Here is a 57,671-nt window from a genome sequence, read left to right as displayed (position 1 = left end):
CAAAAAAGGCCCTAACAAAGGCAAAGTAACTTTAAAATATGATAGACAAAAGCAAATATTGCACTATGGAGAAAGCTCAAGCAAAGCCAAAAACGAAATAACTCTTACCTGAAGAAATCCTGAAGGTAAACCTGATATTAATTATTTGTTTAGATTTATGTATAATTCTGAATTTGGTTCGAACAATACAAAAGTCTTGCATGCAGAAAAAGATCCAGCGTCAAATCGTTATTTTGTTCAATTTAAGTTTTTAATAAATGAAAGTAATCCAGAAGAATCTGTACAACAAGCAGAAGCGAAAAAAACTTCTAAAACATATAAACTTTTCTTGAGTTAAAATTGTGTAATCAATAAAATATTCATAAGTATACATTGAAATACTTTTATTAACTAGCTTTATAAATTTTTAGCTCCAAATTAGCGCATTAAAAATTGATTATCTAAAATAAAAACTAAATTTATTTTAATATACTATATAGCAAACAAATAAAACACCATATCATCCGTTAAGATATATGGTGTTTTATTTATGCTTTTTAATAGACTAATAAACTAGCTGTTTTATTTTTAAATCTGTTATTTAATGTTTTTATTAACTTTATTTTGAATCTTTTTTGCATATTTTTTTGTTATATTTTAATATTACAAAACAATTATTTAATATGTATTTTAATGGGAAACAAAATATTTTTAGCAATAACGTCAATAAAAGATAATATGTTTAATAAAATTATTGTCCTATTAGTTTTAAAATATTTTGTCATTTAATTTATTATTTTACTTTGAATTTAAATTGCTTATTTAATTTAAGAAAGATCTAGTATGTTTATTTTAAATATTAAAATCTACTGCTTCTATAACAGTAGATTTTAAAATAGTATATTTTTTAAATATTTTTAATTATAAAAAATATTCAATTGTTGTTCCTTTAATTTCATACATTGAAACTAGGTATGCCTTTAATGTTTCTAAAACAGTATCTAATTGTTTATAAAATTTAGCACCTTGATGTTCATTGACTCAAGCAGGTGTATCTAAGTCACTATGTCAAATATCACCTAGAACTAAGTAGTCTCCTTTATCACCTGGGTAGTCTCATAATTCAATAATACCGTTGTTTAATTTTCTCATGTTTAATTTAGTAGGAAGTAGTTCGCCATCACCTTGTCTTAATCATGCTGCAGGGTTGTTGGTTTGAGCATATCCATCGTATAAACCTGATTTAGCTTTAACTGAAAAGTCTGTTGATTCAATGTAAGCAACTGGTAATTTGGCTTTGATATAAAATGGAGCATGATCAGATCAGTCACCAGTTTCACCTGGTTTATATTCTCCGGCTGAAAACATTGGGTGAATTTCTAGTTCTTCTTCAATTTTATTCAATTGCACACTTCTGATTCTTGAAACAGCATTAATTTGGTCACGAATAATTGTTGACAAGTTACCTTTCGCTGCTCCTAATTCAGGATTAGTATTAGGTGAGTGAACATACATTCTGTTTCCACCTGCAACGGTATCCATATTAATCATACCTATTGAGTTTGCCAATAAGCTATTTTGTTCGGCATTTTCAACGATATTTGAAGTTAAGAATTGAGCGACAAATGCTTCTGAACCTAATTTTCCTAATTCTTCAGCATCAACAAAAATGATATGTAATCTTACTCCTAGGTTTTCTCTATTTTTTGGATCTGAAAAGTATTTTAATAGACCTAGGTTTACTGAAACTCCCGAAGCATTATCGGTTGCACCTCAAGAATTACCCTTTGGCCCTACGTTATTTGTTGAGTCATAGTGTGAAACAATGTAAAAGTCTTTCGCAGACGCTTTAGCTGTATTTGTTGGGTTAATTGTTACAACAACATTTGTACCAACGTTATTAACGCTTGTAGGACTTAAATTATACAAGAAGCCTTGTGTAAAAAATCCATCTTGGGTTAGAGCGGTGTTCATTTTTGTAACAATATTAGCAAATGAACCTTCTGAATTAAAAGTTGTGATTGCCTTTCCTGATTTATTCAATTTTGTGATTGTTGTATCAGTAGCTGCTGTAGGAGTTGTTTCTGGTGTTGTATTTTGTGTTGGGTAAGTAGTAATTTCATCTCCGACATTTGCGTAGCCCATTTCTGCAATTGTCTTTTTAAGAATTTCATGAGCTCTATAACTTCCCAAAATATTTTTGTCACTTTGGGAAATATCTGTTGTTAATGGAAATAAGGGTTGTAAAATTTCTGAGGTCAATGTTTGGCCTTCTTCAAGCTTAATTCCATAATAAGCAGGTTTATTTTCAACTTGATTTGTTACTAGACTTGTTGCAATAAAGTTATTAGCATTGCCGGCTTTTCTTCCTCTTGTTTGAGTAATAAAGTTATTAAAAATTTTGTATGAATCTAATTTTTGGTAGTCCGCTTCTTTCACATTATTTTTTGTAGCGTAACCGATACCTATTCCAATTCCAAGTAATGCTGGAACGGCAATAACTGAACCGGTAATAAGACCAATTTTTAAAGCATTTTTATTTGCCATTTATTCTCCTTTGTATTTTTGCTTGCATACATAACATTATGTATACCTAAATTTTAACTAAAAATTACTATTCGACATAAAAAAACGATAATTTTAGGAATTTTTTTTAATTATTAATACGCCTGGGTTAAAATAAATATATATAAAATTAAGGGGAGTTGTATGAAAATAAAACATTATATTACTATGGGAACAATCATAGCATTGCCTTTTTTAGCAATTAGTTGCAATGCAAAAAATAATAATAATTCAAATAAAACCGAATTTAATATAAATACTAAAGATGAAATTAATACAAATAATAAATTTAAAGAAGATGTTAATCGTGATAATGGTTTGATTGGCACCGAATTAAGAGCAGCGGTAGATAACGCTATCAAAAATTCAACTTTCACCATGACAGATTTTGCTAATAATGATTACAATAGTCTATCTACTATTGAAAAAGATGAATACGTTAAAACAATGTGAAAAAATATTCAAAAATGATTCAAAGATACGTTAGATTATGCTGGTCGTCCAACATTTTATGCAGAGACTTTGGACAATCCCGAATTTAGTAAATATTTTAAAATATTTATACCTGATTTATCATACTTTAGAAATAATCATGAATTTCATTGCTATTTTGGATATGACCCTCAGAAGAGAGATTTATTTTATTATTTCAAAATTAAATGTTTAGATGGCAAACAAACAGAAGGGCATCAAACCGTTTATTTACAATTACCAGGTCTAGATAATGAAGATTAAAAAATCACTAATTATTCCTTCCTTTTGCTTAATTTTTCCGACTATAATTATGTCTTCATCTTGCGAGAAAACTGATAATAAAGTCTATGTAGATGAAGAAGTTGTTACTAAAAAATATTTATCTAAACTAACATTAGAACAAATCGCATCATTAAATAATATTAATCAATTTTTATATGTGAATGATGCTAATAAAAAAGTTTATTTAAAAAATGCAAGACCTGATGATAATAAAGGTTTAATTTTTAGTAATTCCGATTTTGTTTTTATACCAGATTTTAAAACTAAAAGTTATTGAAACCAAATTGAAACTGAATATAATAATATAAAAATTATTAATAAAAAAAGTGACGTTGCCTATCATTCTTTATTTAGAGAGCATGACTTTAATGCCATAAAAGAACATGGCGGATATAATGCTGGTTGATTTTATTATTTAGGAAATTTAATTAACATAAATAAAGATTATTACCGAATTGATGATCCTTATTTTTTAGATTTTCAAACGATTATATTTAGACTTGTATATGATTTATGAAATAATTATGGATTAGTTAAAACCCAAAATATTCGTAATAACAAAAATAAAACCATATTATTAAACAATATTTTTAGAAATGAGTATATAGATGCTAATGCTTGATTATCGGATGAAAGCGAAATATTCAGAAAAACATTCATTAATTTTTTAATTATCTACTTAAATAAATTTAATTTGCATATTAAATTAATTGATATTGATTGAAAAAATAGTGAAATATTAAAAAATAAAGACGGAGCATACAATTTCATTTCATTTTCTATAAATAAAATTGAATTATTTAATGGGTCACTTTTGGCTAATGAATTATTTAAAAATAAAAAGTTTTATATAAATAATTTTAGAAATTATGCAACAAATTTGAAGTTTGGAGTTGGTTCACAGGGTTTAAAAGAAATTGAACCATTATTTAATAATCATGTTCAAAATCCTTTGTTGGAATTTAAAAGTCTCGCTTATTTAGATATCAAAGATAATATTAATTTTTTTATTAAGGGATATGATTCAGTCGATTATTGAAATTCGCGTGGTTTGGTCTATTTGATTAATAAATTTAATCAAAAAATGCTCAATTTATCAGTTCCTGATATTTATAAAAATAAAGAAAAAGAATATCGAATTGAAAAAGCCACTTTTACTGATTATTTTAATACTTCACAGCTTATTAGATTACACATTAATGTTGTAGATATCAATAACCATATAAAAAAATATGTTTTGTTAAGTTCTAATTTTGATGATCACGGACATTATTTAAAAGGCCTAGCCTTAAAAAATTTAGCTATTGAAAAATTAACTGGTGCTGATTATTATGCTTTCCGAGACAAAAAAGATTATTTACCATCTGGTATAGCATTGGATGATTTTGTTGATATGGATCAAACTAAACCATTTGGAAGTTTGGTATTGCGTGCGATAAATAAAATATATTCAAAATGAGAAAATCGAAACGAAACAGACATTAATGCCCTAGATATAAACAACGAAGCTTTACTAACGATGACTGCTTATCTGAATAATTATTTATTAGCTTATGCTTTGGAAACCGAACAAAATAAAATTAATTCAGGTATAAAAAAAATTGAATTAACCAAAATTGAAAATCAAGGCAACGGCGAGGCAATACTAACATTTGGTTTTTATAAATTTATCAATGATGCTGATGTTGAATTTAGCACTGATAATGAACAGCCATTTTATGAAATGAAAATTAAATTATTTGGTTTTAAAGGCTATCAAGGCGATAAGCAGAATCAATTTGAATTAGTTAAAAAAGGAGTTAAATAATGAAAAAACATTGAATTTTAATTCCAACTGTTTCGGCTTGTTTGTTGCCTTTATCATCCATTGGATGCCAAGATAATAAAAGCGCTATGAGAAATGCAGCAACAGAATCAGTAAAAACAAGCCAAGAAAGCCAACATTATTTTGTTGATCATTTTGTTTTAGCTGCTTTAAAAATAAAAGAAATTTATAGACCTTTTATAGCGCAATATTACTTATTTTATAAAGAATATAATAATTTGGCATCATCTTTATACGAATTAGCAAAAGAACAATCAATTAAAACTTTTTCCCAAAATTTAATGGACTATTTTGCTGCAAATTTTGATCTAAAAAACATCAATATAAATACTTTTTCAATGAATTTAATTAAATTAAATTGAATTATAAAAAATTTATTAATTTCCCTATCTAATTTAAACTTTTATTTAGAAAATAATCCGTTTAATAATTCTAATAAGTATGACGACATAAATAAAGGTAAAGAACAAGTTAAATCCGATTATAAAAAATATCTATATGATGAAAATTTTTCAATTACTATTTTTGAATCAGAAGAAATTCCGATTATAAATTTAACTAAAGTTTTGAACAATTTATTAAAAGAAATACAAAAGCAAATCAAAAACGAATTTTTAAATAAATTTTTAAATGATTATGAATTAGCAAAAAACAATATTTATGATAATAATAATCACATAAATCTAGATAATAACTTCTACACAGTTTATGATGTTTTATTGAAAAACGTTGATATAGATTATGGCTTAGATAATATCTTAATTAATTTTATTAAATAATATGGATTATGAAGCTACACAATTTAATTGTGGAAGCTTTTTACTTTAATAAAAATTAAAGAAATTTATACTAAAATATGCCGAAATGAGAGCTTGGTTTTTATGGTTTAATTAATATATATGAATGTAAAAAATAAAGGCATGTTATTGGAATCAATAATCAATAGTACTAACTTGTTTTATTTTAACCAAAAAGTTGCGATGATCCATAAGAAAAATCTTGATGTACAGTTTAAAGGTGTCGATATTAAAAATCATAAGTTAGTATTAAAAGAAGCAACAATAAAATCTAAAAGTACTGTAGATTATTATGGAATATATAAAGGAAAATTTCTTGCTTTTGAAGCAAAAAGTACAGAGGATAAGAATTTATCCTTAGCAAATATTAAAAACCACCAAATTGAATATTTATCTTTAGTCGAATCATTTGGAGGTATAGCTTTTTGAATATTTTATTTTAAAATTCAAAATAAATTTATTTTAATCAAGCATAGTGACCTTAAAAATATAATTAAAAATAAAAAAACATTGTCCTTTGATTTATGCAAAGAACAAGGCATTATTTTAGAATTAAGTTTTCCAGGCGTACTGGATTTCATAAATTATATTTAATTATTTTTTATTTTTTTTGCTTACACCATTTAATCTATCTTTGTAAGCTGATGAAAATTTAAATCTTGGATCAATTTTAGGTGCGACTTCAATTATTTCTTTTGTAATATTGTGGGTTTTTGTTTTTCCGGGGATGAATTTAGATGAGAAATTTCCAAAACCAGATATTGAAATAGAATTGCCAGCTTTTATTTCTTCTGAAATAACAGCAATAATTCCATCAAAGGCTCCTTCAATTGAATATTGTTGAATTCCAGTTTGTTCGCTAACTCTTTCAATTAATTCTTTTTTATTCATAATATATACCTCTATTCAGTTTTTAAAGGTCGTTTCATTAATGTTTTAATTATTTCATTCGGGTCGTTTTTTAAGTATATGATTTTATAAATTGATTCAATTATTGGTAAATCTAATGTTTTATTTTTTATATATTGATTATAAACAACTTCAATTGATTTTAAACCTTCAATGGTTAATTTGTTTGCATCAAAATCTTTATTAAAAAAGTTTTTGCCATAAGTGTAGTTGCGAGATTTATCTGATAATGCAGTAAGCATTAAATCCCCAAGCCCTGTTAAACCATTATTAGTTTCAATGTTTCCGCCAATAAATTTAGTAAATTCTTTCATTTCTACAATACTACGTGTTAATAATGCTATTTGAGTATTGGTTGAATAACCTAAGGCATCTAACATGCCAGAAGCGATTGCAATAATATTTTTAAAAATTGCGCCGGCTTCTGCTCCTTTTACATCGGTTTGAGAATAAACTCTAAAGTAGTCATTAGAAAAAAGATTTTGAATATCATTAGCTAGCTCAAGATCATAAGAAACGGCATCAACTAATGTTATATTTCTATTAACAATGTCTAAAGCAAAAGATGGACCTATCAATGATACAATGCCCTTAACATTTTTATTCAACTTAGTTAAACTGTCCATTTTTTCATGTACAGATATATTACTTTCGGGCCAAAATCCCTTAGCAACATTAATAATAATAACTTTTTTTTCTAATTTATTAATTACTAATTCGAATACACTTGGTAAAAATTTAGTTGGTATTGCAAACAAAATATAATCAACATCTTTAATTGCGGCGCTTAAATCAGTTGTTGTAGTAAATGAGGGTATTTTTATTTGGTCTGAAAAATATTTGGTATTGCAGCCTTTTTCAAGGTCACTTAGTTCTTTTAAATCAATTCCATAAATAATAATGTCATGATTATTATTTGCCAAAACTGTAGCACATGCAGTTCCCATTGCTCCACTGCCTAATATTGCTATTTTATTTTTCATATTATTCCTCGTTTTTCTTATTTTTATTACGTAATACTAATTCGATTGGAGTTCCACTAAAATCATAGTTTTCCCGTATTTGATTTTCGATATAACGCAAATATGTGAAGTGGGCTAATTCGGTATTATTGACAAATAATACAAATGTCGGAATTTTAGCTTCAACTTGTTTACCAAAAGTTATTGATAAACGACGACCATTAATTGAACTTGCAGGTCTAATCATTTGAGCGGTCATTAATAAGTTATTTAGTTGGTTGGTATTAATTTTTCTTGAAATATTTTCTTTAACACGAATAATTTCATCTCTTAATTTATTAATACGGTTGTTATTTTTTGCCGATATGAATACAATTGGGGCTCAATCAACGAATTTTAATTTCTTAGCTAAGTTCTTTTTAAATTCGTGCATTGTATTAGTATCTTTTTCAATTAAATCTCACTTGTTAACAATAACAATCATTGGTTTTTTTAACTCATAGGCAATACCAATAATGTTTTGGTGGAAGTGACTAACTTCATCGGTTGCATCTAGTAATAATAAACATAAATCAGCGTCTTCAATTGATTGCGTAGCTCTCATTAATGCATAGTGTTCGATACTATCGGTAAGTTTACTTTTACGTTTGATTCCGGCTGTATCCACAACTTCAAATTCTACACCGTTAATTTTAATAACTGATGATACAGAATCTCGCGTTGTACCCGCAACATCGCTAACAATCGAACGATTTTCATTGGCTAGTGTGTTAAGTAAGGTACTTTTACCAACGTTAGCCTTACCCAATAAAGCTAATTTAAAGTATTTATCATCCTTGGCATTGCTAAAATCCAAGTGTGATAATATACCATCAAGTAAGTTACCTACGCCATCACCATGAATTGCGCTGATAGGATAAATTTCAGAAAAACCTAAGGAATAAATTGAATTATCAAAATAATCTGTCCGACTTCCTTCTAATTTATTAACCGCAACTAAAACCGGTTTATTAGCTTTTCTTAATAATTGGGCAACATAATAATCTTCCGTTGTTAAATTATCACGACCATCAATTAAGAAAACTATAACGTTAGCTTCATCAATTGCTATTTGAGCTTGAATTTTAATTTGTTCTTTAAAATTTTCATTTTCAATAGTAATACCACCGGTATCAACAATTCTAAATTCTTTTCCGGCTCATTCGGCATCTTCATAAAGACGGTCACGAGTTACACCAGGACTATCATAAACGATTGATTTACGTTTGTTAATTATCTTATTAAAAAGAGTACTTTTACCAACGTTGGGTTTACCAACTACTGCTACTATATTTCTTTGCGCCATACTTATAACCTCTTTAATACTTCTTGATACATAGCTTCGAAGTTTTCGTCAATGCTCATATCTGATGTATCGATTTCTATACTTCCTTCGCTAACTTTTAGAGGATCTACTGCGCGATTCATGTCATTATAATCACGAATTTTCATTGATTCTAAAACATCTTCATATTTTGATTCAATGCCCATTTCATGATCTTGTTTAACACGACGCATAGCTCTAACTTCAGGAGTTGCTCATAAGAAAAACTTTACTTCTGCGTCCGGCAAAATACGATAAGTTGCATCTCGACCATCAACAATAATTCCTTTATATTTTGCGCCAAATGTTTGGATAAATTTATTAACTTTTTCTCTAACACTTGGGAATTTGGCAATTGATGATGCTCCTCTTGAAATATTGTCTTCTCTAATTTTTAAAGTTACATCTTCATTTTTGAAAATGATTTTATCATCTTCAGTTACGTGTAAATCTTCGATGTGTCATGCATCATTTACTGCTTGTTCGTTTTCTAAATCGATATTATTTAAAATCGCATTATAAGCAATAACTCTATAAAAACTCCCACTACTTAAAAATTTGTATTCAAGTTTTTTCGCTAACATAGTTGACATAACTGTTTTACCGACCCCAGAAGGACCGTCTATAGCAATATTAATTCGTTTTTTCATACCGTACTCCTCTTTTTTATTTTGATAATTCTTCAATAACCTTTTTTCAATATAAATTTTCATTTTTGATTTTAAACTGATTTTTTTTAACTTGATTTTGTTCTAGGTTTTCAATTTCTGATTTGACTTTATTAATTTTTGCAATTTGAAGTCCATAATAAACTTCAGAAACTTGCAAATTATTGTTGCTTAACTTTATCTCAAAAGATTCGATATTTTTAGAAAAATCATTTATAAAAAAATTAGTTTCATTATTTTGCTGAATATTAAAATAATGATATATTTTAGCAAAAATGGCACTGTATTTTTTGTAATTTTTGAAAGATTTTTTTTCTTCTTCACTTAGTTTTTTTAATTCTTTTTTTGTCAATGACATATTAGCTTATTTAACTAAATATTTGATATTGTGAAGATTTTTTTGCGTCCTTCAGAATGCACTTTTCCAGTTTCTTTATCAACATATTGATATGTAAAGCTTAATGTGTTTAAGCTCTTGGCTGGATTTCATATTACGGCAGGATTATCTCCATCTTTATATGGAATAATATCAAATAAATTCCCAGGGAATATATCTGGGTATGCATTTTCTTGAGCAATTGAATTTTTAAATCAAGTAAAACATTCATCAATAAATTCTTGACTTTTTGTTCATTTGGGATCATTACTTTTTTTAATTATTGAAGCCACTTCTTTTAAAAGTTTCGGCTCATTTAAATAAAATTGGGTTCCTTGGTTCCATTTTTCTTCATTAGTTAATATAGTTATGACTTGCGAACTTTCATAGTAATATTTAGATTTTTTAGTGCCCTTAATATCGTTTAATTCAAAGTCGCCCCGCGCATATTCGTAATTCAAAGTAATCTCAAATGAAACTTTAACTTCATTAAGTTTATCGGTTGGTTCGATATTTGTGTATTTAAAGTTTAAAAATTTGATTTCATCAAAATTACGATTTGTTATTAGTCTAGTTGATAAATATGAATTAACATCAAACTCTTTCGGTCTGTCTTTTAGCAATTTATTTATTATCTTTTTCGGAGTTTTGGGATTATTAAGTTCGGGATGAGCTTCTTCATATGCTTTTATAGCGCTTTCAGATTGTTCTTTTAATTGGCCGAATGAACTTAATAAAACTTCCGAACTTACAGGGATTATGTTTGATTTTTTAATTTCAATTTCGGCAGCAGTTTTCTTAAAGTCGGCAGGACTTCAATATTCTTTTCTAACTTTTTGGCTATTTTTTACAACAAAATAAATAGCACCACCAATTGATGCTGCAATCGCAACGGGACCAATTGTTCAAGAAAGTATGCTATATAACTTACGCTTATTAACTTTTTTACTTGATTTATTTTTTTCCATAATAGACAATTTTATATTAAAAATACTTTAATATAAGAAAACTATGCAACTTTTTTATTAATAAATAAAAAAATAGCGCAAAGTGCTATTTTTTAGTTGTTTTTTTGAAAAATCTCTTTTTAGGATTATCAATATTGCGAATATAATGACATGACGGGAAATTAGAACAACCGATGAATTTTTGGTGTTTTGCCTTTGTATAGCGGTAAACTAATTCAGATCCACATTGAGGACATAATTCGTCAAGTTTTTCTTGTGGCAATACCGTAATTTCAATTGTTTGGCTTGCGTCATCAAGATTTTCGTTGAATTTTTCTCAAAATGATTGCATCAATAATTTGTAATTTTCTTTTCCTTCTGAAACCAAATCTAAATCTTGTTCCACCTCAGCTGTATATTCTTCATTCATTGTCTTAGGAAAACCATTAACTAATTTTTCTAATACAACTGTACCAAAATCGGTTGGGTATAATGTTCCATTTTTTGATTCAACAAACATACGGTTTTTGATAATGTTAACAGTTGAAGCAAATGTTGAAGGACGTCCAACTTTAATATCATCAAGAGTTTTGATTAAAGAACCCTCATTATATCTTGCGGGCGGATTGGTTTCTTTATCAGCCTTAAAGAAGTTTTCGACATGTAATCTATCGCCAATGTTATATTTTGGTAATGGTTTTGCATTTTCATATCCTGAAATTACATAATAACCATCAAAAATTACATTGCTGTATGACATACGGAAATAATATTCATTATTTTTTAATTCGTATTGATGGATTTCTCTTTTTGGTGTTGCCATAATTGCCATAATTGTTTTATCATAAATTAATTTATAAATGTATGAATCAACATCATTTAAATTATGTTCACGAGTAGCTTTTTCAGGAGTTAAATAAATATCAGTTGGTCTAATTGCTTCGTGGGCATCTTGTTCACCACTGAACCCTTTGATTTCGTGTGCCACATATTGAGGCCCAAATTTATTTGCAATATATTCTTTAGCTTTTTGAACAAAAGAATCACTCATTCTAGTTGAATCTGTTCTAGGATATGAAATTAACCCAGCTTCGAATAATTTTTGTGCGCTAATTTGTACTATCGAAGATGAATATTTGGCTTCTTTGTATAACACTGATTGTTTAAAGGGAGTAATCATTGATTCTGATCTTTGACTAATTTTATAATCAGATACAATAAGCTCTGGATTTTTATTTAATTCATTGATTATCTTAAGGGCATTTTCACGCTTAATTCAAGTGTTTTCTCCTTTGAAATCAGGGTTATTTTTGAAAAAGAAAGTTGCTTGAATTTCTTCGGTGATTATTGCTTCTATTTTTGAATATAAGACAGGGATAAAAGCAGCTATTTCTTTTTCTCTATCTACAACTAATTTTAAAGCGATTGATTGAACTCTACCTGCCGATGGTGTTGTTGGAGTGTTTTTGACTTTTCTTTGCATTAATTGCGATAATTTAAAGCCGATAATACGGTCAAGCATTCTTCTTGCTTTTTGAGCATCTACTAAATTAACATCAATTTCATGAGGATTGTTGATTGCGTTTTGAATTGCTTCATTAGTAATTTCATTATATTTAATTCTTTTATATTTATTTTCAATTTTTAATGTGGTTACTAAATTACTTGCAATTGCTTCTCCTTCGCGGTCAGGGTCAGTTGCAATTAAAACTTCTTTAGCGTCTTTAGTAGCAGCTTTTAATTCAGAAATAATTTTCTTTTTACTTGGATCTTCTACCATTTTAGGTTCTCAATTATCAAAATCAATTCCTAAATTACCTTTGCCACGTGTCGAAAGCTTCAAAATATGTCCAACACATGATAAAACCTCAACATCGTCACCGACATATTTTTGGATTGTACGAACCTTATTTGGCGATTCAACTATCATAACTTTATCACTCATATTTGCCTCCTTGAATGCTTTAACAATGTATTAATAATAGCACAAAGCATATATTCGAACAAAAAAATGACTAGAATTTTTCTAATCATTTTTTATAAACGTCATCTTTTGAATTATCAAAAATTTGTTTTAATTTTTCTTTATCTTCTTTTTTAAATTCTGGTACATAAGGCTTAATTGTAACAATTAAATTACCTTTACGTTTTGTATTAATAATAGGGAAACCAAAGCCTTGAAGAGTTATTATGCCATCTAGTTGCATATTCTTGTTTAGTTTTACTTTTTGTTTTCCATATGGCGTTGGAATTTCAATTTCTTCTTCTAGTATAATTGATTTAATCGAAATTGGAACACTTAAAATAATATCGTTATTTATGCGTTCAAAGTTTTTATCAGGGCGAACGTTAATTACTATATATAAATCACCATTTTCGCCGCCATTAGTTGATGGCATTCCGTATCCAGCTAGTTGAATTGTTTGACCAGATGTAACTCCGGCTGGAATATTAATAGTTTCCAATACTTCTTTTTTAACATATCCATGTCCAGAACAGGTTTTACATGCATTTTTAATTATCTTACCCGCTCCACCACATTTATTACATTCGGAAAGAGTTGAGAAAAATCCCATACTTTTTTGAATGTGGCCAGAGCCTTTACACAAATCACATGTTACAAGGTCGGCCGCGCTTTCGGCACCTGAACCTCCACAGTTGCCACACTTTTCAGTTTTATTTAATTTAACTTGGGTTGTTTTACCGAAAATTGCATCATTAAAATCGATAGTAAGACGCATTTGTAAATCATCACCTTTTGCTTTTGCTCTACGTGAAGATCCGCCAAAACCAAAAATGTCTTCAAACGGATTACCATTTCCACCAAAGCCTCCAAAGGTTTCTCTAAAACTATCGAAAAATGAACTGAAAATATCCTCTGAATAATGGAAAAAATTTTGATCAAATGCACCATGGCCGAATTGGTCATATTTTTTTCTTTTTTCAGGATCTGATAAAACTTCATAAGCTTCTGAAGCTTCCTTGAATTTTTCTTCAGCCCCGGGTTCTTTATTACGGTCAGGGTGATATTGCATAGCTAATTTTCTATATGCAGATTTAATTTCCTTTTCGGTTGCATTTTTTGAAATACCAAGTACTTCATAATAATCTCTTTTTTTGTTTTCCATAATTTAGTATTTTAGCACAAAAAATAAAAGAGTGCTAATTATAAAAACTTATTTAAGAAATGAATAATAAAAAAGCTCAAAAGAGCTTTATAAATTTTTTTGATTAATAATCGCAATCCGTCATTTTCCGTTAATATCTTTTAAAAAATTAACTTTATCACCATAACGTTTTTTTAAATAATCATATGAATTAAAATCGATTTCAAAAACTAAATAGCCATTATCTAATAAATAATCCTTAGCTTGGTTGCAAATAAGTTCATAAAATAACGTGCCTTTATTTTTTGCATATAGTGCTTTGCTTGGCTCATATTTTAGTGACTTTGCAAACTTATCTTCTTTATTTAAATAAGGGGGATTAGAAATGATTAAATTATATTTATCTTTTACTTTTGAAAACAAATTAGACTTGAATACATTTACTTTCAAATCATTCAATTTAGCATTGAATTTAGTTTGCTTGATGGCTTGATTGCTAATATCAATTAACGATACATCGCATCCGATATTTTTAGCAATTGCTAAACCAATAAACCCAGAACCGCAACCAATGTCTAATACTTTGCTTTTTTTATTAATCAACGGATAAGCTGCCAAAATTACTTCTTCTGTTTCATAGCGCGGGATTAAAACTTTGTATCTAATGTCCAATTTTACATCTTGCATTTCTTGCCAGCCGATAATTTTTTGAACCGGAACATCTTTTTTTAATAATTTAAGTTCCTTTTTAGATACAAAAAGAGGTAACCCGTAACGCATCTTTTCGCGTAGTAATACCTCTTTTTCAATCATTATGCACCAGCCGCTTGAATTTTTTTGGCTTTTTCGTCAGCTACTAAAGCTTCAATTATTTTATTTAAATCGCCTTCCATAACGACTTTTAAAGAAGTAGAGAAACCGATTCTGTGATCGGTTACCCTATCTTGAGGATAATTATATGTACGAATTTTTTCGCTTCGATCACCGGTTCCTGCTAATTTACGTAATCCACTTTCTTCTTCTTCACGTTTGCTTAATTCAATTTCATATAAACGAGATTTAAGCACTTTCATAGCGGTTTCACGGTTTTGAATTTGGCTACGTTCATCTTGTGATGTTACGACAATTCCTGAAGGTTTGTGAGTGATTCTAACAGCAGAGTCGGTTGTGTTAACTGATTGACCACCAGCGCCTGAAGATCTGAATACATCAACTTCAATATCTTCTGGTCTGACTTCAATTTTAATATCGTCATCAACTTCTGGCAATACAGTTACAGTGGCAGTTGAAGTATGCACGCGTCCTTGGGTTTCGGTTTGAGGAACTCTTTGTACACGGTGTACACCACGTTCAAATTTTAATTGAGAGAAAACTTTTTCGCCTTTAACGCTAAACACAATTTGACTAAATCCACCGGCCGAACCATAAGTTGAATCGATAACTTTAATTTTGAAGCCCTTGCTTTCACAATATTTTTGATACATTTTAAATAAATCACCAGAAAAAATATTTGCTTCATCTCCTCCGGCTGCGCCACGAATTTCCATGATAACATCACGTTTATCGTTTTCATCTTGTGGTAATAATAGTTCTTTAATTTTTTCTTCTAGTTCTTCCATTTTTGTAACTTGATTATCAATATCGTTTTTAGCTAACTCAATTAACTCTTCATCTTTTTCATTTGCCAAAATATCTTTTGACATTAAATATAAATCTTCAATATCTTGATATTTTTTGAAGGTTACATAAATTTCTTCAATGTTGGCACGTTCTTTGTTTATTTGAGTATATTTTTTGATGTCGCTATAAACTTCAGGTAGATTCAATTTTTCGCTTAATTCTTCGTATTGCTTTTTAATTGAAAGCAATGATTCATACATATTCTTTTCCATAGTAAAATTATTATAACAAAATAATAAAAAATAAAAAAACAAAATAGCATAGCTATCTTGTTTGCAAAAATTATTTTCTTTTTCTATTGAAGCGAACAACACTTGAAATTAATAATGTCAAAGCTAAAAAAGCAATTACATAAACAATTGAACCCCAAATAGGCATGTTACCTTCGCCAACAAAATATATATTATGGAAACTTGCGAATTCATTGCTGCTAAATGTTGCGTTGTTAAATGTGATGTATTTAAGCGCCTGCGTAATTTGTGCTCCTGGCAATAATGATGATGCTTGAGCAATTCCTTTAGGTAATCTGTCAATAGGAACAAAAGCGCCGATGAAGAAACCAGATACTGATGATAAAGCGCCAACTAATGCTGAAAAGGCTGAAGAACTTTTTACATAACTGAATACAAAAGCAAAGAATGCGGAGTTCATAATAGCTGATAAAATCACAACACCCAATATTGCAAATGTTCTAGGCGCATCTAGTAATGGTTCTAAATCTCAACCAGATCAACCATAGCTAATTTCGACTTTTTGGAATCCTTTGGTTGCGGCTACATACATAAGCATTAAAATAAAAATCAATGTGCTGATTGCAATGTTAATTAAGATGTTAACAATCAAATAACTCATTCTAATGCTTGAAGAACGTACAGGAGTTATCGATAAATCGTTTAATACTTTTCTTTCGTTATCACTAACAATTAATACTGATAAAGAAATTGCGTTTGTTAATGTGGTCATTGATAAAACACCAACCATCAATGAACCAGCTCCAATTTGATTTTGAATTTCTTCTGGAGCGCCTGTTGTACCAGCAGTAAACAAGTATTTTGCGAACAAAATAAAAATCAATACTGTTACTAATGGTGAAAAGAACATTGTAAATACTCTTCTTTTATCTTTAAAAAATAGTTTAATGTTTCTTTTGACTAAATAATTAAGTTCGTACATTATTTTTGAGCCTCCTTAATGTCTTCGGTTACATTTAAGAAAACCTCGTCCATTGTTCCTTTGATTAATTCAAAATCTTTAAGTATTTCTTCGTTTTCGAACACAAATTTTTTAGCATCTTCATAAGTGTAGAATTTAACAATGTATTTATTCACATCGTATACAAAATTTAGTTGTTTGTCACTCAATCATTGGCTGAATTTAGCATCTTTAGCTGAGTTTATATTTACTCTAGCTGAAGCAAATTTATTTTTTAATTCGGCCGGAGTTCCTTCAGCAATTTTTTGACCTTTATTTAAAATAATTGCATAGTTACAATTATTTGCTTCTTCCATGTAATGTGTTGTCAAAACAATAGTTAATTTGTGATCTTTTTGAATTTTATCTAATGTATCTCAAACTAATTTTCTTGATTGAGGGTCTAAACCAGTTGTCGGTTCATCTAAGAATAAAATTTCAGGTCTGTGAACTAATGCTCTAGCAATGTCAACTCTTCTTCTTTGACCTCCACTCAAACTGCCGTAGCTTTGGTTTACAATTTCTTCTAATTTAAATTCTCTAACAACATCATCAACTAGTTGTTTAGTTGTTTTGTCTTTTATATAATGATGATACATGGCTGCTCTTGACATTAAATTTTCTTTAACACTTAGCAAATCATCTAATATTGATTGTTGGAAAACAATTCCAATTTTGTTTCTAATATTTTGTGAATTTTTATCGTCACTTAAACCGTCGATGATAACTGTTCCACTATCTTTTGTTAGTAAACCTAATATAATGTTTAAGGTTGTTGTTTTACCAGCTCCATTTAAACCTAGAAAACCGTATAATTCACCTTTTTTAACTTTAAAACTCAGGTCGTTTAAAGCTTTTTTGCGTTTAAAAGTTTTGGTTAAATGGTTGACTTCAACAATATATTCATTTTCCATAACTTCTCCTTGTATTTTAATAATAAAATAATTTTACAACAAATTAAAATTTAAAATCAATAAGAACGATTTTGACACAATTTAAAATCAGCATCATAAAATTATCTTAAATTTTAATATTTTAGATTTAGTGAAAATAAATAAGTAACAACGTTTAAAATCAAAAAAACTAAAAAAATCATGTAATTTAATATTTTTTATATATAATAATAAGAGCAATTGCCGTCATAGCTCAGGGGCAGAGCACTTCCATGGTAAGGAAGGGGTCGTTGGTTCAATTCCAATTGACGGCACCATTTCAAGCAATTGACCAAAGCGCCTTGGCGCTTTTTTTATTATTGTTTATAACTTCAAAAAAGTAAAATAAAAAGTGGTATTAACCACTTTTTAAAGTCACATTTAAGTGAAATGGCACGGGTAGCAAGACTCGAACTCACAACACACGGGGTTGAAGCCCGTTGTTCTACCATTGAACTATACCCGTATTGCTTTATTATTTTACATTATAATTATTATTTTTTTACAAAAAAATTATAGTCAAGCAATTTTATGTGTATTAAATTTAAAAATAACCCCGAAGGATTATTTTTCAAGTTTTGATTCTAAAAGATTTACGATATCACCAACAGTTTTTAATTTCATTAATTCTTCGTCAGTGATTGATATATTATATTTATCTTCCATATCAGTAATTAAAACAACAAGGTCTAGACTATCAATGTTTAAGTCTTTGATATTAGATTCTAAATTGAATTTTGTTTTAGTTAAACATTTTAGTAATTTAAAAATAATTTCTTGCGCGTTCATACTGGAAATTATAACTTATTTGTTGAAATTTGGTATGTAACAGCGCTTTTTTCTTGATTATTTTTTCATTTAAAAGTTATTAATACATTTTGATCGTCGACTATTTTATAACTATAATTTACTGTTCCATCGACGGCAAGCGTTCTATTTAAAACATCTTTGATAATATATGCTATCATAGGTTCGTCAATTCAGGCTTGACCGTTTTTGAAATTAAGTTGATCATAATAATCTTTGCTAGTTATTTCAGGGAACACTTTATTTCACGGAATTTCTCTTAATTCAATCGGTTGCTCTGGAGTTGAATTATTTATATTACTCGTTTCACTATTTTCTAAATTGTCATTATTTTTATTATTATTCGCTTTATTTTTATTCAAATTATTGTCATTATTATTAACTATATTATTATCTTCATTTTTATTTAAATCTGTTTTGTTTTTTGAAGTCAAAATGAATACAGTTGCCATTGCGCCAACACTCAACACTGCTGCTGCACTCATTGAAATTCCTAAAACTATTTTCTTCTTTCTTTTCACTTACACACTTCCTCAATAATTTATTTCATCAATGGTTTTTGCATTATCCATAATACTTCTGATATTTTGAACTTTGATTTTATTATATTGGCCATTAATGTAACCATTAATTTTTTTTGTTTTTAATTTAATTAAACCGTCAATACTATTAAAAAAAGGTCTTTCAATGTATTGATTATTCACGACCGAAAAATTTTTAATTTTTTCTCCGAAGTTTAGCAATATTTCACTAAAGAAATTACCACTGAAATTTAATGGAATTAATAATCCACGTTTTGCCTGCATATTGTTAGGTGAAACAATAGTTTTTTGTAATGTTTTATCTCAAAAACTATATGAGTCAACTAAAATTGATTTTTGATTATCTCAAGGATTATAAATAACATCATAATCTCCTTGTATACCAGTGTTGCTAATTTTTAGTTTTATACTCAAATTAGAGATATCGCTTTGTTCTATAAAATGAGTTGATTGCCCGTCACTACTGATTTTTAAGATTTCAAAATCAAACAACTTTTTATTATGCAACCCCTGTTCTAAAACTGCTGGTTTGAATTGAAAGCTTAGATATTCTCTATTTTCAAAATGACGCATGAGTTTGTGGTCATTAAAATCAGGAAAACTTTCAATAATTATTTTAGTAATTAAATTAATGTTGATTGGTTCGCCATTAGTTTTCAACGTAGTGTTATTTTTAATTTTATTAATAAAATATGTAAGTCTTTCAACCTGATATCAAGTTTTGTTTACTTGATAAAATATTTCAAAATTTATATTTTCAATATCTTCAAAATTAATTGAGTTGCTATCTTTGTTTAATTCGTTAATTAATGAAAATACATGATGGTTTGTTTCTGGGTTAATTGAATGATTGAACTCAATAGGTTTGTTATTTATTAAAGCTCTAATTTTTATATCTTGTATTTGTCGATTGAAATTAGCATAAGACAATTCTAAAATATATTTATTATTTTTAATCAATCTACGTAGTTGCAATTTAGCATATTGATTGATGTTACTTCAATTTAGTAAATACTGATACCGCTCAGCTTTAACATAATAATTTTCTACTCAAAAGTCACGCTTAATTTCGCTTGCATTAGCTGTTATAAGCATTTAAAAACCTCAAAAATAAATTGACAATAAAGTGCAATTTTTTATAGTAAGCATTTTTCGATCAATGGTCTAAATATCAATCTGGATCATTGTTTTTTGCAATGAAATTCTGGGTGAAAATCAATTTATCTTCGTCATTTAATGAAGCTAAAAAAACATCTAAAGCTCCGCATGATAAATGATTATTTTTCATTTTTTTAGCGTTTATACTGACTTTTTCATACAAACAAAATTTATAAATGAATTCTTTTTTTTGTTGTAAACATAACTTTTGTATTTTTTTATATGCATCGTCATTCATAACATTTCTCTCTTTCCATTTTTATTACACAATAAAGTTTTAAAAAAAATAAAAATTTGGAACTTTAAAAAATATATATTTATAATATAAATATAAAAAAATGAAAGTCTTAGATCATGGAAGAAAAAATTAAATTACAAAAACTAATAAGCCAAAGCGGATATTGCTCAAGACACGAAGCTGAAAAATGAATCGCGGATGGAAGGGTGTTTGTAAATGGCGAACAAGCCCACATTGGCTTACGTGTCTGTGAAAATGATAATATTAAAATTAATGGTAAAGATTTAATTAACAAACAAAATAAACACATATATATATTATTGAATAAACCTATGAACACCATCTGTACATTAAAAGATCCACAAAATCGTAAAACAATTTATGAATACATGCATTTAGAAGAATACGCATATTCAATTGGTAGATTGGATTTCAATACTACTGGTGTGATTATTATTACTAATGATGGGGATTTGGCAAATAAATTAGCTCACCCTTCATCTGAAGTTGAGCGTGAATATATTGTGCAACTGGAAAAACCTTTAAGCGAAAAAGACCTTAGTTATTTAAATTCAAATTTCGTTAAATTAAATGGTAAATACTCGCGCCAAAAAGTTAGCGAAATCGGTGAAAATAAATATTCAGTTATTTTAAAAGAAGGACGTAACCACCACGTTAAAAATCTATTTTTATTAGTTAATAATTACGTCAAAAAATTACATCGAAAATCATATGGGCCAATTACTGATAAAAACCTAAAAGTCGGGGCATATCGTAATTTAAGTCCGCATGAAATTAAGGTTTTAAAACAAATCGCAGCAAAATAAAATCGCCTCATCGGCGATTTTTTTATTTATTATTTTCAATAATTTTTGATATTTTATTTTTTAAAGATGTTTTGTCAATACCTAATAATTTGGCCACATCTTTTGAATTTCCGCCGGTTACATATGAATCGACACCTAGATTGTATTTAGCGAATTTGCTTCATCCAAATGTTGTTAATGACTCATATGAAATAGCGCGATTGTAATCAAAATCAAGTTTATTTAAATTTTTAATATTTGATGCTGAAATTAAAGAAATATTTAATTCGTTAGCAATATCATATAGATCTTCTATGTCTCTTCCGGTTGATATCAAAGTTCATGGCGATGCATTTTCTAATAAATAATATGCGCCTTCTTTAATTGGGTGTTTTGAAGTCTCGTTAAATCTTTTTACTATATCTTCTGAGATTGAAATCACAACTGGACCTTCAGCGTTATTAAAATAGTATTCGAACGCGCCTCTTAGTTCATTATCATCACAAGGGCGAAGGATTTCTAAATTAGGAATTGATCTTAATTGGGCAAGTTGTTCAATTGCCTGCATACTTGGTCCCTTATCATATGCTAAAACTGAATCATGAGTTAAAACATATAACACTTTGTTTTTCATTATTGCTGACATTCTTATTGCTGGCAACATATAATTTGAAAATGTCAAAGCACAAAATACAATTGGTCGAATGTTCGAATGTGATGCTAATCCATTTGTAATACTTGCCATTGCAAACTCGCGTAAGCCTAATAATAAAGCTCTTCCATTGCGGTTATTTGATGCGAAAACACCATTTGCAGATTTGATTTTATTGAATGAAGATATGTTTGTGCTTGCTAATAAAATATTGTTATATTTATCGGCTAAATTGTTGATTAATACGATTGCATTTTCGTATAAATTATCATGTTCAGAAATACCGATGTCATTGATATTTTCTTTGACTTCGTCATTTAAAAAGTTCAATAATTCATCAGAAGCTGTTCAACGCGAAGCTTTTTCATGCAATTCTTGCATTCTTTGCTTATAGGCTGTTTCAACTTGGCTATAAATTTCAAAAAAATCAGTTTTTTGGAATGATGTTTTGTCTTTTAATTCTTCAATTTCGGCTTCTTCTAAATATTTGCCATTTAAAGATCCAATATCTTCCTTGATAATATTTTCTCCGAATGCGGTTTTGATTTCGATAATTGTTGGTAAATTTGAATGTTTGGCATGTTTAATTGCTTTTGAAATCGAACGCGCCGATGCATCTTTAATAGTTACGAAATTGAAATTCAACGCAGTATATTTTGCTTTTAAATCGACTGAATATTTACTTTTTAAAAATGCGCTATTATCTGAACCGTTTGAATCAAATAAAATAATAAGTTTGTTCAAACGATTTTCGGCGGCATAAGCCAATGCTTCTTGAGCTACGCCTTCCTGTAAATCGGCTCACGAGCATAAAACATATGTATAATGAGATGCTTCAGGGAATTTATTTTCTAAATAAGCTTCCGAGATTGCAAGGCCGACTCCCATTGCAATACCTTGACCTAAAGGAGCAGTAGTTAAATCAATTCCTAATGTATTTGATTTTACAGCACTTCCTTTACAGTCACTATCTATTTGGGCGAACTTTTCCAATTGTTCTCTTGATAATAAACCGCAAAAACGTAGCATTGCATAATATAAAGCAGATGCTTGACTTGCACTTAATACAAACCTATCGCGAGCTACTCAATTAGGGTTTTTAATATCGAAATGATAGTTATAAAAGAACAATGCGTGAAAAATTTTAGCAGCACTTATTGTAATTGATGAGTGGCCACTTTGTGCTTTAGAAATTGCGGCCAAAGCATTTATCTTTAAATTGTCAACAGCAAGTTGATCAATTTTTTTACTATTTTTCATTAAAAGTACCTTCAAAAACTAAATTAATATTGTTTGGTTTTGTGTTGATTAGAGAGAAAACTTTTTGTTCAATTAAAAAAATTAATTTTTTAGTTTCGAACGCAAAGTTCTTGATATTGTTAACTTGATATTTCATGCTAATATCAATGTTTGATTTTGAATTATTGGTTGTGATAATTAAATCATCAACTAATCTAATTCCCGGATTAAGTTCAAAGAATTGCATTATTGATTCTTTGATTGCGATTAATTCCACCCTGTAAGTGAAATTCATTTTGGTATTGACAATAACACTATCCATTATTATGCTCTTCCGACGTATTTGCCAGTTTCGGTTGATACTAAAACTTCTTCGCCTTCTTTAATGAATAAAGGTGTTTCAATTACAAAACCTGTTTCTAAAGTAACTTTCTTTTGTGCAGCTTGGGCTGTATTACCTTTAACTGCATCTGGTGCTTCAATAACTTTTAAAGCAACGTTAGATGGTAATTCGATATCTAAAACTTCGCTTTCAAATTTACGAACGATAACTTTTTGCCCTTCTTTTAAAAAGTTTAATTCTCAAGTTAAGTGTTCAACTGGAATTTCAATTTGTTCGAATGTTTGTTGGTCCATTAAAACAACATTGTCACCAGCATTGTATAGATAATCCATACCTACTTTGTCGATCATTGCTTTTTCGACTTTATCTCCACCGGTGAATGATTTGATGGTAGTTGAACCGGTTCTTAAATCTTTTACTTTTGCTTTTACGTTAGCTTGTCCACGGCCTTGTTTTGAGTGTTGTGCTTCTAAAACAACATAAATATTTCCTTCTAATTGGAAAGTTACGCCTGGTTTTAAATCGTTTACGTTAATCATTTTTTTCTCCTTGTTTATTTATTTGACATAAAATGCATTTAATAATTATAGATACATTTATTTAATAATAAATAAAAAAACAATTTTTTAGCTAAAAAGCGTCTTAATTTAATAAAAGGTCTAAAATTGTATGTATGGTTAATCAAGAAAATTTTAAAAAAGCAACACTAACAAAAAAAGAACATAAATTATACGAAATCTTAATAAAAAAAATAAAGCAATGATTGCAACAAAAAGTAGCTTCGGCGCATTCTAATGGAGTGACGTTAGGAATCTCGGGCGGCATTGATAGCGCAACATTGGCTGTATTGGCAAACGATTTATTTAAGGAAAATGCTCACTTTTATTATTTCAAAACTAAGGTTGATGAATATACTGAAAATCATGTTAAATTATTAGAAAAAAGATTGGGACGTAATATTGAAATTGTTGACTTAAGCCAAGTTTATTTATCGTTAGAGTCAACTTTAAATTTAAAAAATAGAATGTCACAATCTAATACTAAATCTCGTTTATTTATGACTTCAGCCTATGCTCTGAGTCAAGAACGTAATACTTTAGTATTAGGTACTGATAATTTAGACGAATTTTATTTGGGCTACTTTACTAAATATGGTGATGGTGGATGCGATCTTTTACCATTTGCTAATGTAAAAAAATCTGATGTATATGCAATGGCGAGATTACTGAATGTGCCGCAAGAAATTATTGATAAAAAACCAAGTGCCAATTTATATGAAGAACAATACGATGAAGATGAATTAGGCTTCACTTATGCTGAGTTTGAATCATGATTGATTGATAAATCTTCAGTATCAGAAGAAATCAGAAATAAAATCATTGCAATTCATAAAAAAACCGACCACAAGCGTAAGGCAATTCCTAGAGGTCCAAAATTAAAATAAAAAAACAACAAGCATTATAAACTTGTTGTTTTTTTATCATTTATTTCATAGGTTTTTCACTCTAATTCAGTTGAATCATCTTCTGAAAAGTCATATTTAGTATAGTCAATTCTTAATTTAACTAAACCATCTGTGTGACCAAAAAATGGTTTTATAATGTTTTTTGAAATTTCAATTCTGTTCGTTTTATGAGTATAAATTTGATTGATATCAATAATTGCGGCTATCGAACCCTTGAAAAATAAAGGGACATAAAAACCTGGTTGACCATCGCTGTTTTTGATAAATTCTTTAGTGCTTTTATCATATTTAAAAATATCATTAATGTAATAATCGTATTGAAACGAATAATTATTAATTTTTTTTAGGTTGCTTGTAATTAAAAAATTTCTAAAGTTAAAATTATTCAAAAAATTCAACGAATTAATTAGGGGTTTTGATAATTGATCTGAGTAAGATTCAATACTTTTGTTTGGATTGTTGGTAACTATTTGGGTTCGCGAAGTTGCAATATGATGTCACGGACTGCCTTGTATAATTTCGTTTATTTTAATATTGCTATTATGAGCTTCTCAATAATAAGATGCAGGTGATTTTTCTAAATTTTCTGAAAAAGTTAAATTACTTATTTTGAAATGCATAGCTTTTAGAACTGAAGATTTTCAGTTGTAATTAAAGCCATTTTGTTCTTTGTTTACATTTTTGGTTTCAACTGTACGATTTAAGTTTAAAGTAAATCCCAAGTAGTATTTTATATAGTTACGCATTCGGGTATATGACACTATTTCTATTTTATTTAAATCAGAAAAATTAATTAATGTGCCACCCTCATATTGCGTTATATAGTAAGTGTAATATTTACCATCATCTGACATAACAGATAAATCAACTTTCTTGCCATTTATTTCAATTGATTTTCTATTTTGTGATTGATATAAAATAATCGGAATTTTAAGTTCTACACTAGCCTTATCAGTAGTAAAGTCGCGTAAAATCTTAATGTAAATTGGATTATTATCCAATGCTTCGTGATTTACTATTTTTTCTTGTTGTGAATTTCCTCAAAAGCCTTCTTTTTTTGGTTCCCGATATGTTAACGCTTTTAATTTGGGTTTTAACAATTCAGTGTAACTATATTCATTTTGTACTACAGTTGCTGGTTGAGAATTTACATAATCCATTTATTATCTATTTCTTTTCAATAAATAAGTATGAAATCATGAAATTGATAAAAATATAGTTTTAAAGTTTTGGATAATCGCTTTAATGGTAGCGTTAAGATTTTCGTCTTTTACAAACTCTTTCATTCCATCCTTTCAATTCATTGTCTATTTCTAGACACTTTAAGTACATCACAAATATGGATAATGTTCATAAAATTGAAACTTTGCAAAAAAGTTATTTAAATAATTAAATAAACAAAATTTAAATTAGCATATTAATCACTGGAATGCTTTTAAGAGGAGCTTAACTTTACGATAAAATGTAGATTTTGACACAAAGAATTGTGATGGGTCAATATTAAAACCCTTGTCTGTTTTAAAAATAGCGACATAAATTTCGCGGTATTCTTCTGTTAATGAACGTTCGAATAAATTGAATAAATTAGTATAAATTTCTTTGTAAATTGACTTTAAAAACATTAATTTTTCTTTATTTACTAGACACTTTAATTCATTGATATCGATTTCTTCGGCGTTTTTGGTTTGTTGTAAATATTCATGGTATTTAACGGTTGCACCGTAAATTTGATGCATTCTTATCATGCTCCTCCTTTCTTTAATATATAACATAAAAAAATCAAGTTTTTAGAATATTTTTTTGTCCAAAAGCGTTTATATATTGAAGTGTTTCAATATATAAGAAAAAAACGGCAAAACATAAAAAAAGCCTCATTTTAAGGCTTTTTTCTGTATATCGATATTTTTTGTTAATTTTATAGGTATTTTTCAGGGTGTTCTTTTTTCATTTTTTCAATGAAATTTTCTTTATCCATTTTGCCGTATTTTTCCATTAGTTCAACGCATTCGTTGTATTCAGCTTCTGCTCATTCAACGTTTTCAAAACCAGTAACTTTGGTAACATCTTTTCCTTTGAATTCTTTATATGTTGAAAAGAAGTTTCTTACAGATACTAATCACATTTGGTCAATGTCATCCAAAGTTTTGATTTGGTCTAAACGATAATCATCAGCATGAACAGCAATTAATTTGGTATCAGTTTCGCCTGAATCGATCATTTTCATAGCTCCGATAACTCTTGCTTCTAATGAAGTTCCTGGCATGAATGTTTCAGGTGAATAAACTAAAACGTCTAGTTCATCGCCATCTCAGTCTAAAGCTTCGGCAACATAACCATAGTTGGCTGGATATTTAAAATCACCTCTTAAGATTCTGTCAACTTTAATTTTTCCGCTTTTACGGTCATATTCATATTTGATTTTTGAATCTTTACTAATTTCAATGTTTACTTCTATTTTTTTCATATTAGTATTTTAACATTATAAAGAAAATTAGAATTGCTAAATTTTCACTATTTTTTCTTAGCAATTTCACTTAATCAAAAAATTCAATTTTTAGCATATTAGACTTAAAGCATAAGGAGAGAAAATGAAAATTTATTTATTCGGTAAAATTGTACATGTTACAAATAGTTATTTAATTTTAGACCACAACGGAGAGGGTGAACTGATTTATGTTCCGAATGCGAGTCGGTTTATAAAAGATGAAGTCAAAAAGATTTTTATATCAAATGTTATTAATGAATATAATAAAACAACTTACGGATTTGATTGTTTTAAAGAATTAGTTATTTTTGAAGATTTGATTGCATTGCAAGGAATTGGACCCAAAACTGCAATTTCAATTTTAAATTATGGATGAGAAAATATTTTAAGTTTTATTGCAGAAGGAAATAAAGAAAAGCTAAGCGAAATTCCATTTGTTTCAGCCAAATTGGCAAATAATATTATTTTTGCATATCGCGATAAATATCATAAATTTTTAACGAAAATGGATAGTGAGGATTTAACAAAAATTAAAAATCAAAATAATTTATCAAAATACCAATCACAATTTGAAGAAACTATGAAAATGTTAGGTTTTAAAACTCAGCAAATTAAACTTGCCATGAACCAAATTGACATTAATGAAAATATTGAAAAATGTGTCGAAAATGCAATTAAATTAATTGGTCAAATGCAAAATGAGACAAGAGTTTAGAGTCGAACAATTTGAAGATTTTATTGGTCAACACAAAATTACTTCAACATTAAAAGTAATGATATCATCTGCAAAACATCAATCACGACCTATTGATCATATATTATTTTATGGACCACCCGGTTTAGGAAAAACTTCTTTGGCCAAGATTATTGCCAAACAATCTGATAAAAATATTATTTATGTTCAAGGACCGATGATTGAAAAAAAGAGTGATATATTGACCATTTTTTCTTCTATTCAAGACAATACAATTATTTTTATCGATGAAATTCATGGTATTAATAAAAATGTTGAAGAGCTATTATATTCAGCAATGGAGGACAATGTAATTGATGTTGTTTTAGGAGTTGATGGTGATAAAAAAATTATGCGAATGAAATTAAAAAATTTTTCTTTGATAGGCGCTACTACTAAGTTTAATTTACTTTCGAAACCATTGAAAGATCGTTTTGGATACATTGGTAAATTAATCAATTACACTGACGAGGAAATTGCGGAAATTATTAAAAAATCTGCGGCTCGTAATGATATTGAAATTGACGAAGAAGCAATATATAATATTGCTACTCATTCAAGGCAAACACCAAGAATTGCTAATAATTTATTAAAGCGTGTCAACGATTTTGCAATACATTCAAATCAAAAAATGATTGATAAAAACATTGTAAAAAGATCATTTGAATATTTAGATATTTATCCATACGGCCTTTATTATCCTCAAGTGGAATATTTAAAAACTTTGCACACAGTTTTCAATAAAAAATTTGCTTCGTTAGATGCAATAAGCTCGATAATTAAAGACGATAAGGGGTCAATTTTAAACGAAATTGAGCCATTACTTTTAATTTATAAACTGATTGAAAAATCACCAAGAGGAAGGCGTATAACACAAGCCGGAATAGATTATCTTGTATCTAGTAAATTAATTTAAAAATTAAATAAGATTATAGTATATAATTCTTAACTATGAAAAAAGCAAAGTTTTTTAGCAATAAATTTAGATGATTCATAAACATTTTTCTAATAATCGCAATGATTTTAATCGTTGTTTTTGGAGGTGTATTTTATTTAAAACCAAAACTTAAAAACCAAACTAACTCTAATGTGGTAACAACAAATGTTGGTTTAAAAATTAAAAAAACACCAGATGTTTATGGAAGAACTAACCAAAACATATCTTCAAATGAACTATTAAGTTTGACGAAAAATTATATTCAAAACAAAGATGGTATTTTAACCTCTTCATATGACATCAATTTAGCTTCAGACGAGTTTTTGACAGTTTCAAGTTATCAAGATAAAACTGAAGCAGAAAAAAAAGCTTTAGTGTCATCATTGGTTGAAAAACCATATTTAACTATTACTGACGAATTCGGTAATCCTTTATTTTACAAAGGTCAATATATTTCAAGATTCAGACATTCTCCTGCATTGGATAAGAATCTAAAAACTTTTGAAACTGAAGGTCCGCAAGATTACTATATTTCTTTAGATAAAAACCCTGCTTTAAGTAAAAACAAGCAAGGTGCGAGCCATCGTGTCGAAGTAAAATTAACCGACGAAGGATGGAACAGTTTCATTTTAATGCAAAGTGAATACAACTTTCGTTACAACATGGCAATGAATGGCGGACAAGATCCTCATTTATCGCCTTCGACAAAAGTTTATTTCTGATTAAACTTAGACAAATTTATCAAAATAGCAAAAGAAAATTTCCCTGAACAATGAAAAGCAGCTAAGGAAAACCCTGTTAACTTTGCATACGTTAACAATAGCGTAAATCCTGAAGAAATTAAAGATAAAGATGGGAAAGTTATTTCAAGAAAAGAACCTGTTTTAAAATTTAATGAAATCAACGCTAGAAAATACTTAATAAGTGTTGCATTTCCTGGTTCTTTACTATCGCCCTTAAAATCAGAATCTTCATTTTACATTTTCAATAACAACGAGCATGGTCCAACTGATAAAGAAGTTGCATCTGCAATCAACTATTCATATGCACCTTTCCAATTAAGTAATGACTATAGTTATTTTGTAACAACAAATGTAAAAGCTAGAAATAAATATTTAATTGTTATAGCGGCGTTATTTGCTATGTTTGCTGTTTTCTTAATTATAAAATACAGATTATTTGGTTTGGTTTCGGCATTAACATTAGCATTGTTCACATTTGTATTCATGGCAATTGTTACTGCATTTAATATTTATATCAACCCAATTGTTGCATTTGTATTAATTATTGCTTGCTTCTTTGCATTTGATTTAATGCATAATCAACTTGATATATTCAAAAAAGAAACGCTTGATGGTGCTAATGCTAATAAGTCCATAAATAAGGCGACAAAAAATGGTTTAATTTCAGGATTAGACGTCTCATTTGGAATGCTTGTTATAGCAATATTGGGAATTTATATTAATGTTTCTTATTTAAACACTTTATCAATAATTATGTTTATTTCCATTTTCGTTTCATTAATAATTGCGATGCTTATAAACACATGATTACTACGAAGCCTTGTTAAAACAGAAGCGTTTGATAAAACCTCAAAAGCATTAGTTTGAAATAATACTCATTTAAATAAATTAAGTTTAAAAATGAATTTAATTTCAAAATCTAAATTTTTCACGATTGGTTTTGCTTTATTTATTGTTTTGGGCTTGATTGTTTTTGGAATTTTTGCAGGTATTAATAAGTCTGCCCTTGCTGGATTAAATCTAAGCCCACAACTAACTAAGAGCACATTCTATTATTTAACTCCCGAAACGACCGTTGCATTCAATGGCTGAACATTGGATAATGCAAATTCAGTTGCTGCTGAAATTACTAAAAATATTTCAAATGCCAAAGTTGAAGTTGTTTTAAATAACGCTTCAAATAATACATATGGCATTGTTGTTACGAGTTCTTCAAATATTTCAGATTTTATTAATGGTGATTTAAATACATTTGCGAAAAACCTTGTTTCAAATGAATCAACTCAATTAGTTGTTTCATCTGAACAGTTGAATGTAGTAAATTCTGAGAGAAATATTGGTCTAGTTGTCGCTATATTAGCTGCATCTATGGGGTTTGTTTCAATTTATATCTTAATAAGATTTTCACTAATTACTATGTTTGTGACTCTTTTAAAAGAGATTTTTGCAATTATAATGGTTATTGTCTTCATGATGATTTTTCACACAGAATTCAATAACGGTATTTTTGGCGGTTTGGTATTATTAACAATGTTCAACATAATTGATAGTTTAATTAATGCTAACCGTGTTAAAGAAGAATTTAAGAAAGATTTGAATACGAAAAATTACATTTACCCAGACGATAGGGTAAAAGAAATATTTATATTACACATAAGAGAAATTTTTGCAAGACAAATGTTTAACTTTATATATGCAATAATTGCTATGATCTTATGTGCAACGTTAATGAAAACTTTAAATACAACCTTGATTTTAACATTTGGATTCGGAGTAATTTCAATCGTTTTAGTTAATTTATTCTTAATGCCAAATATTTGAATGAGATTGTACATGATTTCATTCCACAGAAAACAAAAAAGAATTGAAAACGGATATTGAAATACCGAGAAAATTCAAGAACAAACTTTCATAGGTATTAATGATTTTTCAATGTAATAAATCTAATAAAGGAAGGGCGTATGTTTAATCGTTTAAAAGGAACTAAAGACATTTATGGCTTAGAAGCAAAAATTCTAAAATATATTAGAGAAACATTTTTCAATGTTGCAAAAAACTATAATTTCGATTTAATTGATACACCAATTATGGAAGATGTTAACTTGTTTGTTCGTTCCGCCGGAGAAACGAGTGATATCGTTACAAAAGAAATGTATGTATTCAAAGATAATGGTGATAGAACAGTAGCTTTAAGACCAGAAGGAACTGCTTCGACTATTAGAGCTTTTGTTGAAAATAAAATTAATAACTTGGAATATGGCAAATTCTGTTATTTTGGCCCGATGTTTAGATACGAAAGACCGCAAAAGGGTAGATATAGACAATTTATTCAAGGTGGGATAGAATTAATCGAACCTAAAAGCGTAAATTCTAATTTTGAAATAATAAAATTAGCTGCTGATTTTCTAGATAAAATTAAAATCCATGATTACGTTTTAGAAATCAATAACTTAGGTTCATTTGAAAGCAGAAATAATTATATCGACATTTTAAAAAGTTACTTTGCAAGCTATCGTGACCAATTAAGCGATATATCAAAATTAAGATTAGAAAAAAATGTTTTAAGAATTTTAGATGATAAAGAAGAACAAGAAAAAGACTTTGTTAAAAATGCCCCAAAATTAATCGACTATTTATCAGAAGAAGAACGTAAAAACTTTGATGAACTATTAGATTTATTAAAATTATTTAATATTAATTATTCAATTAACCCATACTTGGTAAGAGGGCTTGATTATTACAATGATGTAGTGTTTGAATTTATATCAACATCTCAAGCACTGGGTTCTAAATCAACCATTTTAGGAGGTGGGCGTTATGATGGTATGATTAAGACATTCGGAGGGCCGGATCTAGATTCAATTGGTTTTGCCTTTGGAGTAGATAGATTAGCCGAAATCATTGCATATAATTTAAATGATTATCCTGAGTTAAAAAATGAAGAAACAATTCTTATTGCTTATTTGAATGATGAAGAAAAATCTGAAATATTTAAATTAGCATATGATTTAAGAAAAGAATTTAATGTTAATTTAATAAATGAAAAATTAACAATTAAGCAATTATTTAAAAAACAATTTAAATTCCAACCTACATTTTTAATTTTCAAAGAATTAAACAGTGCAAACAATGAATTTAAGGTAAAAACTTCAAAAGAAGAAAAAATTATCAAATATGATAATCTGAAAAAATTTATAGAAGAAATTACAAAAATGGAGAAATAAAATGAAAACAACATACGGTGGAAATTTAACAATTAAAAATCTAAATGAAGAAGTTACATTATATGGATGAATAGCAAACAAAAGAAAATTTAAACAACAATTATTTATTGACTTAAGAGATTCATCAGGTATTGTTCAATTAGTTCTAACTAATGTATCTGACCCGTTACTAACTAAAGAATCATGTATTAAAGTAAAGGGTAAAGTACAAAAAAGACTAGAAGCAAACCGAGAATTGAAATCGGGTGAAGTCGAAGTTTTAGTTGAAGAATATGAAGTATTGAACTCTTCTAAACAAATTCCATTTGAAATCAACAACAAAAATAGTGCAACTGCTAATGAAGATATTCGTCTGGAATATCGTTTCTTAGATCTGAGACAAGAAAAAATGCTAGAAAATTTAAGATTAAGACACAAACTTTTATTAAATGTTCGTCAATACTTTGATAAAAATGGTTTTATTGAAGTGGAAACTCCTATTTTGGCCAAATCAACTCCTGAAGGTGCACGTGACTATTTAGTGCCAACTAGAAGAAAGGGAAGATTTTTTGCATTGCCTCAATCTCCTCAATTATTTAAACAATTATTAATGGCTGCTGGTGTTGAAAAATATTTCCAAGTAGCTCGTGTATTCAGAGACGAAGACTTAAGAAAAGACAGACAACCTGAATTTACTCAATTAGATATTGAAATGTCATTCGGCGGACAAGAAGAAATTTTCGCGTTATGTGAAAACATGTGAAGCGAAGTTTTAAAACCATTAGGATGAAATATTAAGACTCCATTTCCTAAAATGGACTTCTTCTACTCAATGGAACACTACGGTAATGACAAACCAGATACAAGATATGGTTTTTTAATTGAAGATTATTCTAAAGAACTATCAACAAAATATAACAAAAAATTTGTTAAAGCGATTGTTTTTGATAGACAAGTTCAAGAAAACTTTGCTATTATCAATGAAACATTTAAAAAAAATAATGGTCAACATCTAGATATTGTTGAATTTGATAAATTATCAGACACTGAAAAAGCTTTATTTAAAGTGGTTGCTGATAAAGAAAAAATCAACACACCATATGTATTAATTTCGGCAAATGATGATGAAGATGATGCTTTAAAATCGTTAGGAGCTATTAGAACATTATTAAATGATCTTTATCAATTAGCAGACCCAAATCAATTGAACTTTTTGTGAATAGTAAATTGACCAATGTTTGAATATGATAAAGAAACTAAAACATATGCACCAGCTCACCATGCTTTCACTCAATTTGAAGAATCTACTGTTAAATATCTTGAAACAGGAGAACTAAACAAAGTAAGAGCTAAATCTTATGATCTAGTCTTAAACGGATTTGAATTAGGTTCTGGGTCAATTAGAATTTATGATCCAAAAGTGCAAAAGAAAATGTTTGATATTTTAGGAATTTCTGAAAAAGAACAACAAAGCCGTTTCGGATTCTTCTTAAAATCTTTTGACTACGGATTACCACCACACAACGGAATTGCATTTGGTATTGAAAGAGTATTAATGATATTAACGCAATCTCAATCAATTCGTGATGTTATTGCATTTCCTAAAAATGCAAAAGGTGTTGACTTATTAACAAGCGCGCCATCAGATGTTACAAAAGAACAACTAGATGAATACGGGCTTGAAGTTAGAAAATAATTATTAAAAATTAATTCATTTAAAAAAAGAAAGAAGGAAATATGGCAACAGCAGTCGCTTTAATTACAGTGTTAATGATTGTTTCATTGGCTATAATAGGTATTTCATTTATGATGGCCCCAGATTCAAACAGTTTTAGCGGGGCATTGGTAGGAAGCAACGATTTAGATTTATTCAAAGTTTCAAAAGAAAGAGGAATAAAAAAAGTTCTTAAATGATCGATGATAGTTTTAGGAGCTTTATTATTCATCTTCGCTATTGTGTTGAGAGTGATTATTCAAAAAGGTTAGTAATGTATTCAGTAAATCGTAATCGTAATAATAAAAATTCAACATTTAAACTCGAAGCTTCGGAAGTTTTAAAACTAATCCAAAATAATAACGGTCTATCTTTTATTGAAATAGCAAAATCATTAAAAGTTCCCACTGTATTTAATAAAAATTTAACCCAATTATTAAATGAATTAATTAATGCTAACAAAATAGAAATAAATCGCGATGACAAATACATCGCTATTTATTTTTTAAGAACAATAGATAGCAATATTGCCATAACAAATAAACGTCTTGGCTTTATTGATTTTGAAGAGCAAGAAGAAAAGGTAAGTGCATTTATCCCGCCCAATAATTTAAAAGGTGCATTAGATGGAGATTTACTTAAAGTAAATTTATTTTACTATTTTTCAGAAAACGGAGATAAATTATATAAAGCTAATATACTTGAAAATTTATCGCATGCTAAAAGCGTGGTCGTTGGTACTATCGATAGAAAAGGCAACCGTGTCTTTTTCAACGCTTTTGATGATAAAGATAGAGCTGTATTTGAATTTTTAGTTACTTCAACTATTCCACAAGATATAAAAAGTAATGATTTAGTAGCTTGTGAAGTTTTAAAAGCCAATACTAAAAAAGTAGTTATTGTTTTCAAAAATAAAATAGGTTCATTAGACGATAAAGAACACGTAGTTAAAAAAATTATTGCGGCTAATGATGTATCACAAAGCTTTAATACTGACGTAGTTGCGCATACTTCAACAATTCCACAAGAAGTATCAGATGAAGAAATTGCCTTGCGTCACAATCTAATTGACTTAATGACTGTTACTATTGACGGATTGGATACAAAAGACTTTGATGATGCTATTTCTTGTTTTAAATTAAATAACGGAAATTGAAAATTATACATTCACATTGCCGATGTTTCATATTATGTTAAAGAAGGCGACCCAATTGATCGAGAAGCATTAGAGCGTGGGACAAGTATATATTTACCTGATCGTGTTATTCCTATGCTACCATTTGAGTTATCTAATGGTATTTGCTCATTGAATCCTAATGTAGTTAGGGCTTGTTTAACTTTAGAATTAGAAATCAATGATAAAGGTGAAAATGTTGATGTTCAAATCTATCCAAGTGTAATTAAGTCAAATTATCGGCTAACATACAACGAAGTTAATGATTATTATAAACACGAAAGGGAAGTTCCTTCTGACGTTTCTAAGATGTTAGATGAAGCCAAAGAACTTGGCAACATAATGAGGGCTAAAAAACTTGCCGAAGGTTATGTTGATTTTGAAATTAAAGAACCCAAAATCATTATGAAAGATAACGAAGTTGTTGATATTAAAATTCGCGAAGAAGGTGAAAGCGAAAAATTAATTGAAGATTACATGGTTAGAGCAAATGAAACTGTCGCTGAGATGATGGAAGATCGTGGCATTCCTTCAATATTTAGAATTCATGATAAGCCTTCTTCTGAAAAATTAATTAACCTTCAAGAATTATTAAATTTTGCTAATATGAAAAACATTGAAGTTCCATTTGATGGTGAACCAAAAAGTTTCGGACAAATGATTGCCAAAATTAAAGAAAAAGGGTTTGATGACTATATCAAAATGGCTTTATTGAGAACGATGCAAAAAGCTGTGTATTCATCGGATAATATAGGACACTTCGGGTTGGCTTCGAAAGCATATTCACACTTCACAAGTCCAATTAGAAGATATCCTGATTTGTTGTTACACCGTTTAATTAGAAAATATATATTTGATGGCGAAAAATTAGACGAAAAAACAGCAGAAGAACAAAAACAAAAAATCGAAGAAATTGCTATCAAAAACTCTGAATCAGAAAAAACTGCTATGACAGTTGAACGTGATATTGTTGACGTAAGAAAATCTGAATTTTTCGAGAAAATGATTGGTCAAGTTTTTGAAGCAACTTTGGTTACAATCGAGAAATTTGGTGTATTCTTCAATATCGAAAAATATCAAGCTAGTGTTTTGATTAGATTTGAAGACATGAATGACAATGTTTTAAAAGTTTCTTCATTTGAAGCCAAGGGAACTAATACATCATTAAAAGTGGGTAATAATTACAATATAAAAATTACTTCAATCGACCATGAAAAAGGTAATATTAATGCAATGTTAGTATAACGTTGCATTTTTTTTGTAAAATATAGACATGCCAAAACTAATCGCAACTAATAAATTTGCTAAATCTGATTACGAAATTGAAAGCACTTATGAGTGCGGTATTTCACTATTGGGTTGAGAAGTTAAATCATTGCGGGCAAAAAATGTCAAAATGGAAAATGCTTTTTGCTCAATTAGTAATGGCAATGAACTATGAATCAACAACCTTAATATTGCACAATATATGTTAGTAAAATGCGACCCTTATCGTTCGCGTAAGTTATTAATGCATAAGGCTGAAATATTAAGATTAAAAACTAAACAAGAACGTTTAGGATTAATATTAATTCCACTATCAATTTATTGAGTCCAAAACCACATTAAAGTAGAAATAGCTTTAGCGAAAAAACTAAAGAAATTCGACAAGCGTGAAAAAATTAAAGAAGAAGAATTAAAAAGAAAAATCAAAAACGAATTGTATTAGTTGCAATTTCACGTGGGGGTGTACTGGCTTCGACGGGTATCTGAACTATTAAGTGGCAGTGGTCTGGTAGACCATAATACTTCTAGGCTTTTTTAAGCGCAGAAAACAAAAAACAAGAAGAAGCTTTCTTTATGCAAAAAGCTTTATCTTCAAGAAGCCTATTATTTGCTTAATTAAATAATAGCCGAACGGCAAGCGGCTCGGTTTGCCATGGTTCGTTGGAGAGCTTGACAGTAAGCAACTTAGTCTAACTTATTGTGACATCTCAGACTAAAAACATATTTAGAACTTTGTCAATTTAATATAAATAATGTTTAACATGAAATTGAATAAACTGTAGAAACTTAATAGGAATGGTGCACGGACCGGGGTTCGATTCCCCGCATCTCCACCATTTTTTTTATTTTTAAATAAATAAAATTCCAATCATTAGCATATTTCATTCGGTTATGTTATTATTAAATAAGATATATTATTAAGGAGGAATTGTGGCAGTTCGTTTAGTTGTAAACCATGAAGATGGTTGAGCTGTAAAAAACCCAAAAGGTAAGAAAGCATTAAGAGTTTTTAAAACTCAAAAAGAAGCCGTTGAATACGCTAGATCATTAAAAGACACTACAGCAGTTAATGTTCAAAGCAAAACTGGTGCCTTCAGAAAATTCACAAGCTAATATATGTTTAAGCTATTAGACGGAAAACAATATTCACAAGAATTAAAAAATTTAATTAAAGAAGAAATTCAAAAAGCTCCGGTAGAAAGTCTACCGATTTTAGGTATTTTGCAAGTTGGGGATCTTGAAGAATCGAATATTTATATTCGCCATAAATTAAATACTGCAAAAGACTTAGGGTTCAATACTAAATTAATTAAATTGCCTGAAAATTCAGATTTCGAAACAATTAAAGAAGCAATTGGAATACTAGGTGATACAACTGATGGTTTTATTATCCAATTGCCAATGCAAACTAATCAAATTGAGAATCCGCAAACATTGTTGGAATTAATCCCGAAAGATAAGGATATTGATGGATTAAGTTTAGCTAATTTAAACGGTGATTATCGCGCTTATGATTGCTTTTTACCGGCAACGCCATTAGGGATAATTTTATTATTGCAACATTATAATATAAATTTATATAATCAAAAAATTGGTGTAGTAGGTCAAAGCCAAATTGTTGGGTTACCATTGGCTAATTATTTAGAACAAAATGGCAATCTTGTAACAAGATATATTAAATCAACACCCAAAGATACATTAATCAAAAATGATATTGTTATTGTTGCTACCGGTGCAAGAAATTGTATTCTACCAGAACAAGTTAAAAATAATGTTGTATTAGTTGACGTTGGCATTCATCGCATTGATGGAAAAATATATGGAGATATAGATTTTAATTTAATGAAAGAAAAGGCTTCATATATTACACCAGTACCTGGTGGTGTTGGCCCAATGACAATTATTTCTCTAATAATGAACCTAATTAAAGCTAAAGCTCTAAAAGATGAAAATATCTGAAAAATTTTCCCAAAAGTAAAGGAAATTTTGCTAAAATAATTTGCCAAAAATTACGGCAAATTTTTATTTTATTTTTTTTACTTTAAGCAGTCATTTTTATGTAAAATAATTACAAACAATTTACAAATAAAGAGGTTAACATGATTATCGGAATAAGCGGAATGATAGCTGCTGGTAAAAGCTCGCTATCAGAAAAATTACACAAACATTACAAGACATCAATGATGCTACACGAGTTCGAAGAAGAAGATGAAGTATTTAATACTTTTTTAAAATGACTTTATGAAAAGAAACCTAATTTGACCATTGGATTTCAATCATACATTGTAGAAAATCACTCAACTAAATTTGGTGAAATTACCAAAAAATTTAAAGAATTAAATTTAGATGCCAAAAAAGATCATATCTTTTTAGACCGTTTTTCAATTGAGCACTACATTTTTGCTAAATTGATTTTAGCTGAAAAAGGCAAAAGATACTTAGATGCTTATGATGCCTTGTTTGAAAAATTAATTAGTCAGGATGAATTACCTGATTTAGCGATTTTTTTAGACATAAGTTTTGATACTTTTAAGAAAAGAATTTTTGAAAGAGGTAGAGAAAGCGAAGTTAATAACTGAGAAATGAATTACGAATATTTCAAAAATTTACACGAAAACTATTTAAAAATATTCAAAGAAATTGCGGAGCGTTTTCATTTAAATTACATTATTTTAGACACTAATAATTTAAATGAAAAAGAAGTCCTTGCAGAAGCTATAAAAATAATAGAAGAGGCGGCAAATAAATAATGAAAATAGATGAAAGAATTGAAAAAGTTTTATTCGATAGAGAAACACTTGAAAAAAGAATTGCTGAATTAGCGCAATGAGTTAATGAAAATTATAAAAACTCAGAGGATTTAATTGTAGTAGGTTTATTAAAAGGTTCATTACCATTTTTAGCCCAATTAATTAAAGATGTTGAAGTTGATTTTTCATTAGATTTCATGATTACAAGTTCATATGCCGGAACTGAAAAATCTTCAGGTAATGTTAAAATTGTGCTTGACTTAGTAAATAACATTGAAAACAAAGATGTTTTAATCGTTGAAGATATCGTTGACACAGCAAGAACAATGAATAAAGTAGTATCAATTCTTAAATCTCGTAATCCGAAATCATTAAGAGTTTTAACCTTATTAAACAAACCAAGTGGAAGAGTTGTTGAATTTGAACCAGATAACTTTGGATTTGAAATTAGTAAAAACGATTTCGTTGTTGGATTTGGTTTTGACTGAGATGAAAAAATGCGTCAATTACCATACATTGGCACAATAAAGCTTCCTAAAAAATAATTTTCAAAGTGGGCTTAGGCCCATTTTTAATTATATTTCCGATTTTTTCATGGGTTCATGCGGCTTTAATTATATTTAATATATAATTATTAACATGATTGAAATTAAGAAATTAAGTTATAAATACCCCGGAGCAAAGAAATTAGCTTTAGATAATATTGATTTAAAAATCGAAGAAGGTCAATATGTGGCAATATTGGGTCACAATGGGTCAGGTAAATCAACATTTTCTAAATTGCTTTCAGCGATTTACAAAGCTACTAGCGGGAAAATTATTATCGATGGAATTGAAATAAATTCTGAAAATTTAACCGAAATTAGAAAAAGAATCGGAATAGTATTTCAAAACCCTGACAACCAATTTATCGGTTCAACCGTAGAAGATGATATCGCATTCGGGTTAGAAAACAAACAAATGAGCTATGAACAAATGCATGAAATCATTATTAAATATGCTACCGAAGTCGGAATGATCGAACAACTTGACCGTGAACCGCAAAATCTTTCTGGAGGTCAAAAGCAGAGAGTTGCAATAGCTTCAACATTGGCGTTAGACCCTAAAATTATTATTTTTGATGAAATAACTTCGATGTTAGACCCAAAAGGTAGAAGTGACATTTATAAAATAATCCATGGTCTTCATCAAAAGACTAATAAAACCTTAATTTCAATTACTCATGACATGGATGAAGCTTTATTGGCTGATAAACTAATTGTTTTCTCGGGTGGCAAAGTTATTGCACAAGGTAAACCTATAGAAATTCTAAATGATAAGAAAATTATTGAAATTGCTAAAATAGATTCACCATTTATTTATAAATTAAGTGAAATGATTGAAGGTATTGAGCCAACATATGATGCAGAGGAGTTGATTAAAGAATTATGCAAATAAAACTTACTAATGTATCAAAAGAATATAACAAAGGTCTTCCGACATATATCAAAGTTTTGCAGGATATTAATTTAGATATTAATGAAGGAGAAGCAATTTCAATTATCGGACCTACTGGTTCAGGAAAAACAACTTTAATTGAACATTTAAATGCCTTATTGATTCCTAGCTCTGGAACTGTTGAATTTTCTTCTGTACCAGTTTCTAAAAAACAAAAAAAACCCAAAAAACCTGTTGCAAAAAAATTTAATAGTAAAGATGAATTTGATGTAGCAATTGCTAAATATGAAAAAGATTTATCGGATTGAAAATCTAAAAATCGTAAAGAACGAATTGAAATAATTAAAACCGATATCAATATTTCAAAAACTATTAAGAAAATCAAAAATGTTAAATCCTTAAGAAAAGAAGTTGGCCTTGTTTTCCAATTTGCTGAGTATCAACTATTCGAATCAACGATTGAAAAAGATATTATATTTGGACCAATATCAATGGGAATCGGAAAAGATAAAGCTAAAGAATTGGCAGCCAAATATATTGAAATGGTTGGCCTTCCTTTGGATTATTTATCAAGAAGTCCATTTGATTTATCTGGCGGCCAAAAAAGACGGGTAGCCTTAGCTGGTATATTAGCAATGGAACCTAAATTCTTAGTTTTAGATGAACCGACAGCAGGGTTAGATCCACAAGGGGTCGAAGAAATGCTGGGACTCTTCCACAATTTATATAAAAAAGGGAAAACAATAATTATCGTTACCCATGACCTTGATAATGCATTGAAATGAACGAATAGAACATTGTTTGTTAAAGACGGTACAATTATCAAAGACGGAAATACTTATGATATTTTAAGTAATGAAGAATTATTAATCGAAAATAACCTAATTCCAACACGTTTATTATCATTTGTTAATAGACTTAAAAAACGAGGAATAGATGTTGGAAAAATTACAAGTATCGAAGAACTTGGTGAAAAATTAAACGAGTATTTAAAAAAGAAAGGGAAGTAGTAAATGAATCGAGCCATCATTGGTAAGTATTTAAATTTAGATACGTTTGTTCATAAACTTGATCCTAGATTAAAGTTTATGGCTAATATCTTGTTTATCATACTATTTTTCGTAGCGGATCACTTTATCACGCTAGCGATTTTAGTTTTTTCAATTATGCTCATTTATGTGATTACCACCCGGTCAATTAAATCTGTTTTTGCAAAGTTAAGATTACCATTGTATATTGCGATATTTCTACTAATTATTAATATGCTAACTGTTAAAGGAGCTGCGCCGCTCGAATCTGGTACGTTTGTTCCTTTATCATCGCAAACTAATATCGATACTTATGTTCATTATCGCGGTCAAACTATAATAAACACAATTTATTGAGCGCCATTTGGATACGACCAACCTTTCCAATTAACTAAATTCACAATATATCGTACGATATCAATTTTCATCAGAATTTATGGTGTTATTTTAACAACTACAATTTTAACCGTATCTACCAAACCAGTTCTTTTAACAAGAGCAATTAATGATTTATTATATCCTTTGAAATTAGTTAAGATTCCGACTGAAATTATTACCATGATTATTTCTATTGCATTGAGATTCATTCCAACATTATTAGAAGAATCGAGCAGAATCATGAAGGCTCAATCAAGTCGTGGCGTTGATTTTAAAAACGGAAGTATTAAAGATAAATCAAAGTCTTTTATAGTTTTAATTGTTCCTTTATTCGTATCTTCATTTACAAAAGCTAATGATTTGGCTGATGCTATGACTTCGCGTGGATATGAACCTTATGCTAAAAGAAGTCACTATCGTCAATTATGTCCTAACTGACGTGATTTAATTGCAACATTATTCATTATTGTGTGCACAGTAATGGTTATTGTGTGTCAAATCGATGCCGTACCATTACCAGCTTGATGAATAGCTACCTTCCAAAGAGTTTAATTAGGAGTATTTATGGCCGAAAAAGATGAAATTAGAAAAAAAGTATTCGAATTGCAAAAGCAAATTAATGAATGAGATCATGCGTATTATGATTTAGATAGTCCGATTGTTTCCGACTCAGTTTACGATACTGAATTCAATAAGTTGAAAAAACTAGAAGAACAATACGCATCTTATTTTTCATACGAAGAAATCAAACAATCTCCCACTCAAAGAATTAATGCATCTTCATTAGATATTTTTTCTAAAGTTAAACACGATAAGCCAATGCTTTCTTTGAATAAGGCCTACTCAATTGAAGAAATTCAAAAATTTATTAATAATATTAAAAAGGTTGCAATTAATTTTTCGTTTTTTGTTGAACCTAAAATTGATGGCTTGTCAATCTCTGTAAAATATCATGATGGAAAACTAATTCAGGCTGTAACACGGGGGGACGGTTTGGTCGGTGAAGATGTTACTGAAAATATTCGCCAAATTAAATCAATACCTCAAGTTATTAACTATCAAAAGGATTTAGAAGTTCGTGGTGAAGTTTATTTATCAATTGAAGATTTTGAAAAGTTAAATGAAATACTTGAAAAAGAAAATAAAGCTAAATTAGCAAACCCTCGAAATGCCGCTGCCGGAACATTAAGACAATTAAATCCGGCTATTGTAAAAGAACGGAATTTGTCAGCTTTTTTATACTACGTTGTCGATGCTGAAGAACACAATATTCACAGTATGGAAGAAGAGTTTAACTTCTTGAATAATTTAGGTTTTCAAGTTACAAAAGAATCAAAACACTTATATACAATTGACGAAATTCAAGAGTATATCAAAAATTTCAAAAATGAAAAACAATTGCTAAACTACGAAACTGATGGAATTGTCATCAAATTAAATGAAATTCAGTATTATGATAAACTTGGTAGCACAGCTAAGTTTCCTCATTCAGCAATAGCTTTTAAATATGAACCAGACACAGCAATAACAACTCTAAAAAATATCTTTATTACTGTGGGTAGAACTGGATTAGTAACTTATAATGCATTATTGGAACCTGTTGAGCTTTCGGGGAGCACCGTAAGCTTTGCAACCTTGAATAATTTCAAATATATCGATGATTTAAATTTAAATATCAATGATTTAATATATGTTAAAAAAGCCGGAGAAATTATTCCTTGCGTTATTGGCTTGGCGTCATTAAAACATAAAAATCCAGCAAGGTTTGAAAAGATTACGACATGCCCTTATTGTCAAAGCAAATTGATAGATTCAGATTCATCATTGGAACAATTTTGTCCTAATGAACAATGTCCGGAAGTAAAAAGAAGAAAGTTAATTCATTTTGTTTCAAAAGATGCAATGGACATAGTTACATTGGGCGAGAAAAATATTGAATTACTTTTAGAAAACGGATTAATTAATCAAATTACTGATATTTATAAATTAAAAGAATATTGTTCGCAGCTAATGCAATTGGAAAGAATGGGCAATAAATCTGTTTTAAAAATGTTGGATGCTATCGAAGCTAGCCGCAACCAAAGTTTAGATAGAATTATTTATGCCTTATCAATTAAATTAATTGGATCAAAAGTGGCGAAATTAATAGCTTCAAAAGTTAAGGAATTTTCAAACTTTTTATCTTTTGATTATTTGTCGTTAACTCAATATCATGAAATAGGTGAAAAAATTGCAACTTCAGTACATGAATGAGTTAACAAAGAAGAAAATATTAAATTGGTAAATGATTTGTTGGCCTTAGGATTGAATTTAAAATATCATGAAGAAAAAGAAAATGACATTTTGAATAATCAAAGCTTTGTTATAACGGGAACACTATCTAAATCACGTAGTTATTTTGAAGAATTAATAGTTAAAAATGGTGGAATTGTATTATCTTCTGTTTCATCAAAAACAAACTTTTTATTAGCCGGAGAAGATGCGGGTTCTAAATTATCAAAAGCAAACAAATTAAACATTAAAATTTTAAATGAACGAGAATTTTTAGAAATGCTTAATAATTAACTAGAAATTGACATAACTTAGTGTCAATTTTTTATTTAATTTAATTTTGCACGTTTGATGTAAGCTAATGAATAAAAGTGTGAAAGTCAACAAGTATGCAAAAAAATTCAAATTGATACTATTAATCATTATTTTTCCGCGATCTAGGAAATTAATAAACGCATTAAAAATCAAAAAGTATCAATATGTTAAATCTTTAGACCAAAAGAAAAATAAACTAAATGAATAGCCAATAAAAGTGATTGGCATGAATAATAATTGATATGCAAATCCGATTCCATTTACTTTGTCTAAAAAAGATAAAGAGATAAATAATGAAGTTAGATAAGCAATAAAAATTATTAATAAATACTTTATTCAATGATGCTGTTTAAAATTAATTATTTTATTAGTTAATAATATATTCAGTGTAACGGTAAAAGATAAAATAAAAGAATAACTAAGAAAACTAAAGGGATTAAAAATTAATATCAATATAGCTGTGAAACACAGTAAAGTTAATGATTTAAATTTGTTTTTAAAAAAGTTTTTATTTAGATATACAAAAATTAAAAATAAAAATGCTCGAGTCGCTCCAATTGGAAACTTTAGAATATTGAGATAGATAAATAAGATTGCTAAAATAATTAAATTTGAAACTTTTTGATTTATTTTAAATTTCAAGAAAATTCATGAAAAAATGAAATAAATTAAGCCAAAATGAAATCCACTGATAGCGAAATAATGCATTATATTTAAATCTTTTAATATGTTAATGAATTGTGCATCTCGATCATATTTATTAAACAAAATTAACATCAAATATTCTTTAGCTATTTTAGAATAAGTTTTAAAATAATTAAGTTCTAAATTAGTTGGAATAGGCTTGGAAATAATTTGGATATCAACTAATTTTAAATATACATTATTAGCATAATTGAAGTTGGTATATTGCTGATATTTTTTTACTGTTCCTATTAAATTAATTTGATATTGAGAGTAAATATCAGGAAGAGATATATTGGCTTTGACTCATACTTTATTATTATTAATATTAATAATAAAGCCATTTTTATAATTTTTAATGATTGCATATTTACCATTAACTCATCAGTTATTTATTTTTGTGTTTTGATATATTATTAAAAAAATAACTAAATATAAAAAGCACACAATAATCGCCAAATATAAATAATATTTTCAGTTCAATAAATTCAATAAAGTAAATAAGGCAAGCAGCGTAATAGAAAACACTAATTCAATTTTAGTTATTATCAATAAAAGGCAGATGGAAGATAAAAGACTGAATATTAAAGGATTTAAATTATTGTATTTTCTTGTAAAAGTTTTAAAGTCACTTCACCAACACCAGGCTGGTTTTTTATATCATCCCATGTTATATAATTTCCTTTACTTTTTATAACCTCCAATACTTTCGATGCTATATGTTTTTTTATTCCGAGATTTACCAGTTCTTTGACTGAACGAATACTTTTTAATTTAACACGATTTGCTTTTGTATATGGAATGTATATTTTTTGTTTATCCTTAATATTTTCATTTAAATTAAACTTACTTAAATCCGCTCCGGATCGAAGCCGTGATTTTTTTATAACATCTAATAACGTGGCAGGTATTTTAAATTCATATTCGCCTCCATAATAAACAGCTCCATAAATTTGAATAGTTGCATATTTATTTTCTTGTTCTGACTCTGTTTTAGCTTTTTTATTTTTTAAATAACTATTTATGCCTATAGATGACAGAATTACTAAAGATGCCACTAAAAAGGTTGCTCCTACAAAAATTATTTTCTTTTTTCTTTCCATATTTACATTATTGATTATCAGCAAAAATAAATAATTACAAGGCGAAAAAAGTGAAAAAAAACAAAGAAAAATTAGCAAAATACGGCATAAAAAAAGCAAGTTATCAAACTTGCTTAATTTTATTATTCTTCTTCTGGAAATGCGGCGTTATGTCAAACTTCTTGAATGTCTTCGTCATCTTCTAATAAATCAACAAATTCTTCAATTTGGTTTGCTTTTTCAGCGTCCACTTCAACTTCAGAGTTGGGAATATAGGTGACTTCAGCGGTACTATAATTTTCAATTTTAAACGCTTCATCTAACGCCTGTTTAACTTTTTGGAATTGCGAAGGTTCGGTTGTAATAACGTATAAACCATCTTCGTTTTTAAAGTCTTCAGCTCCTGCATCTAATACAGTCATCATTACTTCTTCTTCACTAGCAACGCTATCGGGGAATTCAATTAAACCTTTTTGGTCAAATACATAAGGAACCGAACCTTGTTTACCTAATTGACCATTGTGTTTGTTGAAATAGTGTTTAATGTTTGAACTTAAACGATTAAAGTTGTCAGTTAAACAACTTACTACGAAATTGATTCCACCGTATGCGGTTCCAGCATATAAATAATTTTGGAAGTTAGCTGCTTCTTTAGACCCACCAGCAACTTTAGAAATTGCTTTTTCAATGTTTGCTTTAGGCATTGATTTTGCTTTAGCTTTAGCGATTGCTAATTTTAAAGCTGGGTTTGAATCTGGATCTGGTCCACCAAGTGTTGCCGCAACAATAATTTCTTTAGAAAATTTTTGAAACATTTGGCTTCTTTTAGCATCTTGAGCTGCTTTATGATGTTTTGTGGTTGCTCATTTTGAATGTCCTGACATATTATTCTCCTATTTATTAGCTTTAATTAATAAATCAAGTTTATTATACCAAAAAATTACGTTCCTTTATTTCATAAATTTAATATAATAAACTATATGATTTTAATAAAAGGAAACGAAAATTACTTCATTGAAAAAGAAGTTAAAAATATAATTCAACAAATTAAATCTAAAAATAATAATGAAATTGAAATAATCAATTTTTTTGAAGTAATGCAATTAGAAGAATTATCTGATGCTGTCTATAACACAGATATTTTTGCGATTCCAAAATTAGTAATTATTACCAATCCAATATATTTCAATTCTAAATCTAAATTTAAAAAAGAAGAAGCGGAAAAATTTGTCGAACTTTTATTAGAAGGTTCTCAATACAATGAAATCGTATTGATACAGGAAATTCAAAAATATGACAAAAACTTCACTCCTTCTAGTTATTTTAAAAAAATTGAAAAAGCATCTGAAATAATCGAAGTTGCTAAAATCAATGATAAAGATTTATACAAATTTACTAACTCATTAATTCAAGGCAAGGGTGGAACGATTGATGATTTTGCATTAATTCAATTTGTGTCAAATTTACCAAATGATTTAACTTTAATTGAAAACGAAGTTAATAAGTTGTTATTGCAAGACAATCACATTACATTGAAAATGATTGATGATAATAATTTTTCAATGTCAAATAATATTGAATATGCGTTTAATGACGCACTTTTAAAATTGAATTCGCCTAAAACTATTATCGCCAAAATGAATGAACAACTGTCATTTGGTCAAAGCCCGCAACAAATCATAGTCCAAGTGGCATCAGTAATATCACTAGCAAAAGAAATTCAAGTTCTATTAGAAGCAAAAATGACACCCGAAAATATTTCAAGCGCAATTAATATGCATATTTATCGTGTGAAATTATTTACAGATTTTATAAGAAAAATCGGACTAGATAAATTGAATTTTTTAATTGAAAAGATGGCACTAATTGACAAAGAAATTAAAAGCGGTTCGCTAGATGAACATACAGCATTAAAACTAGCAGTATTAGAAATTATTAAATAAAAGAAGGACTTATGGAAGAAAAAAACAAAAGAATAATTCTTTATGAATTAAAAATTGAAACTTTTTTTGATTCTAATGGTAGCGGATATGGCGATTTTAATGGATTGCTTTTAAAAAAATATTACTTCCAATATTTAGGTATAAATCTTATTGCAATTCCCGATATTTTAAATCAATACCAAAACAAATTCGAATTAGAAGCAATTAAAAATCGTTATGGATCATTATCTGATTTCATTGAATGTATTAATGAATTCAGAAAAGATAAGATAGAAATTGCCCCAATAATAAACATAGGGAATATTAAACAAGCATACATCAACTGAAATAATATGTATGATTTATACAATTTAGGAAAAGATAATAATGCTAAAAAACATTTAACTGCTTTAGATACATATTTAGTCAATGAATCACAAAGTAAAATTACTTTAGATGAATTATCAAACTTTATTCAGTATTTAAATAAAATAATTAGTTTTTATAATCAACTAAAAGTGAAGACAATTATTTTAACTAATTATGAATTTTTATTAAAAAACAATAATTTATCTGAAGCAAATCAGTTTCGTTTTTTACAAGATGTATACAAAATTATTAAACGCCAAAATGTTGATATGCAAGTGATATTAAAATCATCGGATGTCAATAAAGAAGTTTATTCAAAAATGCTTCAAGTTACTGAACCCTGCTTTGATTATTTATATTTAAATCACTTACCAATTATGAATTTAAATCAAGAAAGTAAATTTGCAAAAATGCAACCACTTCCTTTTGCAAATTTCTTTCACGCTTATAGACCGTTTTTGAACGATAAAAGAGTTATTTTATCTTTAGGTTCTGACCAAGTGGGTCGTATCAATTCTCGTTGGGGTGATGAATTGGCTTATGCCCAAGAAGCGACTAAAACATTTTTAATGTTTGTTTTCGCGGCTCATAATTCAATTGGGATTTATTATGGTGATGAGCTTGGCATGTTGCGCGCCAAAATTAAAAAAGATTACCAATTTGAAAATGATAATTTCAATGAAGAAAAACGTTTTTATCAAGCTAAAAATATTTCTGAGGATGAGTTTTTTAAAGCACAATTATTCCAAAATAAAATCACATCATATACATATATGTCATGAAATAATAACCATTACGCAGGCGCAACAAAAGCCCACCATGGCAACTTTTTAATGCCTGAAAAATGACAAAAATTCAATGTTGAAAAAGAAAGTAACACTGAATCTAGTTCACTAAAATTTGCTAATTTATTATTAAAATTAGTTTTTGGCTCAGAATACTCAGAAACAATTGAAAATAGTTCGATTTCATTTAAATTTAATGATAAAGGGATTGCTAAAATAATTCATAAAAATCCTGAAAATAAAACGATTATCTTTTTAATGAACTTATCTAAAAATCACTTATTTGCCAACGTCAACGGGTCATATCGTATTTTAGCAACAACTTATACTAATAAATTTTATGCTACTGTGCCAAAACAACTAGCACCATTTGAAAGTCTTATCTTAATTGAAGATTAATGAAATAAATTAACTTTAATATATAATTAAATATATTATTTTAAAAAAAGGAGTTCGTATGAATAATCTTGTTGTGTTTACTAACGATAATACTGTAGTTATTCCACAAACAGAACAAAAACAATCATCAGCAGCTAATTATATTGTTTATGTTTTATTAGCTGTTGTATTAGCATTTGTTATCGGGTATTTAATTTGAAAACTTGTTAAAAACAAAGTTCAAAAGAAGAAATTAGAAAAAATCGAAGCAAAAAAAGCTGAAGAAACCTTGTCATCATACTATGAATACATTCTAAGTTTTGAAGAAGTGATAAAATATGCCCAAAATGAATTAAAAAACTTTGAAGTAAGTATTGGTGACCGAACCATGGGTGAAATTAAAAATGGGTCAAAAAAATTACTATACAAATTAATTAGTCGTGATGATTTTGCTAGTTCATTTGTTAATAATGAACAATATAAAACATTTGTTGAACATGCTGAGTTAATCAATATTACACCATGTAATTTATGAGATAAAAAAATTCCTGAAACTATTAAATATTTTGCCGACCAATATGAATTAGTTCCAGAAGGTGAAAAGAAACAAAATTACCTAGAATTAGTAAGAAAGTCAATTGAAAATCAATATTATGCATAAAAATAAAACTTCAAATTACAAACCGCTTAAAGTTACCAAATTTGGCGTTGCTAACTGATTAACTGTGCTCAGACTTTTATTAATGATTCCATTTATTGCCTTAATGACAGCTATTTGTACATTAATGATTAAAAATGGTGGAATAATTTATTATGATAAATTAACTTTATCAGGAGTAAATAACTCAAAACTAACAATTTCAATCATGTATTGATTAAACGTTATCATTTTCATTGCCGCAATGATTACTGATTTTGTTGATGGTCACTACGCAAGAAAAACTAATACTGTATCTGCGTTTGGAAAAGTATTTGATCCGATTGCTGATAAAGTTGCAACAACTCTAATGATGATTTTCTTGGCAATCACTCAATATACATTTTTACCAATCGTGGTATTATTCATTATTCGTGATATTTTAGTGGATGGCTCAAGAACATATGCAATTAAGAAAAACATTGAAGTTGCCGCTAACTGATGAGGCAAAATAAAAACAATTATTGTATCATTTGCCTTAATTGCAGTAGCTTTTGCTGGGCCATGACTTGCAAATCCAACCTTATCAACCAAACATTCAAGTACAGAATTATTAACATATTTAAACTTGCCTCTAATTATTGGATTGTTATTGGCATGAATTAGTGGGGTGATATACATGAGTAAATATCTAAAAGGCATTACTAAAGATTTACAAGAAAAACAAAAAGCTAAACAAGAATTAGCAAAACAAGCTGAAAACAAAGAGAATGTAACCAAAACTTTAGCCGAAGAAAAAGAAAAAGAAGTTTTAACATACGAAGCAGAAAAACAAGAAGCACAACAAGAAGAAAATCTAGAAGCTTCACGTGAAGAAATTCAAAACATCGGATCGCCAACTAATGATGATTTAGTCGATGAAGACGATGAACCATTTTTCGATAAATAATTGATTATTGACATTAAATAGCAAATTAGCCGCGCGCTAATTTTTTTAATTTAATTGTAATTATTTACCGATATAAAAAGTTTGCAATATATATATATATCGATAAAAAATGTATAATTTATTTATCGAGAGGGAGGTAGATATGATAAAAGCTAAGAAAAATAGGTTAATAAAAATCCTAAGTATATCTGCTTTAGTTGCTTTAGGTATCGGAGTTGGCTCTGGTATTTTATTTTATAAATTAAGAAAATCCGCTATTGATAAAAAGATTTCAATCAATGGTACTGATGATAAACAAAATTTATCTAACAAGGTAGATATCATTATCCACCCTGATAAAACTTCAATATCAGATGTGAACGTTGATACTAAAGATAAATTAGTGAACACAATCATTGTATTTTTAAATTCAGAAGATAATAATTTAGAAATCAAAAGAGAAGTTATTCAAACTAAGGCAAATGAAGAGATTAAGATTGACGTTAACTCATTAATTCCTGATGGTTTTATTTTAGATATGTCTAAATATCCTGATAAACAAATTTCTGTTCAAGCCGGAAAAGAACAAAATGTTTATGTTATTCCGGAACCTAGAGGGAATATAACTAAACTGGAATTTTTCTTTGATAATGCTCAAGTTGGAGAAACTAAAGAAATTACTCTTAAACCAGGCGAAACAATTGATAATATCCAAGAATATTTACCCGAAGGATATAAATTAAAAGACCCGAATAATCTAAGCATCACATTAGGTATTACCAACCGTCTTCAAGTAATCAAATTAGAAAAAGAAGTAACCATCACAATTATTTTTAAAACTAAAGATGGTGTCGTAGTTGAAAATAGAGAGATAAAAACATTCGTCGAATCAACAATTAATCCACGTAATTATTTACCTCAAAATTATTCGTTTGATGAAAGCGAAACGGACGAAAAATTAAAACCGTTTACAGTTGACGGAGCCATTACTAAAGAATATATTGTTAAGAAAAACCCTGTAGTTCATATTACAAACATTATTTTCCAAGAAGGCAATAAAGTTATTAAAAGAGATTCAATTCAAACAATTGATGATCAAAAAATCACAATCGAGAACATTAATAGTAGCTTGCCTGTTGGATATGAACTTGATAATGGTTTCGATGTAGAAAACATAATAATTGGTCGAGATAATATAGTTTCAATTCATGCGATTAAAAAAATAATCACAACGGTAATTAAATTTGTAAATGCAGAAGATGGAGTCGAAATTGTAAGTAAAACAATTCAAACCGAGGAAGGGCAAGCAGCCCCTGATATTTCAACATTAGTTCCGGCAACTTATAAATTAATTTCAGGTCAACCTGAAATAACTTTAGGTCAAGTAAATACATATAAATTGGAACCTGAAAATCAAGTTAAAAAGACGACTATTGTTTTTAAAGATGGTGAAAGTATTATTTCAACAAAAATATTGCAATTAGCAACTATTGATAAATCAGCAATTCAATCGATTTTACCAAATGGATACTCTTTAAAAGAAGAAACATTAAGCGAAATTAAAATCGGCGAAACAAACTTCATTCAAGTAACAAAAACTAAAGTTACGACAACAATAGTTTATAAATACAATAATGAAGTTGTGGGTACTCAAACTGCCTTAACTACCCAAGACGAACAAATTAAATTGAATATTCCGGAAGGATATGAATTACAAAATCCAAATCAAATTCCTGTTATTACCAAAGGTATTTCAAATACAGTTAACGTAAAACCAGTTATTGTAAAACATAAAACAATTTTAAAATTTGTTAATGAAAAAACTAATAAAGAGGTTGCTCAAGTTGAAGTAATTACTTCTAATGATGAATTGATCAACGTTGAAAAATATGTACCAAAAGAATATAGATTGGCAGATAGATCGGCTAAATTCAATGCCGAAATCGATAAGGTTAATACGGTTTATGTTTTACCAGTAACCAAAGAATATACAACTTATTTACATTTCGTTGGCGAAGGATTAGATACAACTGTAACAGTAAAAACAAAAGATACTGAACCTGTTAATGTTATAAATTATGTCCCTGCGGGATATAAATTAGTAAACCCAAATTCAGCATCATCTTATACACTGGGCGCAACAAATACTTATAATGTTGAAAAAATCAAAAGTAAAGAACCAGAAAAAGTATCAAGCGAAGATGTGCCTGAAACTAAACCAGAAACAAAACCCGAAGACAAAAAACTTACAACACAAGAGATTGCAAAAATTATTGCCGAAGGTGGTCGTCCAATTAATGCCAACTCTATTATCATTGAAAAACCAAGTAGTTTACCAAATGTAACTCCTGAGGTACTTTCAAATGAAGTTAAACAAATAGCAAGACAAAAAATTAATAATCTTCAAAAATTAGCTTCTTTAAATCGCGATATTACCGCAGATGATTTAAAAGACATTTATAGTGCAGACTATGCAAGAAATAAAGATTTAGTTGAAATGTTTGCTAAATATATCAACGGTGAAATCAAATTCTGAGGACCGCAATATAGCAAAGAGGAAATTCGTCAAATCTGAAAAGCGCAAATTCAAGCAGCTATGAATATTCTGGAATCTGAATTAGCTAAAGGGCATGTTCCTGATTTAGAAATTTCAGGTAACACATGAGGTTATAATTTAGGTATTAATTTTGGTCCAACATCTGATGAATATAACCCAACTGTTATTAGTTTAAAAAATGCTAATAAGAAAAGATACTTTGCAAATGATGATAAATGAAACCGTACCGGAAACAAACTCCTAAGCGGTGATTATATTGGCTGAAAAAAATATGATGTTTCAGGTCAATTTACTGGTGTTGTAAAACCGGAAGATAGAGAAAAAACTACGGTTGATAGCAATGGTAAGGTTATTAAACGTGATGACGGTTTAAGAGTATATTTATACAAACCTGATAAAAATAATACATTTGTTCCAAATAATGAAGAAAGATGAATGTTACAAATTGATGCTTCGAATAGAATCGGGTTATTCAATGCAATTAATGTATTAAATCAAAACGAAAAAATTACCGCAGTATTTATCAGAAATATTGGTATTAATAACAAACCAAGCGAAATTGCCAATATATATAAAAACCTTCCAAGTAGAATTAAAAAATTATCACTTGATTATGAAACTCAAATCATGGATGGGATTGGGGCATTACAAAACAAAATGCTTGATGAAGTTGAGTTATTTACTTCATTAAATAATAATGATGATAATATTGGTGATTCAAGAGGACATGCTATGAATTATCCATACGGATGAGGAATTGACCCTAATGCATTTAGGAATACTAAATTTATTTCTTATGACTATAATCCTACTAAAAATTTTGAAAATCAAAATACAACTGAAATAACTGCCGGAGCAATTGTGTTCAATGTTATTAGACCTGATGTTAATGGTTCGCTTACAGATGTAATCAACGGATTTAGATTAGCATTGCATACGCACGAAGACTGAAGAGTTTATAATGGTTCTTTTGGTGATGGTAGTTGACCAGTTAAAGTTGATATGTCATTGACTAATTTTACTACCCTAAAAGCCGTTAATTTATATGGCAAAAAATTCAAAACTTTAAAATTCAAATCTAAGGGTGATACATTTACTTTAGAGGCGATTGATTTAGGTCCATCACAATATTCGGCAATTTTAGCTAACTGAGGGCCAAATGACAAACCAAAAATATTATTTAGTGACGATTTAACTCACAAAATCTTGATTAAAGGAACCGTGGCAGATTTAACTAAAACTGGTAAGGGTTCATGAGTTACTGAACTTAATGCTTTAGTAGAAGGTGTTAAAAATGCAAAAAACATTGACACAATCGAAGTAGAAAATCAAGATATGTACAATTTATTACAACAATCAGGTCAACTGAGTGGATTGAAATTGTCATTAAAATCAGATAACAGCGGAAGCGAGGAACCAATTTTTGGATAATATGATTAATCAGAAAAAACATTATTTTAAGAACACATTATCACGTTGAAAAATTGCTAACTTTATTTTAATGGCAATAGTCGTTTTAATGGCTATTATTCCATTTGGCAGTTTTTTCGGGTCAAATGACTTTTTAGGATTGCGCCATTTGTTTGATAATGATAGTTTAATTCATAGAGCAAGAACTTTCGTTGTTGCATATAATTATTTAATTTTAGTAGTACCGATTGTGCTGTCATTTTACTTTGCTTATCGGTTATTATCTAATCCGATGCAATCTAAAGCCGGCAATGTAATATTGATATTAGCATACGAAGCTATTTCAATTATATTGTTGGCGATCTTATACACAAACAAGATTAGCCTAGACAGCGCAAGCGATAACATTTTATTGAAAACATTTGGTTTTGTAATATTGATGTTATTAAACACATTATTGTGAATTATTAAATACTCTCAGTTCAAGAAAACCAATCCAACTTATGCTAAACAATATCGTTTTATCGGAATAAGTTTAATCTTTCTTTGAATGCTAATTATTGTCGGATTGGTTGTACTAAAACAACTTTTAGCATCAGCCGCTTCAATTGATGATATATTCGCAAATAACCTATATTTTAACGAACTAAAAAACTTGTTTAGCGCAGGTAATAAACTTGGTATGGCTTACACTGTTTTATTAGTTGCCACTGCCACATTAATGTTTCTATTTTACATCATGGCATTATTCGGCGGATATGCGGCTTCTGTATACCGTAAAGAAGTTTTAAAAAATGCCTTTATTTTCAGTTTTATTAATTTAGTATTTTTATTAATCTGATCATTTAGCGCTATTTCAAAAATTAATTTATATGATGGAGAGTTTGTTAAAAACAAAGTAAATCATTACATTTATATTGTTGTTGCAATCGTATATTTACTATTAATTGTTGGTTATGGTTTAATCAATCTAAATAAAAAATACAAAAACTTAGCAGCTAATGTTAAAGCATTTGTTTATTTAGCCATAATGTTAGTAATGTTTATGATTGCTATCGTTGTTAAAATAGTTAACCAACAAACATTTGTAGATCACATTATGATGATCAATATCACAACGGCAATTATTATTTTAGTAATAGTTAATAAATTTCTAAACCGCGCATATAAAGCTAATA

Annotated in this window: 56 protein-coding genes, 2 tRNA genes and 1 other RNA gene (2 of these 59 cut by a window edge); 31 read left to right on the top strand and 28 right to left on the bottom strand. The window is 28.5% G+C overall.

Translation table 4 applies throughout. The features are described 5' to 3' along the window. Nucleotides 1–337: part of a WXG100 family type VII secretion target coding region (locus FJR74_RS03375; RefSeq protein WP_170178328.1), annotated on the top strand (this coding region is incomplete at its 5' end). 1,070 nt of the annotated region lie to the left of the window's left edge; the window shows 337 of its 1,407 annotated nt. Nucleotides 338–900: 563 nt separating this feature from the next. Here FJR74_RS03375 and FJR74_RS07665 read toward each other — a convergent pair. Continuing rightward, complete coding sequence (locus FJR74_RS07665; protein ID WP_140914805.1) at nt 901–2,526, bottom strand: M28 family metallopeptidase; 1,626 nt, start codon at nt 2,524–2,526, stop codon at nt 901–903. Between the two features lie 162 nt (nt 2,527–2,688). On the opposite strand from FJR74_RS07665, the gene FJR74_RS07660 reads away from it, so the two are divergent. From FJR74_RS07660 to recU, 4 genes are all read left to right on the top strand, one after another. Beyond that, nucleotides 2,689–3,279 (top strand): hypothetical protein, encoded by a 591-nt coding sequence (locus FJR74_RS07660; RefSeq protein WP_140914804.1) that lies wholly within the window; start codon nt 2,689–2,691, stop codon nt 3,277–3,279. 49 nt (nt 3,280–3,328) lie between these two features. Then, entirely contained in the window at nt 3,329–5,107 is a 1,779-nt protein-coding gene (locus tag FJR74_RS07655; protein WP_140914803.1) for an MAG3240 family lipoprotein, read from the top strand. Further along, the gene (locus tag FJR74_RS07650) at nt 5,107–5,904 is read left to right on the top strand and encodes a hypothetical protein (protein WP_140914802.1); all 798 of its coding nucleotides are present in this window, start codon (nt 5,107–5,109) and stop codon (nt 5,902–5,904) included. Before FJR74_RS07655 ends, FJR74_RS07650 begins: the two co-directional genes overlap by 1 nt. Before the next feature lie 120 nt (nt 5,905–6,024). After that, nucleotides 6,025–6,516 carry a Holliday junction resolvase RecU gene (gene recU / locus FJR74_RS07645; RefSeq protein ID WP_140914801.1) on the top strand — a complete coding sequence of 164 codons (492 nt, stop codon included), beginning with the start codon at nt 6,025–6,027 and terminating at the stop codon, nt 6,514–6,516. Here the strand turns inward: recU and FJR74_RS01575 are convergent, their stop codons facing one another. The 12 genes from FJR74_RS01575 to FJR74_RS07625 form a co-directional block, all read right to left on the bottom strand. After that, nucleotides 6,517–6,813, bottom strand: a complete 297-nt coding sequence (locus FJR74_RS01575; RefSeq protein WP_140914800.1) for an HU family DNA-binding protein — start codon at nt 6,811–6,813, stop codon at nt 6,517–6,519. It lies immediately after the preceding gene. A gap of 11 nt (nt 6,814–6,824) precedes the next feature. Further along, on the bottom strand, nt 6,825–7,814 hold the full coding sequence (locus FJR74_RS01570) for an NAD(P)H-dependent glycerol-3-phosphate dehydrogenase (protein WP_140914799.1): 990 nt from the start codon (nt 7,812–7,814) through the stop codon (nt 6,825–6,827). Nucleotide 7,815: 1 nt separating this feature from the next. Beyond that, nucleotides 7,816–9,138 carry a ribosome biogenesis GTPase Der gene (gene der, locus FJR74_RS07640; protein ID WP_140914798.1) on the bottom strand — a complete coding sequence of 441 codons (1,323 nt, stop codon included), beginning with the start codon at nt 9,136–9,138 and terminating at the stop codon, nt 7,816–7,818. Between the two features lie 2 nt (nt 9,139–9,140). Beyond that, nucleotides 9,141–9,806 (bottom strand): (d)CMP kinase, encoded by a 666-nt coding sequence (gene cmk, locus FJR74_RS01560; protein WP_140914797.1) that lies wholly within the window; start codon nt 9,804–9,806, stop codon nt 9,141–9,143. 16 nt (nt 9,807–9,822) lie between these two features. Next, nucleotides 9,823–10,182 (bottom strand): hypothetical protein, encoded by a 360-nt coding sequence (locus tag FJR74_RS01555; protein ID WP_140914796.1) that lies wholly within the window; start codon nt 10,180–10,182, stop codon nt 9,823–9,825. A 14-nt stretch (nt 10,183–10,196) separates the two neighbouring features. Then, nucleotides 10,197–11,168: a hypothetical protein gene (locus tag FJR74_RS07635; protein WP_140914795.1), complete on the bottom strand. Its 972-nt coding sequence runs from the start codon at nt 11,166–11,168 to the stop codon at nt 10,197–10,199. Nucleotides 11,169–11,253: 85 nt separating this feature from the next. Then, nucleotides 11,254–13,092 (bottom strand): type I DNA topoisomerase, encoded by a 1,839-nt coding sequence (topA, locus tag FJR74_RS01545; protein WP_140914794.1) that lies wholly within the window; start codon nt 13,090–13,092, stop codon nt 11,254–11,256. Between the two features lie 70 nt (nt 13,093–13,162). Beyond that, nucleotides 13,163–14,275, bottom strand: a complete 1,113-nt coding sequence (gene dnaJ / locus FJR74_RS01540; protein ID WP_140914793.1) for a molecular chaperone DnaJ — start codon at nt 14,273–14,275, stop codon at nt 13,163–13,165. Between the two features lie 87 nt (nt 14,276–14,362). Further along, nucleotides 14,363–15,067 (bottom strand): peptide chain release factor N(5)-glutamine methyltransferase, encoded by a 705-nt coding sequence (locus FJR74_RS01535; protein WP_140914792.1) that lies wholly within the window; start codon nt 15,065–15,067, stop codon nt 14,363–14,365. Next, on the bottom strand, nt 15,067–16,146 hold the full coding sequence (prfA, locus tag FJR74_RS01530) for a peptide chain release factor 1 (RefSeq protein WP_140914791.1): 1,080 nt from the start codon (nt 16,144–16,146) through the stop codon (nt 15,067–15,069). The genes FJR74_RS01535 and prfA overlap by 1 nt, the downstream gene beginning before the upstream one ends. A gap of 70 nt (nt 16,147–16,216) precedes the next feature. Then, on the bottom strand, nt 16,217–17,107 hold the full coding sequence (locus FJR74_RS07630; protein ID WP_140914790.1) for an ABC transporter permease: 891 nt from the start codon (nt 17,105–17,107) through the stop codon (nt 16,217–16,219). Continuing rightward, nucleotides 17,107–18,039, bottom strand: coding sequence for an ABC transporter ATP-binding protein (locus tag FJR74_RS07625; RefSeq protein WP_140914789.1), 933 nt, complete (start codon nt 18,037–18,039; stop codon nt 17,107–17,109). Before FJR74_RS07625 ends, FJR74_RS07630 begins: the two co-directional genes overlap by 1 nt. Before the next feature lie 221 nt (nt 18,040–18,260). Between FJR74_RS07625 and FJR74_RS01515 the strand changes: the two genes are divergently transcribed. Then, a tRNA-Thr gene (locus FJR74_RS01515) sits at nt 18,261–18,335 on the top strand. Nucleotides 18,336–18,448: 113 nt separating this feature from the next. On the opposite strand, the gene FJR74_RS07620 is transcribed toward FJR74_RS01515, so the two are convergent. From FJR74_RS07620 to FJR74_RS01490, 5 genes are all read right to left on the bottom strand, one after another. Next, nucleotides 18,449–18,523, bottom strand: a tRNA-Trp gene (locus FJR74_RS07620). 98 nt (nt 18,524–18,621) lie between these two features. Next, nucleotides 18,622–18,846, bottom strand: a complete 225-nt coding sequence (locus tag FJR74_RS01505) for a phosphopantetheine-binding protein (RefSeq protein WP_140914788.1) — start codon at nt 18,844–18,846, stop codon at nt 18,622–18,624. Between the two features lie 8 nt (nt 18,847–18,854). After that, entirely contained in the window at nt 18,855–19,385 is a 531-nt protein-coding gene (locus tag FJR74_RS07615) for an MHO_1590 family protein (protein ID WP_306766865.1), read from the bottom strand. Beyond that, complete coding sequence (locus tag FJR74_RS07610) at nt 19,386–20,501, bottom strand: MHO_1580 family protein (protein WP_140914787.1); 1,116 nt, start codon at nt 20,499–20,501, stop codon at nt 19,386–19,388. Further along, entirely contained in the window at nt 20,485–20,802 is a 318-nt protein-coding gene (locus tag FJR74_RS01490) for an MG284/MPN403 family protein (protein WP_140914786.1), read from the bottom strand. The genes FJR74_RS07610 and FJR74_RS01490 overlap by 17 nt, the downstream gene beginning before the upstream one ends. Nucleotides 20,803–20,918: 116 nt before the next feature. Here FJR74_RS01490 and FJR74_RS01485 point away from each other — a divergent pair, with 116 nt between their 5' ends. Next, on the top strand, nt 20,919–21,629 hold the full coding sequence (locus FJR74_RS01485) for a pseudouridine synthase (protein WP_140914785.1): 711 nt from the start codon (nt 20,919–20,921) through the stop codon (nt 21,627–21,629). 22 nt (nt 21,630–21,651) lie between these two features. Here the strand turns inward: FJR74_RS01485 and FJR74_RS07605 are convergent, their stop codons facing one another. Genes FJR74_RS07605 through efp form a run of 3 tightly spaced genes read right to left on the bottom strand, consistent with a single transcriptional unit; the run spans nt 21,652 to nt 24,381 of the window. Then, complete coding sequence (locus FJR74_RS07605; protein WP_140914784.1) at nt 21,652–23,520, bottom strand: thiamine pyrophosphate-binding protein; 1,869 nt, start codon at nt 23,518–23,520, stop codon at nt 21,652–21,654. Beyond that, a complete protein-coding gene (locus tag FJR74_RS01475) occupies nt 23,510–23,821 on the bottom strand; it encodes an MMB_0454 family protein (RefSeq protein ID WP_140914783.1) in 312 nt (103 codons plus the stop codon). The genes FJR74_RS07605 and FJR74_RS01475 overlap by 11 nt, the downstream gene beginning before the upstream one ends. Before the next feature lie 2 nt (nt 23,822–23,823). Next, nucleotides 23,824–24,381 carry an elongation factor P gene (gene efp, locus FJR74_RS07600; RefSeq protein WP_140914782.1) on the bottom strand — a complete coding sequence of 186 codons (558 nt, stop codon included), beginning with the start codon at nt 24,379–24,381 and terminating at the stop codon, nt 23,824–23,826. Nucleotides 24,382–24,515: 134 nt separating this feature from the next. Here efp and nadE point away from each other — a divergent pair, with 134 nt between their 5' ends. Then, nucleotides 24,516–25,286 carry an NAD(+) synthase gene (nadE, locus tag FJR74_RS01465; protein WP_140914781.1) on the top strand — a complete coding sequence of 257 codons (771 nt, stop codon included), beginning with the start codon at nt 24,516–24,518 and terminating at the stop codon, nt 25,284–25,286. Between the two features lie 14 nt (nt 25,287–25,300). On the opposite strand, the gene FJR74_RS07595 is transcribed toward nadE, so the two are convergent. From FJR74_RS07595 to FJR74_RS07585, 4 genes are all read right to left on the bottom strand, one after another. Continuing rightward, entirely contained in the window at nt 25,301–26,467 is a 1,167-nt protein-coding gene (locus tag FJR74_RS07595) for an MHO_1580 family protein (RefSeq protein ID WP_140914780.1), read from the bottom strand. Between the two features lie 3 nt (nt 26,468–26,470). Beyond that, nucleotides 26,471–26,593, bottom strand: a complete 123-nt coding sequence (locus FJR74_RS07590; RefSeq protein WP_306766864.1) for a hypothetical protein — start codon at nt 26,591–26,593, stop codon at nt 26,471–26,473. A 123-nt stretch (nt 26,594–26,716) separates the two neighbouring features. Further along, complete coding sequence (locus FJR74_RS01455; RefSeq protein ID WP_140914779.1) at nt 26,717–27,052, bottom strand: hypothetical protein; 336 nt, start codon at nt 27,050–27,052, stop codon at nt 26,717–26,719. A 170-nt stretch (nt 27,053–27,222) separates the two neighbouring features. Next, complete coding sequence (locus FJR74_RS07585; protein ID WP_140914778.1) at nt 27,223–27,771, bottom strand: inorganic diphosphatase; 549 nt, start codon at nt 27,769–27,771, stop codon at nt 27,223–27,225. Between the two features lie 124 nt (nt 27,772–27,895). On the opposite strand from FJR74_RS07585, the gene ruvA reads away from it, so the two are divergent. From ruvA to ligA, 17 genes are all read left to right on the top strand, one after another. After that, nucleotides 27,896–28,507 (top strand): Holliday junction branch migration protein RuvA, encoded by a 612-nt coding sequence (ruvA, locus tag FJR74_RS07580; protein WP_140914777.1) that lies wholly within the window; start codon nt 27,896–27,898, stop codon nt 28,505–28,507. After that, nucleotides 28,491–29,441 carry a Holliday junction branch migration DNA helicase RuvB gene (gene ruvB / locus FJR74_RS01440; RefSeq protein ID WP_140914776.1) on the top strand — a complete coding sequence of 317 codons (951 nt, stop codon included), beginning with the start codon at nt 28,491–28,493 and terminating at the stop codon, nt 29,439–29,441. The genes ruvA and ruvB overlap by 17 nt, the downstream gene beginning before the upstream one ends. A gap of 35 nt (nt 29,442–29,476) precedes the next feature. Then, a complete protein-coding gene (gene secDF / locus FJR74_RS07575) occupies nt 29,477–32,143 on the top strand; it encodes a protein translocase subunit SecDF (protein ID WP_140914775.1) in 2,667 nt (888 codons plus the stop codon). Between the two features lie 23 nt (nt 32,144–32,166). Then, nucleotides 32,167–33,429, top strand: a complete 1,263-nt coding sequence (hisS, locus tag FJR74_RS01430) for a histidine--tRNA ligase (RefSeq protein ID WP_140914774.1) — start codon at nt 32,167–32,169, stop codon at nt 33,427–33,429. Between the two features lies 1 nt (nt 33,430). Continuing rightward, complete coding sequence (gene aspS / locus FJR74_RS07570; RefSeq protein ID WP_140914773.1) at nt 33,431–35,104, top strand: aspartate--tRNA ligase; 1,674 nt, start codon at nt 33,431–33,433, stop codon at nt 35,102–35,104. Between the two features lie 41 nt (nt 35,105–35,145). Further along, a complete protein-coding gene (secG, locus tag FJR74_RS01420; RefSeq protein WP_140914772.1) occupies nt 35,146–35,394 on the top strand; it encodes a preprotein translocase subunit SecG in 249 nt (82 codons plus the stop codon). Between the two features lie 2 nt (nt 35,395–35,396). Further along, on the top strand, nt 35,397–37,541 hold the full coding sequence (gene rnr / locus FJR74_RS07565; RefSeq protein ID WP_140914771.1) for a ribonuclease R: 2,145 nt from the start codon (nt 35,397–35,399) through the stop codon (nt 37,539–37,541). Between the two features lie 28 nt (nt 37,542–37,569). After that, entirely contained in the window at nt 37,570–38,004 is a 435-nt protein-coding gene (gene smpB / locus FJR74_RS01410; protein ID WP_140914770.1) for an SsrA-binding protein SmpB, read from the top strand. Between the two features lie 14 nt (nt 38,005–38,018). Then, nucleotides 38,019–38,398, top strand: a transfer-messenger RNA (tmRNA) gene (gene ssrA / locus FJR74_RS01405). A 94-nt stretch (nt 38,399–38,492) separates the two neighbouring features. Further along, complete coding sequence (locus tag FJR74_RS07560; protein WP_140914769.1) at nt 38,493–38,675, top strand: DUF2188 domain-containing protein; 183 nt, start codon at nt 38,493–38,495, stop codon at nt 38,673–38,675. Between the two features lie 3 nt (nt 38,676–38,678). Beyond that, on the top strand, nt 38,679–39,560 hold the full coding sequence (locus FJR74_RS01395) for a bifunctional 5,10-methylenetetrahydrofolate dehydrogenase/5,10-methenyltetrahydrofolate cyclohydrolase (protein WP_140914768.1): 882 nt from the start codon (nt 38,679–38,681) through the stop codon (nt 39,558–39,560). A gap of 101 nt (nt 39,561–39,661) precedes the next feature. Next, a complete protein-coding gene (locus tag FJR74_RS07555) occupies nt 39,662–40,312 on the top strand; it encodes a deoxynucleoside kinase (RefSeq protein WP_140914767.1) in 651 nt (216 codons plus the stop codon). Further along, nucleotides 40,312–40,857, top strand: coding sequence for a hypoxanthine phosphoribosyltransferase (gene hpt / locus FJR74_RS01385; RefSeq protein WP_170178327.1), 546 nt, complete (start codon nt 40,312–40,314; stop codon nt 40,855–40,857). The genes FJR74_RS07555 and hpt overlap by 1 nt, the downstream gene beginning before the upstream one ends. 94 nt (nt 40,858–40,951) lie before the next feature. After that, nucleotides 40,952–41,749, top strand: coding sequence for an energy-coupling factor transporter ATPase (locus tag FJR74_RS01380; protein WP_140914765.1), 798 nt, complete (start codon nt 40,952–40,954; stop codon nt 41,747–41,749). Next, complete coding sequence (locus FJR74_RS07550) at nt 41,740–42,759, top strand: ATP-binding cassette domain-containing protein (RefSeq protein WP_140914764.1); 1,020 nt, start codon at nt 41,740–41,742, stop codon at nt 42,757–42,759. The genes FJR74_RS01380 and FJR74_RS07550 overlap by 10 nt, the downstream gene beginning before the upstream one ends. A 3-nt stretch (nt 42,760–42,762) precedes the next feature. Beyond that, nucleotides 42,763–43,707, top strand: coding sequence for an energy-coupling factor transporter transmembrane component T family protein (locus FJR74_RS01370; RefSeq protein WP_140914763.1), 945 nt, complete (start codon nt 42,763–42,765; stop codon nt 43,705–43,707). A gap of 12 nt (nt 43,708–43,719) precedes the next feature. Continuing rightward, nucleotides 43,720–45,720, top strand: a complete 2,001-nt coding sequence (gene ligA / locus FJR74_RS01365; RefSeq protein ID WP_140914762.1) for an NAD-dependent DNA ligase LigA — start codon at nt 43,720–43,722, stop codon at nt 45,718–45,720. Here the strand turns inward: ligA and FJR74_RS07545 are convergent, their stop codons facing one another. The 3 genes from FJR74_RS07545 to FJR74_RS01350 form a co-directional block, all read right to left on the bottom strand. Continuing rightward, nucleotides 45,721–47,094 (bottom strand): MAG0480 family ComEC-like protein, encoded by a 1,374-nt coding sequence (locus FJR74_RS07545; protein WP_140914761.1) that lies wholly within the window; start codon nt 47,092–47,094, stop codon nt 45,721–45,723. It lies immediately after the preceding gene. Beyond that, nucleotides 47,019–47,528, bottom strand: a complete 510-nt coding sequence (locus FJR74_RS01355) for an MAG0490 family ComEA-like DNA-binding protein (protein ID WP_140914760.1) — start codon at nt 47,526–47,528, stop codon at nt 47,019–47,021. The genes FJR74_RS07545 and FJR74_RS01355 overlap by 76 nt, the downstream gene beginning before the upstream one ends. A gap of 122 nt (nt 47,529–47,650) precedes the next feature. Next, nucleotides 47,651–48,391, bottom strand: a complete 741-nt coding sequence (locus FJR74_RS01350; protein WP_140914759.1) for a YebC/PmpR family DNA-binding transcriptional regulator — start codon at nt 48,389–48,391, stop codon at nt 47,651–47,653. 96 nt (nt 48,392–48,487) lie between these two features. On the opposite strand from FJR74_RS01350, the gene holA reads away from it, so the two are divergent. From holA to FJR74_RS07520, 6 genes are all read left to right on the top strand, one after another. Beyond that, nucleotides 48,488–49,450 carry a DNA polymerase III subunit delta gene (holA, locus tag FJR74_RS01345; RefSeq protein ID WP_140914758.1) on the top strand — a complete coding sequence of 321 codons (963 nt, stop codon included), beginning with the start codon at nt 48,488–48,490 and terminating at the stop codon, nt 49,448–49,450. Between the two features lie 11 nt (nt 49,451–49,461). Next, nucleotides 49,462–50,982, top strand: a complete 1,521-nt coding sequence (locus FJR74_RS07540; protein WP_140914757.1) for an alpha-amylase family glycosyl hydrolase — start codon at nt 49,462–49,464, stop codon at nt 50,980–50,982. A gap of 58 nt (nt 50,983–51,040) precedes the next feature. Next, complete coding sequence (locus FJR74_RS07535; protein ID WP_140914756.1) at nt 51,041–51,622, top strand: MHJ_0274 family protein; 582 nt, start codon at nt 51,041–51,043, stop codon at nt 51,620–51,622. Then, nucleotides 51,600–52,547 (top strand): CDP-diacylglycerol--glycerol-3-phosphate 3-phosphatidyltransferase, encoded by a 948-nt coding sequence (gene pgsA / locus FJR74_RS07530; protein WP_306766863.1) that lies wholly within the window; start codon nt 51,600–51,602, stop codon nt 52,545–52,547. The genes FJR74_RS07535 and pgsA overlap by 23 nt, the downstream gene beginning before the upstream one ends. Before the next feature lie 142 nt (nt 52,548–52,689). Then, the gene (locus FJR74_RS07525) at nt 52,690–56,514 is read left to right on the top strand and encodes a putative immunoglobulin-blocking virulence protein (RefSeq protein WP_140914754.1); all 3,825 of its coding nucleotides are present in this window, start codon (nt 52,690–52,692) and stop codon (nt 56,512–56,514) included. A 1-nt stretch (nt 56,515) separates the two neighbouring features. Further along, on the top strand, nt 56,516–57,671 hold the 5' portion of the coding sequence (locus tag FJR74_RS07520; RefSeq protein WP_140914753.1) for an MSC_0624 family F1-like ATPase-associated membrane protein. Its footprint extends 260 nt past the window's final position; the window shows 1,156 of its 1,416 coding nt (coding positions 1–1,156); the start codon lies at nt 56,516–56,518; its stop codon lies beyond the right edge, outside the window.

It is taken from the genome of Metamycoplasma neophronis, from assembly GCF_006491995.1.
GTDB lineage: Bacteria > Bacillota_I > Bacilli_A > Mycoplasmatales > Metamycoplasmataceae > Metamycoplasma > Metamycoplasma neophronis.
The sequence above is the reverse complement of the archived record's forward strand: the minus strand, read 5'-3'. Positions and strand labels throughout refer to the sequence as shown.